The following is a 55,575-nucleotide window of genomic DNA, read 5'->3' as shown; positions in this document are numbered from 1 at the left end:
ACGGTCACTTCATTTTTACCCGGCGGGTAATAGTAGAGGCGCAGCTCGGCAAGGTTAATCACCAGCCCTTCGCGCGGCGCATCGGGCAGCAGCGTCTGCAGGGGGATGGTCAGCACGCTGCCGGCGCGGGGAACATAGGGGTCAACCCCGGGATTGGCCTGCAGCAGGGCCAGAAAACCGACATTGTACTTTTTGGCAATCGCCTCCAGCGAACCGCCGTTATCCTGCACCACGTGGAACGTATTCTGACCTACCAGCCGGCTGCCCGGCGGGGGAAGGGGCCAGGTGTTGGCGCGCGCGGGCAGAGCCAGCGCGGCGACCAGCGCGACCAGCGCCAGCCAGAGCGTAACGGGGAAACGGTTTCTCATTACCATAACTCCAAAATATATAAGTGGTTATTTTTATATGAAAAGCAGATGAGATTATGGCGTGAGTCTGTGTGGGGAAATCCAGGCGGATTGCAAAATGTTTGTAAAGATTGCCAGGTATGTAAGAAGGGAGATACGGCCAGGGGGCCGTATCTCCTGCCAGTCAGGCGACGGCGTTCTCTTCCAGCTGACGCATAAACTGGCGAACCCAGTCCATCCGCGTTTTACGCTCTTCCAGATCCTGCATGAATTTCAGGCGCGTCGGCCCGTCCAGCCGGAAGTGCTGGGGCTGCTTCTGCAGCAGGCCGATCAACCACACCGGATTGACGTTGTTTTTCTCGTTAAATTCAATCACGCCGCCTTTTTCGTTGCTTTCCAGTTTGCGGATCCCCAGTTTCTGCGCCTGCTGACGCAGACGGGCAATATCCAGCAGGTTGCGGGCGGCATCGGGCAGGCGGCCAAAACGATCGATCAGCTCGACTTTGATCTCCTCCAGATCGAGTTCGTTTTTGGCGCTGGCAATGCGCTTATAGAATGACAGCCGCGTATTGACGTCAGGGATGAAATCGTCAGGCAGCAGGGAAGGCATGCGCAGTTCGACCTCCGTCTGCTGGCTGGTGAGATCTTCCAGCGAGGGTTCGCGTCCGGCTTTCAGCGCATCGACTGCGTTCTCCAGCAGCTCCATATACAGAGAGAAACCGATGGTTTCCATCTGACCGCTCTGATCTTCGCCGAGCAGTTCCCCGGCCCCGCGAATCTCCAGATCGTGGGTCGCCAGCGCAAAGCCGGCGCCGAGATCTTCCAGCGACGCAATGGCTTCAAGGCGCTTTTGCGCATCGGTGGTCATCGCTTTCGGATGCGGCGTCAGCAGCCAGGCATAGGCCTGGTGATGCGAACGGCCAACGCGGCCGCGCAGCTGGTGCAGCTGGGCGAGGCCAAAATGGTCGGCGCGTTCGATGATGATGGTGTTGGCGGTGGGAATGTCGATCCCGGTTTCGATGATGGTGGTGCACACCAGCACATTGAAGCGCTGGTGATGGAAGTCATTCATCACCCTCTCCAGTTCGCGCTCCCGCATCTGGCCGTGGCCGATGGCTATCCGCGCCTCCGGCACCAGCTCCGCCAGCTTGTCGGCGGCTTTCTGGATGTTTTCGACGTCATTAAATAGATAGTAGACCTGGCCGCCGCGCAGCGTTTCGCGCAGGATCGCCTCGCGCACCACCAGGGCGTCGTATTCGCGAACGAAGGTCTTCACCGCCAGACGGCGCGCCGGCGGCGTGGCGATGATCGACAGGTCCCGCATCCCGCTCATCGCCATGTTCAGCGTCCGCGGGATCGGCGTGGCGGTGAGGGTCAGAATATCGACATCGGCGCGCATTGCTTTGATGCGCTCTTTATGCCGCACGCCAAACCGGTGCTCTTCGTCGACGATCAGCAGCCCCAGATCGCGCAGCTTCACCTCGCTCTGCAGCAGCTTGTGGGTGCCGATCAAGATATCGATTTTGCCTTCCGCGGCCTGCTCGAGGATCTGCGCCTGCTCTTTAGCGCTGCGGAAGCGGGAGAGCATTTCGATGCGTACCGGCCAGTTGGCGAAACGATCGCGGAAGTTGTCATAGTGTTGCTGAGCCAGCAGGGTGGTCGGCACCAGCACCGCCACCTGCTTGTGGTTCTCCACGGCGAGGAAGGCGGCGCGCATAGCCACTTCGGTCTTACCGAAGCCCACATCGCCGCACACCAGGCGGTCCATGGCCAGCGGCTGGCACATATCGCTGAGGACGGCGTTAATCGCCTGCGCCTGATCCGGCGTGGTTTCAAACGGGAAGCCGTCGCAGAACAGCTGATACTGTTCGCGGTCGTGTTTAAAGGCAAAGCCCGCCTTCGCCGCGCGCTGGGCGTAGATATCCAGCAGCTCTGCCGCCACGTCGCGTACTTTCTCAGCCGCTTTTTGTCGCGCCCGGGTCCAGGCATCGCCGCCCAGCTTGTGCAGGGGCGCGTTCTCTTCCGCCCCGCCGGCGTAACGGCTGATAAGATGCAGGGAGGATACCGGAACGTATAGCTTGGCATCGTTGGCGTAAGTCAGCATCAGGTATTCGCCGGTGATGCCGCCGGCTTCCAGGGTGGTCATTCCCGCATAGCGGCCCACGCCGTGCTCCAGATGGACAACCGGCTGGCCGATATGCAGTTCGGCAAGGTTGCGAATGAGGATGTCAGGGTTGATTGTGCGACGTGAATCCTGCCGGCGGCGCGCCACGCGCTCGCCGAGCAGGTCGCTTTCGCAAATCAGCGCCAGGCCGCGCTGACTGTCAATAAACCCGTGTTCGGCGGCGCCAATCATCAGATAGCGGCCATTGCCGGTGGCTTCTTCCAGACGCAGCACGTGTTTTGGCGCAATTTTAATCCGCGCCAGCATTTCGCTCAGCGCTTCACGGCGACCCTCGCTTTCCACGGAGAAGATCACCGGGCCGGTAAAGGACTCGAGGAAGCGGCGCAGATTATCCAGCGGCGCTTTGTTTTGCGCCTGCACCGCGAGGTCCGGCAGCGTCTGGTAGCCCAGATTGGTATTCGCCGCTTTGTCCGCCAGGCGCTCGGTTTTCAGCTGTACGCGCGGCCATTTTTTCAGTTCGCCGAACAGCTCATCGCTGCGCAGCCACAGCAGTTCCGGCGGCAGGAGCGGGCGCATCGGATCGACACCGCGGTTTTCAAAGCGGGCGCGGGCTTCATTCTGGAAACGCTCCGCGCTGGCCTCGAGATCGCCGGTGTTGACGATCAGGGTGCTGGCCGGAAAATAGCTAAATAACGGCGGCAGCGGCTCGCTGAAGAACAGCGGCTGCCAGTATTCGATACCGGCAGGCAGTGTCCCTTTACTGACCTGCTGATAGATATGCTCGGCATCGCGCTTCACCTCAAAACGGTCGCGCCACTGGCTGCGGAACAGCTCGATGGCGGTCTGGTCGGTGGGAAACTCGTGCGCCGGCAGCAGGTTAATGGCCGCCACTTCCTCCAGCGTGCGCTGGCTGTCGACGTCGAACAGACGCAGGCTGTCGATTTCATCGTCAAAGAAATCGAGGCGGTAGGGCTGGTCGCTGCCCATCGGGAACAGGTCGAGCAGCGCGCCGCGGGTGGCATATTCGCCGTGCTCCATCACCTGATCGACATGGCGATAGCCGGCGCCCTCCAGCTGATCGCGCAGCGCATCGCGCGACAGGCGCTGGCCCTTTTTCATCACCAGCGCGTGCCCGTGAAGGAAGCTGTGCGGGCAAACGCGCTGCATCAGGGTGCTGACCGGGACGATCAGTACGCCGCGCTGCATGGTGGGTAACTGGTAAAGGGTGGCAAGACGGGAGGAGATGATATCCTGGTGCGGCGAGAAGCTGTCGTAGGGGAGCGTTTCCCAGTCAGCCAGCCCCATCACCATGCTGTCGGTGAACTGCCTGATCTCGTCGTTCAGACGCAGCGCGTTTTGCATGTCAGGTGCCACCAGCACCACCGGGCCTTTGTGGCGTTCGGCCATCTCTGCCACCAGGGTAGCGCAGGCCGCGCCGGTCAACTCGCCAAGCTGGCGCAGATCACCAGCTTTGGCCGGCAATGAGTATCGATATTGTTCAGGCATAGACGGTTTCATGGTCTCTTGGGGATTCGCTCTGCCGATATGGAGGGCAACTCGCTGATATTCAATAGTGAGATTATCCGCGATTGGTCTGGATTCGCCAACCCGAATTGCCATCAGGTGTTGGTTCAACAAACATCCGGGTTGCGGATAAGCGTAAAGATATATCAGCAAGGTCTTATCTATCCGATTGTATTTGCTTGGTTTTTAGGATTATTGCTAATAAAGTCGTCAGGTATCAGTCATTTACGCTGCTCGTATTCGCTTATATACTCGGGCATCGGCTATCAGCAACCAGATGGATGACATGTACCAACCTGCCGCACTCTTTATCGGCCTGCGCTATATGCGCGGGCGCGCAGCCGACCGCTTCGGTCGATTCGTCTCCTGGCTCTCAACCATCGGCATTACGCTTGGCGTAATGGCGCTGGTGACGGTCCTGTCGGTGATGAACGGCTTTGAACGCGAGCTGCAAAACAACATCCTGGGGCTGATGCCGCAGGCCATTCTTAGCGCCAAACAGGGTTCGGTGAATCCACAGCAACTGCCGGAGCGCGAGGCGAAACTCCAGGGGGTGACCCGCGTGGCGCCGATCACCACCGGTGACGTCGTCCTGCAGAGTGCGCGCAGCGTGGCGGTCGGGGTCATGCTGGGCATTGATCCGGCGCAGAACGATCCCCTGACTCCGTACCTGGTGAACGTCAAACAGAGCGATCTGCAGGCGGGCAAATATAACGTCATTCTTGGCGAACAGCTTGCGGGCCAGCTGGGGGTTAATCGTGGCGATCAAATTCGTGTAATGGTTCCTTCCGCCAGTCAGTTTACGCCAATGGGCCGCGTGCCGAGCCAGCGTCTGTTCACGGTTATCGGCACCTTCGCCGCCAACAGCGAAGTCGATGGTTATCAGATGCTGACCAACATCGACGACGCCTCTCGTTTAATGCGTTATCCGCTGGGGAATATCACCGGCTGGCGCCTGTGGCTGGATAAACCGCTGCAAGTGGATACCCTGAGTCAGCAGACGCTGCCGCCAGGTACCCAGTGGCAGGACTGGCGCGAGCGCAAGGGCGAACTGTTCCAGGCGGTGCGCATGGAGAAAAACATGATGGGCCTGCTGCTGAGCCTGATCGTCGCCGTCGCGGCCTTCAACATTATTACCTCGCTGGGGATGATGGTGATGGAGAAGCAGGGCGAAGTGGCTATCCTGCAAACTCAAGGGCTGACGCCGCGGCAGATCATGGCCGTCTTTATGGTGCAGGGCGCCAGCGCCGGGATCGTCGGCGCGCTGTTGGGAGCCGTGCTTGGCGCGCTGCTCGCCAGCCAGTTGAATAATTTAATGCCGATCATCGGCGCCTTCCTTGACGGCGCGGCGCTGCCGGTGGCGATTGAGCCGCTGCAGGTTATTGTTATCGCCCTGGTGGCGATGGTGCTGGCCTTGTTGTCTACGTTGTACCCTTCCTGGCGCGCTGCCGCCACCCAACCCGCTGAGGCTTTACGTTATGAATAAGATCCTGCTGCAATGCGACAACCTGTGCAAACGCTATCAGGAAGGCAATGTGCAAACCGATGTCCTGCACAATGTCAGCTTCAGCATTGGTGAAGGCGAGATGATGGCCATTGTCGGCACCTCCGGCTCTGGCAAAAGTACGCTGCTGCATCTGCTCGGCGGCCTGGATACGCCCACCTCTGGCGACGTGATTTTCTCCGGCCAGCCGATGAGTAAACTCTCCACCGCCGCGCGCGCCGACCTGCGTAACCGCGAGCTGGGCTTTATCTATCAGTTCCACCATCTGCTGCCGGACTTTAGCGCGCTGGAAAACGTGGCGATGCCGCTGCTGATTGGCAAAAAGAAGCCAGCGGATATTGAACGCCAGGCGAAAGCGATGCTGCAGGCGGTCGGGCTTGAACACCGCAGCCATCACCGTCCGTCGGAGCTCTCCGGCGGTGAACGCCAGCGGGTGGCGATTGCCCGCGCGCTGGTGAATAAACCGCGGCTGGTGCTGGCGGATGAACCGACCGGTAACCTTGATGCTCGCAACGCCGACAGCATCTTCCAGCTGCTGGGCGAACTGAACGTCGCGCAGCGCACCGCGTTTCTGGTGGTGACCCACGACCTGCAGCTGGCGAAACGCATGAGCCGCCAGCTGGAGATGCGTGATGGCCGTCTGACCGCCGACCTGACCCTGATGGGGGCCGAGTAATGGCGTCTCCGTTATCGTTACTGATTGCATTACGTTTCAGCCGCGGACGGCGGCGCGGCGGCATGGTGTCGCTGATCTCGGTGATCTCCACCATCGGCATTGCGCTGGGGGTGGCGGTGCTGATCGTCGGCCTCAGCGCGATGAACGGTTTTGAACGCGAGCTGAACAACCGCGTGCTGGCGGTGGTGCCGCACGGCGAAATCGAACCCGTGAACCAGCCGTGGAATAACTGGCAGGAGGCGCTGGCGAAGGTGCAGAAGGTGAAGGGGATTGTCGCGGCAGCGCCCTATATTAACTTCACCGGCCTGGTGGAGAGCGGCAGCAATATGCGCGCCATCCAGGTGAAAGGGGTCGACCCGCAGCAGGAAACCCGGCTCAGCGCGCTGCCCACCTTTGTGCAGAATAACGCGTGGGCCGGATTCAAGGCCGGCGAACAGCAGGTGATTCTGGGGAAAGGGGTCGCCGATGCGCTGCACGTGAAGCAGGGGGACTGGGTGTCGATCATGATCCCTAACGCCGACGCCGACCATCAACTGCTGCAGCCAAAACGCGTCAGGCTGCATGTGACCGGAATTTTACAGCTGAGCGGCCAGCTCGATCATAGTTTTGCCATGATCCCGATGCAGGATGCGCAGCAGTACCTGGAGATGGGCGGCAGCGTGACCGGCATCGCCATCAAGGTCACCGACGTTTTCCACGCGAACAAGCTGGTGCGCGACGCCGGCGAGGTGACCAACAGCTACGTCTACATCAAGAGCTGGATCGGCACCTATGGCTATATGTATCGCGATATCCAGATGATCCGCGCCATTATGTACCTGGCGATGGTGCTGGTGATCGGCGTGGCCTGCTTTAACATCGTCTCGACGCTGGTGATGGCGGTCAAAGACAAAAGCGGCGATATTGCGGTGCTGCGCACGCTTGGCGCAAAAGACGGCTTAATTCGCGCGATTTTCGTGTGGTATGGTTTATTAGCCGGATCGGTAGGCAGCCTGTTCGGGGTAGTGATCGGCGTGATCTGCGCGTTGAACCTGACGTCAATCATCAACGGTATCGAATACCTGATTGGGCATAAATTCCTCTCCGGCGACATCTATTTTATTGACTTCCTGCCGTCAGAACTGCACTGGCTGGACGTCTTTTATGTGCTGGTGACAGCACTGTTGCTGAGTTTGCTGGCCAGCTGGTATCCCGCCCGCCGCGCCAGCCGCATCGACCCGGCGAGGGTGCTGAGTGGCCAGTAATTTATCGTCATCGTCGGCTTTGCTGACGACACAAGAGGAATTGCTGAAATGTATTATGGATTTGACATTGGCGGCAGCAAGATAGCGCTGGGCGTATTTAATCAGGAGCGGCGACTGCAGTGGGAAAAACGCGTCGCCACGCCGAAAAGCAGTTATGAGGATTTTCTCCAGGCGGTGGAGGCGCTGGTCCGCGAGGCCGATGAGCGCTTCGACCAGCAGGGGTCGGTCGGGATCGGTATTCCGGGGATGCCGGAAACGGCAGACGGCACGCTGTATGCCGCTAACGTGCCAGCCGCCAGCGGCCGGCCGCTGCGCACCGACCTCAGCGCGCGGCTGGGGCGCGATGTGCGCCTCGATAATGACGCCAACTGTTTCGCGCTGTCTGAAGCGTGGGACGATGAGTTTACGCAATACCCGCTGGTGATGGGGCTGATCCTCGGCACCGGCGTGGGCGGCGGCCTGGTGTTGAACGGTAAATCGATTACCGGACATAGCTATATCACCGGCGAGTTCGGCCATATTCGCCTGCCGGTGGATGCCCTGGAGGTGGTCGGGCGCGATTTTCCGCTGCTGCGCTGCGGCTGCGGCCAGCTGGGCTGCATTGAAAATTATCTCTCCGGCCGTGGTTTCGCCTGGCTGTACGAACATTTTTACCAGCAACCGCTCTCCTCGCCGGAGATAGTGGCGCAGTGGCAGCAGCACGATCCGCGCGCCCAGGCGCACGTTGAGCGCTATCTCGATCTGCTGGCGGTGTGTCTGGGGAATATACTGACCATTGTCGACCCAGATTTACTGGTGCTCGGCGGTGGATTATCTAACTTTACGGCCATTAGCGAAGGGCTGGCGCAACGATTGCCGCGCCATCTTCTGCCGGTCGCCAGGGTTCCGCGCATTGAGCGCGCACGCCACGGCGATGCCGGGGGAATGCGCGGTGCGGCCTTCCTTCACCTGACCCATTAATCACAGAGGTAGCTATGCAGTCGCGCCGTTTACATCGATTGAGCCGTTTTCGTCGCAATAAACGTCGGTTGCGTGACCGTCTGCGTCAGCGGATTTTCTTTAGGGAGGACAGGATGAAACCTGAAGCGATGGCAAAACCGAGAGTGGTGGTGTTAACCGGCGCGGGCATCTCGGCAGAGTCGGGGATCAAAACCTTCCGCGCGGCGGATGGCCTGTGGGAAGAGCATCGGGTGGAAGATGTGGCGACGCCGGAAGGCTTCGCCCGCGATCCGGCGCTGGTGCAGGCGTTCTACAACGCCCGTCGTCGCCAGCTGCAGAGCCCGGAGATCGCGCCGAACGCGGCGCATCTGGCGCTGGCGCGTCTGGAAGATCTACTGGGCGACCATTTCCTGCTGGTCACCCAGAATATTGATAATCTGCACGAGCGCGCCGGCAACCGCCGGGTGATCCATATGCACGGCGAGCTGCTAAAGGTGCGCTGTTCGTGGAGCGGCCAGGTGCTGGAGTGGACCGGCGACGTCACCGCTGAGGACAAATGCCACTGTTGCCAGTTCCCGGCGGCGCTGCGTCCGCACGTAGTCTGGTTTGGCGAGATGCCGCTGGGGATGGATGAGATCTACAGCGCGCTGGCCGACGCGGATATTTTTATCGCCATCGGTACCTCCGGCCATGTCTATCCGGCGGCTGGCTTTGTGCACGAGGCGAGGCTGCACGGCGCCCATACCGTTGAACTGAACCTGGAACCCAGCCAGGTGGGCAGCGAGTTTGCCGAGAAGCACTACGGGCTGGCAAGCGAAGTGGTGCCTGCCTTTATCGATAAGCTGCTGCAGGAAAACCCGCTATAAACTGAAGCCGCCTGCCGGTAGCCAGGGCCCTGGCCACTGCTTCCGGCAGCGCTGCTGACAAGGATGAAACGTCATGACAGGAGTCAGACCATGCATAATCCGCTGGTTATCGAAGCGATCATGTTGATCGCGGCCATTATCGTTGGCGTCTGGAGCCAGCGCGCTTTACCGCTACACGCCGATAGCCGGCCGATCCTCTTCCTGCTGTGTCTGTTCGTCGGCACTGGCAGCGCATTGTGCCTGCTGCTGGATATCTTAGCCCTGCTGTGCATCGGTCAGATCGCGACAGGGGGTGTGCGGATATACGGCCCCATGCTGCTGCTGCTGGTACTGTGGAAACCTCTCAACTGGGTTGTCGGCATCATTGATGATTTTTTGATACAGCGAGCCGAAAAAGGGAAGGGCAAAGGCCAGCGCGACGGTGGACGACGCTGATCCGCCGCCTGCGCCGTGGCTTATTTATAGCGCCTTTTGCATATTAATGACCGAACGGGCGTTCGAGGCGCTGGTAGCCAGCACATCTATAACCCCGGTGCGTAATGCCCCCAGGATCGCCGTCGCTTTCGTACTTTCGGAGGCGATAGCGATGACGCAGGGAATGGCCCGCAGCTGTTCGAGACTTAAGCCAATGACCCGGTCATTCATCACCGTATCGACGGGTTTGCCCTGAATATTGAAAAAGCTGTACCCCGCCAGATCGCCCACCACCCCCTGTTCCTGACGCGCGGTGGCAATTTCCTGCGGCGTAAACCAGCCGAGCTGGACCATAAAGCTGTTTTCATTCATATCGCCGAGGCCAATGATCGCCACGTCAGCTTTGCTGGCCTGTTCGAGCGTGGCCTTAATCAGGCGGTTTTGCATAAAGGCGGCGCGCAGCTCCGGGGTTTCCACATAGGCCGGGGCGTAAAGCGTTTCGCTGAAGCCGTTAAATTTGCGCGCCAGATTCCGGCTGATGTGGTCGGCGTCGATCAGCTGATTGTCGCGCTTGGTTCCGCCGATGCCGCAGATAAAGCGGCAGTGGCGCTCAGGAAACACACCGACGTGATTCGCCACCGCGGCCACATTGCGCCCCTGACCAACGGTGACGGTCATATCGTTTTTTAACACCCCAGCCAGGTAGTTACTGACCAGGGCCGCCACCTGCTGGCGCTGTTCATCTTCATCATGGTGATCCAGGGCAATCAGCGCGCGCTTAATGCCAAAGTGCGAAATAAACTGCTGCTCAATCTGGGAGCTGAAGACCGGATGGTATTTGACGCTGATCTCAACAATCCCTTCCTGGCGCGCTTTTTTCAGCAGGCGCCCGACTTTGATACGCGAAATGCCGAATCGTTTGGCGATCTCTTCCTGCGTTTGTTCCTGATCGTAATAAGCCACCGCAATTTCAGTGAGCAGGGCGTAATCTGAGTCTTGTTCAATCATGGCCTGGAATTTCCATCTCTGGTGTCCCTCTTATATTACTGCGCCTGCAAAATAAATTCCTGTGTAACGCGTTGAACAATGTCGCAATAGCCTTGTGCGTCCCAGGCCGCGCGGCCGATAAACAAGCCATTGATCTCCGGCTGGCGCAGCAGTTCCACCGCGTTTTGCAGTGTAACGCTGCCGCCATAGAGCAGTGGGATACGGATTCCTGTCTCATGACCAAACCGCTCGCAAAGCGCCTCACGCAACGCCTGATGAATGACGCCCGCCTCCTGCGGTGAGGCGGGCGTACCATGTTCGCCAATGGCCCACACCGGTTCATACGCAATCAGGATCTGCAGCGCTTGCTGGTGGCTCAGGCCATACAGGGCGATCTTCATCTGCCGCACCACGCTTTCACGCGACACCTGCCAGCGTTTCTCCTCGGCGCTATCGCCAATACAGATCAGTGGGCGCAGGCCATGACCTAAGGCGCTATGTACTTTTCGATTAATCGCGGCATCGCTTTCATTAAAGGCGGCGCGTCGTTCTGAATGTCCCAGCTCAACAAGCGTGGCGCCGGTTTCTGCCAACATGGCCGCCGAGATTTCCCCGGTCCAGGCGCCCTGATCCGCTTCATGCATATTCTGCGCGCCGGTCAAAAGTGGTAACTGATGCATTTGCAGAAAATGGCTGACGGGTTGGATCGCGGTGAAGGGGGGAATGACGAAGGGCTGAATAGCAGGGTGACAGCCCTCTGGCATCCGCGCTGCCAGCGTTTCGCACCAGGCCATGGCCTGCGACAGCGGCTTATTCATTTTCCAGCTGGTTCCTAACCATATCGGGGTCATCTTTGCTTCTCCTGTTAATAAAATCAAACGCTTGCAAAATGTGGGTGTCATACCCTGTATTGAGGTTGAACTTTTTATCAGTGCATGAACATATGTTAGATCACATTTTTCGATGAAAAAAATCTATGAATTTTTTTATGTGATCCTCATCACTAATGGCGGCTCATTCATCAGGTAATGTTTTGAGCATATGATTTGACTATGAACATATGAACATATGAACAATCAACTGAGACAAGAGAGGCGCATGATGTCAGCAGAGAAAAAACCCGTTGTGGCGATTACCATCGGCGATCCGGCAGGGATCGGCCCAGAGATCACAGTGGCCACCATGATGGACAAAAGCGTGTATGACGAGTGCAAACCGTTCCTGATCGGCTCGGTACCGATTATCAGCCGGGCGATGAAAATCATGGGCTGCGATTTTGCTATCCATAAAATTGCTCATCCTCAGGAGGCCCGTTTCAGCTGGGGGACGCTGGATGTCCTGGAAACCGGCGACTACGACTGCGACAGCATCGAATGGGGCAAGGTGCAGAAGCTGGCGGGGCAAATGTCGCTGGACTATGTGATGAAGTCGATCGAACTGGGCAAAGCGGGGCTGATCGACGTGGTCTCTACTGCACCTATTCATAAGGAAGCCATCAAGCTGGCGGGATGTAAGCTCCCGGGCCATACCGAAATCTATCAGGTGGAAACCCAATCTGATTATGGCTTGACTATGTTCCACGTCCACAACCTGCGCGTCTTCTTCGTGAGCCGCCATATGGCGCTAAAAGCTGCCTGTGACTATGCCAATAAAGCGCGGGTGCTGGCCTGCGTTCAGCAGATCCATCATGAATTTACTGCCCTGAACATCAACAATCCGCGTATTGCCGTGGCCGCCCTGAACCCGCATGGTTCCGACAACGGTCTTTTTGGTCACGAAGAGGCAGACAATCTGATCCCGGCGGTGAAAGCGGCCCAGGAGATGGGGATCAACGCTATCGGGCCGGTACCGGCCGATTCCGTGTTCCATCTCGGCAAACAGGGGCGCTACGACGCCATTCTCTCGCTGTATCACGATCAGGGGCATATCGCCTGTAAAACCCTCGACTTTGAACGTTCAATCACCATTACCTTCGGCCTGCCGTTTATGCGCAGCTCCGTTGACCATGGGACGGCGTTTGATATCGCCGGTACCGGTAAGGCGGGTACTGTCAGTATGCTGGAGTCGACGCTGGTGGCGGCCCGTTACTGGAAAATGAAGCATCAATAATCGCTGAGGTTCATGCGAATCACGAGGACAGAGAAATGGAAAAACATCTGTTGATTAGCAAGGGCTGTAAGGGCTGGGGTGGGCCTCTGACTATCACGCTGGGTCAGGGAAAAAAGATTGCGTACATTACCGGGGGGATCCGTCCCCCGGTCGTGGACCGCCTGAGCGAACTGACCGGCTGGCCCTCCATTGATGTATTCAAAAATGGCGAACCGCCGGCAGAAGAGATTGGTTTAATGGTCATCGACTGCGGCGGCACGCTGCGCTGCGGACTCTATCCGAAGCGGGGAATTCCCACCATTAACCTGCATCCCACCGGCAAAAGCGGCCCGCTGGCGGAATTTATACACGAAGGGATCTACGTCTCCGGGGTGACGCCTGCCTGCATTGAGATGGTCTGGCCACAAGGGGAAGGCGGAAAGCTTGGGATCGTGGCTGACGATTTGACCGGGGCGACCACCGTCGGGGTGCTGCTGGCACGTAGCGGTTTAAAAACCGCCGCGTTTTTCGATACCGAATCCTTCTCCCGCAATGAGGTCGAGTATCCGGCGATGGTCGTCAGCAGCGACAGCCGCCCATTGCCGAAAGCGGAGGCCCAGCACAAAGTGAGCGCTGCGGTGAAACAGCTGCAGGCTCGCGGCGCGCACTACTTCACCAAGCGGATTGATACCACGCTGCGCGGCGGCATCGGATTTGAAATCGATGCCATGCTGGAACAACTGCCGCAGGAGACGGTGGCGGTTGTGGTGCCGGCGATGCCGCAGTCACGGCGTATTCTCGTCGGCGGTTATTCGGTGATTGATTCGGTAGCCCTGTCGCGGACCGATGTGGCTCGCGATGTACGTACCCCGGTCACCGAGTCGTGGGTGCCGGGACTGTTGGCGGCGCAGACCCATCATCAGGTCGGGCATATCGCGCTGACGTCGGTGATGAAAGGCGAAGGGCAAATCCAGCAGGATTTGCAGGAGCAACAGCAACGCGGCGTGCGGGTGATAGTGGTCGATGCGATAACCGTCGACGATGTCGATGCCATCGCCGGGGCGGTAGTGGCCCTGAACTGGAACGTGCTGGCCGTCGATCCGGGGCCCTTTACCGAACGGCTGGCGGTTCGTCGCGGCCTGATGCGCGAAGCGCGGAGCAGCGCGCCCGCGAGCCTGACAGCGGACGGCCAGCGCGGCTCGATTTTGATCGTTGCCGGCAGCGCAACGCCAGTAACCAAAAAACAGCTCCAGTATTTGATCGCCAGGGATGACCGGGTCTGCCATATCCCGGTTGATGCCGAGCTGTTGGTTGACAGGAAAAACGCCGCTGAGATTGAAGTCAATCGCGTGGTACAGCATGCCCGACAGTGCGTTCCGGCGCAGCACAACGCGCTCTTTGTTTTTGAATCCGCCTTGACCGGGCGGTTGCTAAACCTTCAGGAAGAGGAGCAGAGATTTGGTCTGGCCCACGGTGAGGCTGCGCAAAATATTAACCGCGGATTGGGCAGTATTGTACGCGAGGTGCTTAACTGTGCGTCGGGTGAAATTAAAGGATTGTATATGACCGGCGGTGACACCATGGTCAATGTCCTAAAAGAGCTGGGCGCGACCGGAATAGAAATGATTGACTATGTCATCCCGCAAACCGATATGGTGCGGATTATTGGTGGTGATTATGCCGGCTTAATTTGTGTCGGAAAAGGAGGGTTAACCGGACCGGAAGATATTATTGGCATCATTGTTGACCGAATTTATCAAGAAGCACAGCAATAACCCAGTCATCTAATAAAAAATAAACGACGTAATGGTCGTCAGGGTAGTATTGCGTCGTTATCTCTGTTAAATCTTAATTTAAGAGTCACCCTATGAATATTAATATACTTGAGAAAATGAATAAGGTGCCCGGTGGGCTAATCATTATTCCACTGCTGGTGGCAATATTGATTAATACCTTTGCTCCCCAGGTGCTCAGTATTGGCGGCCCGACCACCGCTTTATTTAAAGTCGGTTCCAGCGCCATGATGGGCATATTTTTGCTCATTTGCGGAACCTCAATCAATATCCGTCAGGCCGGTTTGCCGCTCTATAAAGGCGCCGTGCTGCTGTTTCTCAAATGTCTGGCCGGGGCCCTGGCGGTATGGGCCGCGGGAACGTTGTTTGGCCCGAGCGGATTTCTCGGGATATCGACCCTGGCGCTGATTGCCTGCCTGACCAGCTCGAACAGCTCCCTCTATATCGCATTGTGCAGCAACTATGGCGATGCCAGTGATGCCGGGGCGATCTCCGTGTTCTGCATCAAGGATGGTCCGTTTGTCACCATGATGGTGCTGGGCGTCAGCGGCCTGGCCAATATTCCCTTCGCCGCGCTGCTGTCGATGCTTATCCCGCTGCTGATTGGCATGCTGTGGGGCAATCTGGACGAACGTTTTAAACAGTTATGCGCCGCGGCGCAGCCGCTGGTGATCATTATTATGTCGTTCGCCATCGGCGCCAACTCCAGCATCAATACGGTGTTTACCGCCGGCCTGTCCGGGATCCTGTTGGGGATTATCTCCGCGCTCACCGGGATTGTGTTCTACTTTATCTACAACCTGTTTTTGAAGAAGAAAAGCGCGCTGGGCGCCGCGCTGGGAACCACCGCCGCCAGCTCAGCGCTGACGCCGGCGATGGTTGCCCAGGCGGATCCTTCGCTGGCGATGTACGTGGATGCCGCCACCGCGCAGCTGGCGACGGCGAGCATTATCACCATGATCACCGCGCCGATACTGGTCGCCTGGTTTGATAAACGGCTGAAAAAGCGGGCGCCAGCCGCTGAACCTTTGAAAGACGCGAAAAGTGAAGAGAGCGTGACATTATCTTCCCCTGCCGCCAAAGGACACAAATAGTATGAGCGTGCCGTTGTATTCATTACGAATTACCGCCGTCGGGGAATATGTTGAGTGCTCTTTGCGGGAGCAGCGGCTTATTTTATTCTCCGATGCCGTTCCCGACGATATTGCGAGTTATTGCGCCGTACACCAGGCCAGCGAACTGACCGCCGAGTTATCGCCCGGTCAGCGAATGAAATTAAATGATAAAAATTATCGGGTGACCGCGGTAGGCAGTGTGGCAACGGCAAATTTACGACAGCTTGGCCATATCACGCTAAATTTTGATGGCGCAGATATCGCTGAATTACCCGGGACGGTACACCTTTACGGCGAACCACCACAAATTATTCAGCCCGGCGACCAAATTTCGTTTTACCCGAATTGTCATTAAGACGTACTGTTAAATTAAGGAAATAACCATGAAAACAATCGCTATTGGTGCGGATGATGCCGCCTATGCTTTTCGCGATACTATCGTCGCTTATTTGAATGGGCTGGGAATAAACGTCGCGGATTACAGCAGCGATAAGCGCCAGGGGAGTACCGTTTATCCGGATGTTGCCCATGCGGTGGCGATGTCGATTAAACAGGGCGAACACGAGCGCGGCATTCTGATCTGCGGTACCGGCATTGGGATGAGTATTGTGGCCAATAAAGTCCCCGGGGTCCGTGCCGCCCAGTGTCACGATACCTTCTCCGCTGAGCGAGCGCGTAAAAGTAACAACGCGCAGATTATTACCCTCGGCGCGCGGGTGATTGGCACTGAGCTGGGAAAAAAAATTATTCAGGCGTGGCTTGAGTCCGAATATGAAGGCGGCGGCTCCGCGCCCAAAGTGGAACGTATTGATTATTACGAACACCAGCATGCCAGAGATTAATCTCCGCAGTCGTAAGATAAGGAACAGATGATGAGCCAGTTAGACGAACTGAAAAAATACACCACGGTTGTTGCTGATACCGGCGATATTGAATCGATTAAAAAGTTTGCACCCCAGGATGCGACCACCAACCCCTCGCTGGTGCTGAAGGCCGCGCAGCTGCCGCAGTATCAGCCGCTGATTGCCGATGCGATTGGCAAGGCACGCCGCCAGGGAGGCAGCGCAGAAACACAATTGATTAACGCCTGCGATCAGGTGGCAGTGGATATCGGCAGCGAGGTGCTGCGCCATGTGCCCGGGCGTATCTCCACCGAAGTGGATGCCCGCTTTGCCTGGGATCGCGGGATGTGCGTCGCGAAGGCGCGCAAGCTCATCCAGTTATATGAAAAAAATGGCATTGGTCCCGAGCGGATTCTAATTAAGCTCGCCGCCACCTGGGAGGGCATTCGCGCTGCCGAAGAGCTGGAGCAGAGCGGTATAAACTGCAACCTGACGCTGCTGTTCTCTTTCGCTCAGGCCCGGGCATGCGCCGAAGCGGGCGTCTTTCTCATCTCGCCCTTTGTGGGCCGCATCTACGACTGGTATCAGAAGCACCAGCCGCAGTCAGCCTATCAGGTGGACAGCGATCCGGGCGTGGTCTCTGTGCGCCAGATTTATCAGTATTACAAATCCCATGGCTATGACACGGTGGTAATGGGCGCCAGCTTCCGTCGTATTGAGCAGATCCAGGCGCTGGCGGGCTGCGATCGCCTGACTATCTCTCCGGCACTGCTGGACGAGCTGGCGGCCAGCGAAGGAGTGTTGACCCGTCAGTTGACCCCCGGCTGCGTGACGGAAACTCGTCCCAGCCCGATGACGCAGGCGGAGTTTCTCTGGCAGCATCATCAGGATCCCATGGCAGTGGAAAAACTAGCGGAAGGGATCCGACTGTTTGCTGTCGATCAGGTGAAACTGGAACAACAGATTCAGCAGATGCTGTAAGCCGCAGGGATAAAGACTGATGAAGACGACAAAAACCATTCGCTGCCAATGCGCCAACGCGCTGCGCGCCCTGAGCATGGACGCTGTACAGAAAGCCAAATCCGGCCACCCGGGGGCCCCGATGGGTATGGCTGACATTGCCGAAGTGCTGTGGCGTGATTTCCTGAACCATAACCCGAACAATCCGGCCTGGGCTGACCGTGACCGTTTTGTGTTGTCAAATGGCCATGGTTCGATGCTGATTTACAGCCTGCTGCACCTCACTGGCTACGATCTGCCGATTGAAGAGCTGAAAAACTTCCGCCAGCTGCACTCCAAAACCCCGGGTCACCCGGAAGTCGGCTACACCGCGGGCGTGGAAACCACCACCGGTCCGCTGGGCCAGGGTATCGCTAACGCGGTCGGGATGGCTATTGCCGAGAAAACTCTGGCGGCGCAGTTCAACCGTCCGGGCCACGATATCGTCGACCACTACACCTACGCCTTCATGGGCGACGGCTGCATGATGGAAGGCATTTCTCACGAAGTGTGCTCCCTGGCCGGGACCCTGAAGCTGGGCAAACTGGTGGCCTTCTATGATGACAACGGCATCTCCATCGACGGCCACGTTGAAGGCTGGTTCACCGACGATACCGCGAAACGCTTTGAAGCCTACGGCTGGCACGTGGTGCGCGGCGTGGACGGTCACGACGCTGACGCCATCAAACGCGCAGTAGAAGAAGCGCGTGCGGTCACCGACAAACCGTCCCTGCTGATGTGCAAAACCATCATTGGTTTTGGTTCGCCGAACAAAGCCGGTACCCACGACTCCCACGGCGCACCGCTGGGCGACGCAGAAATCGCGCTGACCCGCGAAGCGCTGGGCTGGAAACACGCGCCGTTTGACATCCCGTCTGACATCTATGCCCAGTGGGATGCCAAAGAAGCCGGCCAGGCGAAAGAAGCGGCGTGGAATGAGAAGTTTGCTGCCTACGCGAAAGCCTTCCCGCAGGAAGCGGCCGAATTCACCCGTCGTATGAAAGGTGAAATGCCGTCTGACTTCGACGCCAAAGCTAACGAGTTCATCGCGAAGCTGCAGGCTAACCCGGCGAAAATCGCCAGCCGTAAAGCGTCGCAGAATGCTATCGAAGCCTTCGGCCCGCTGCTGCCGGAATTCCTCGGCGGCTCCGCTGACCTGGCGCCGTCCAACCTGACCCTGTGGTCTGGTTCTAAGCCGATCAACGAAGACACCGCGGGTAACTACATTCATTACGGCGTGCGTGAATTTGGTATGACCGCTATCGCCAACGGTATCGCGCTGCACGGCGGTTTCCTGCCGTACACCTCCACCTTCCTGATGTTCGTGGAATACGCGCGTAATGCGGTACGTATGGCCGCGCTGATGAAACAGCGTCAGGTGATGGTCTACACCCACGACTCCATCGGTCTGGGTGAAGACGGCCCGACTCACCAGCCGGTAGAGCAGGTGGCTTCCCTGCGCGTGACGCCGAACATGTCCACCTGGCGTCCGTGTGACCAGGTTGAATCCGCGATTGCGTGGAAATATGGCGTAGAGCGTCAGGACGGCCCGACCGCGCTGATCCTCTCCCGTCAGAACCTGGCGCAGCAGGAGCGTACCGCAGAGCAGCTGGCAAACGTCGCTCGCGGCGGTTACGTGCTGAAAGATTGTGCCGGCCAGCCGGAGCTGATCTTCATCGCCACCGGTTCCGAAGTAGAGCTGGCGGTTGCCGCGTGGGACAAACTGACTGCCGAAGGCGTGAAGGCGCGCGTGGTCTCCATGCCGTCCACCGACGCGTTCGACAAGCAGGATGCCGCTTATCGTGAATCCGTACTGCCGAAAGCCGTTTCTGCCCGCGTCGCGGTAGAAGCCGGTATCGCGGACTACTGGTTCAAATACGTTGGCCTGAACGGCGCTATCGTTGGCATGACCACCTTCGGTGAGTCTGCGCCGGCTGAGCAGCTGTTCGAAGAGTTCGGCTTCACCGTCGACAACGTGCTCGCTAAAGCGAAAGCGCTGCTGTAAATCCCCACTGCTATCGCCCGGCCCGCTGCCGGGCGATAGCCGCCCTAAGCAATGACCTGCCTGTTATGATTTCGTCTTTTTCCTCCTGAATCATTTCTTACTCTATTTTGTGCGTGACCGCTGATTTCTGTACGTTTTTTTGTGCAGACCGGCAAATGTAGACCAGATTCAATAGGCGCCCGCACGATCGCGCCGCGACCCTGTTCCCTGCCGGAAGTCTGTAAAGGAGACCCCGTAATGCCGTCACCGATGATTTATCAGGATCTCACCACTGCCGCGCTGCTCGGCCATGCGGCGCAATATCACAGCGAGACCGAGATTGTCTCGGTGAGTACTGGCGGTGAGCAGGAGCGCAGCAGCTGGGGGGAGGTGGCCAGCCGCGCTCAGCGGCTGGCGTCGGCGCTGGCGTCGCTGGGGCTGCCGCCAGGCGCCCGCTGCGCTACCCTGGCATGGAACAATCGCCGCCACCTGGAGATCTATTTTGCCGTCGCCTCCGGCGGCTGGGTGACACACACTGTCAACCCGCGGCTGTCGGTTGACCATCTGCGGTATATCCTCAACGACGCTGCCGACGAAGTGCTGTTTTTTGACCAGACCTTTCTGCCACTGGTGGCGCAGCTGCTGCCGCAGCTCCCGACGGTGAAACACATCGTGCTGATGGAACCCCGCAGCGAAGCGGCGCTCAGCCAGTTGCCCTCATTGCTGTTTTTTGACGATCTGTTGCAGCAGGGGACAGTAGACTATCGCTGGCCGCAGCTCAATGAACTGACCCCAGCTTCGCTCTGCTACACCTCGGGAACTACCGGCCGGCCGAAAGGGGTGTTGAATACCCATCGTTCGCTGGTCCTGCACGCCCTGAGCGGCAACCAGCCGGACGCCGCCGGCATATCGGCGAAGGACAGCCTGTTGCCGGTGGTGCCGATGTTCCATGTCAACGCGTGGGGGACGCCGTTTATCGCCGCTATGGTCGGCGCGCGGCTGGTGCTGCCGGGGCCGCACCTCGATGGCGACAGCCTGCTGCAGCTGCTGGCCGCCGAGAAGGTAACGGTGGGGTTTGGCGTGCCGGTGATCTGGGCCGGCTTGCTGGCGGCGATGCGCCGGACAGAGGTCCGGCTGCCTGAATTTAAACGTGCACTGGTTGGCGGCTCCGCGCTGCCGCCGTCGATAGCCGAGGCCTTTCAGCGTGATTACGGCATTGAACTGACCCACGCCTGGGGAATGACCGAAACATCGCCTATCGGCACCATCAACACGCCGTTGAGCAAACATGACGCGCTCCCGGCACAGGAGCGGCAAAAGCAGCGCGCCGGTCAGGGGCGGCCCATATTCGGCATCGAACTGCAGGTAGTGGACGTGGATGGCGAACCGTTGCCCCGGGATGGTCAAAGTCAGGGGTATCTGCAGGTCAGAGGGCACTGGGTGGTGGAGCAGTACTATGGTCAGGACGCGAGCGCCCTGACCGCGGGAGGCTGGTTTGATACCGGCGATATCGGTACGCTCGACGCCAATGGTTATCTGGTGATCTGCGATCGGGCAAAGGATATTATCAAGTCCGGTGGCGAGTGGATCTCCACCGTTGAGCTGGAGAATATCGCCATCGCGCATCCGGCGGTGCGCAGCGCGGCGGCCATCGCCGCCCGTCATCCGCGCTGGGACGAGCGGCCGGTGCTGCTGTGCGTTCGCGCGGAAGGGGGCGAAGTGGAAGAGACCGATCTGCTGACCTGGTTTGAGACGCGGGTACCAAAGTGGCAGATCCCGGACCGGGTGATATTTGTCGACGCGCTACCGGTCAGCGCCACGGGTAAGGTGCTCAAAAATCAACTGCGCCAGGCCTACGGAGAGATTTTAATGAGTGAGGGAAAATGAGCCATGCGCGACCCGGTCTGACGACCTGCTCTCAGTATGATGCTGCCCTGTACGCCTTGTCGGCGGCGCGCCAGCGTTGGGCGGAAACCTCAGTGAACCGTCGTCTGGCGCTGCTGCGCCAGATCAAGGATGCCCTGGCTGGTATTGCCCCGGCGTGGGTGGCCGCGGCGGCGGCGGCCAAAGGGCTGCCGGCGGGCGATCCGCTGGCGGGGGAGGAGTGGCTGGCGGGCCCCTGCGCGCTAATGGTCGGCTGCAACGGGCTCATCGCCACCCTGGAGCAGCTGGAAGAGAAGACCTTTCTGCGGCGGATCCCGCTGCGGACGCTGGCGGACGGCCGCCTGGCGCTGCGGGTGGTGCCCGGCACGCTCTGGGATCGACTGTTGCTGTCTGGAGTTCGCGCTGAGATATGGATGCAGCCAGGCGTCACCCGGGCCCATCTCGACCGCTATGCGGCGCGGGCATACGACATCCCGCCGGCCGCGCGGCAGGGCAAGCTGGCGCTGGTGCTTGGCGCCGGCAATGTGGCCTCGATTGCGCCACTGGATGTGCTACACAAGCTGTTTATTGAAAATCAGGTCTGCCTGCTGAAGCTCAACCCGGTGAATGATTATCTGCACGATCTGCTGGCCCAGGCCCTGGCACCGCTGATTGCCATGGATGCGCTCCGCATCGTCACCGGCGACGCCCAGGCGGGAGCATGGCTGACCAGCCATCCCGCTGTCGATGAGATCCATATCACCGGCTCTCGCGAGACCCATGACGTCATCGTCTGGGGCGACGGTGAAGCGGCTCGCCAGCGTCGGGCCGCCGGGACGCCGCTGAACCCGCGTCGGGTGACTTCGGAGCTGGGCGGCGTCAGCCCTACCATTATCGTACCCGGGCCGTGGAGCGAGGCGGATATCGCTTTTCAGGCGCAGCAGCTGGCGACGCAGAAGATGAACAACGGCGGGTTTAACTGCGTGGCCAGCCAGGTGCTGATCCTGCAGCAGGGCTGGGAGCCAGCGACGGGCTTGCTGAATCAGCTGTACCGGCTGATCGCCGCGAATACCCGCCCGGACTACTACCCCGGCGCTGAAAAAAGGCTGACCGACTTTCGCCTGCGCGCCCGCCAGCCGCTGGAGATAGCGCGTGGCGACGCGCTGCCGTTGATTGTGGCGAACACCGACGATGACCCGGCGCTCTGTCAGCAGGAGGTCTTTGGCCCGGGGCTGTCGGTCACTCGTCTTGAGGCCGACAGTGCGGAAAGTTTTCTGCGCCAGGCGATCGGCTATGCGAATCAGCGGCTGCAGGGCACGCTGGGGGCCAATATTGTGATCCATCCGCGCACCCGCAAAGCGATTGGACGTAAGCGTTTTAACGCGTTAATCGCTGAGCTGCGCTACGGCACGGTGGCGATCAACTGCTGGAGCGGGGTGGCTTTCCTGTTGGCCCCTTGCCCGTGGGGCGCGTTTCCCGGCCACACGCTCGACGATATTCAGAGCGGGCGGGGCAAGGTGCATAACAGCTTTATGCTGGAGAAAACCGAGCGCACGGTGATTGAGGCGCCGTTTCGGCCGTTTCCGCGCAGTCTGTGGCATGGCGAACTGACGCTGATGCCCCTGCCGCCCTGGTTTATTACCCACCGGGGGCAGGAAGCGGTGGCGCAGAAGCTGGTGGATTTTTATCATCGGCCGCGCTGGCGCAAGCTGCCGGCGATCCTCTGGCGCGCGCTGAGGGGCTAAGGTGAGAGCAAAAAAAAGGCGGAACCGCGGTTCCGCCCTGCGGGATTAGCGGCCCGCTTTCAGCTTCTGGTAATACTCTTCATAAATGGCGCTGGCGCTGCCGACGTCATTCTGCCATTCGCCTTTCTCAATGGTCGCAGCGTCCGGATAGAGCGATTTATCGTTGGCCACTGCCGGGCTGAGCATTTTGCGTGCCGCCAGGTTTGGCGTGGGGTAGCCGATGGTTTCCGCGACCTGTTTGGCGACATCCGGGCGCAGCAGGAAGTTAATCAGCTTCAGCGCGCCGTCGACGTTTTTGGCATTCGCCGGGATCGACAGGCTGTCCATCCAGAAGATGCCGCCTTCTTTCGGCCAGATCACCTCCAGCGGGGTACCGGCCTGGCGTGCGACGTAAGCCGAGCCGTTCCATACCATCCCGAGGTTCACTTCGCCTTCCATATACGGGTTCGCCGGGTTATCGGAGTTAAACGCCGCGACGTTAGGCATCAGCTTTTTCAGCTCGTTATAGGCGGCTTCAATCTCTTTCGGGTCGGTGGTGTTGCCGGAATAGCCTAGCTTACGCAGCGCCATCTGGAACACTTCGCGCGCGTCGTCGGTCAGCAGCAGGCTGCTTTTGTATTCCGGCTTCCACAGGTCGGCCCAGCTGGTGATGGTTTTCGGATCAATCGCATCGCTGTTGACGCCGATAGCCGTCGCCCCCCAGATATAGGGAATGGAGTAGTCGTTATTCGGATCGAACGGTTTGTTCAGCATCTGCGGATCGAGGTTGCTGAAGTTAGTCAGCTTACTCTTATCGATCTTCTGCAGCATCCCTTCTTTACGCATCTTGTCGACGAAGTAGGTCGACGGGACGACCAGGTCGTACGCGCCGTCTTTATAGGTCTTGAGCTTGGCATACATGGTTTCGTTCGACTCGTAGGTCGAATAGATGACCTTGATGCCGGTCTCTTTGGTGAACTGCTCCAGCAGGCCCGGCGGTACGTATTCGGTCCAGTTATAAAAATAGAGCGTTTTGCTATCGTCCGCGTGCGCGGCGCTCATGCCGATTGCCAGAGCGCCGGCTGCGAGCAGGTGGCGTGACCATTTTTTCATTTTAACGTCCCCTGAGTTTTATCACGTGCAATTAACTGACTGGCGATGACCATCACCAGCGACAGAACCAACAGAATCGTGGCCAGGGCGTTCACCTCAGGCGAAACGCCAACCTTGACCATCGAATAGATCTTCAGCGGCAGAATTTCATATCCCGGACCGGTCACGAACGAAGAGACCACCACGTCATCCATCGACAACGTGAAGCTCAGCAACCACCCGGCGGCGACCGCCGGCAGGGCCAGCGGCAGGATGATTTTGCGCAGGATGGTCATCTCGCTGGCGCCCAGATCTTTCGCTGCCTCCAGCATCCGCACATCAAAGCCTTTCAGCCGGGAGTAAACGGTGACCACCACAAACGGCAGGCAAAAGGTGATATGCGAAAACAGCAGCGACCAGAAACCAAGCTGAATACCGATCAGCATAAACAGCACCAGCAGGGAGATGGCCATGACAATATCGGGCGACATCATCACCACAAACAGCATGCCGCTAACGAACGGCTTGCCGCGAAAGCGGTAGCGGTACAGCGCCACGGCGGTCAGCGAGCCGATAAGGGTGGCGAAGGTTGCCGACAGCACCGCCATGGTCAGGGAATGCTGGGCGGCCTGCAGCAGGCTATCGTTGTTCATCAGCAGGCTATACCAGTCGGTGGTGAACCCCTGCCAGTTGATACCAAAGCGCGACCGGTTAAACGAGTTAACGATCAGAATAATAATAGGGATGTAGAGATACGCGTAGATGGCGGTCATAAAGCCGCCGCGCAGCAGTCGACCGATCATTCCAGCTCCACCTTTTTATTCAGCAGGCGCGCCGCGCGCCAGTAAATCAACAGCATCAGGCCCATCACCAGGGTTAAGGTAATGCTGGTTGCCGCGCCGAACGGCCAGTCGCGAATATTCAGGAACTGACTCTTGATCACGTTGCCGATCAGCAGGTTCTTGGCGCCGCCCATCAGGTCGGAAACGTAGAACAGCCCCATCGCCGGCAACATCACCAGCAGACAGCCGGCGATGATCCCCGGCATGGTCAGCGGGATGATAATGCGGATAAAGGTCTGCAGCTTGCTGGCGCCGAGATCTTTCGCCGCTTCCAGCAGCGGGCGATCCAGTTTCTCAATGCTGGAGTAGAGCGGCATCACCATAAACGGCAGCAGGATATATACCAGGCCGATAATCACCGCCGAGGGGGTGAACATAATGCGTATCGGCGTGTCGATCACCCCTAACCACAGCAGGAATTCGTTCAGATAGCCTTTGGTACTGAGGAAAATCTTCAGCCCGTAAATACGGATCAACGAGTTGGTCCAGAAGGGAACGATCAGCAGGAACAGCAGCAGGGGGCGCACCTTCTGCGGCAGCCGGGCGAGGAACCACGCAAACGGGTAGCCCAGCGCCAGGCAGGCGAGGGTCGCCAGCAGCGCCATGTTCAGCGAATGCAGTAGCACGTCGTAGTAGAGCGGATCCAGCAGCCGCGAGTAGTTGTCCAGCGTGAAGACCAGCTTGACGAAGTTGGCGTCGTCGCGGGTCAGAAAGCTGGTGGCGATGATCATCAGGTTGGGCAGGAAGACAAACAGCACCAGCCAACCGACGATGGTGGCGATCACCACATTCTGGAATTTACTGGAGTTCTTCATCGGCCAGCACCACCTCCCAGCTCTCCACCCAATTGATAGACATTTTCTGGTCAAGAGAGTGGTCGAAATCCGGGTCGTCTTCGTTAAAGAACTCGCTGACCATCACCATTTTGCCGTTTTCCAGCTCGACCACCGACTCAAGGGTCATCCCCTTATAGTTACGCTCTCGCACATAGCCGATCAGGCCGTCGGCGTCGCTGTTGTGGTGGATCTCATCGACGCGCAGATCTTCCGGGCGCAGCAGGACGTGCAGACGCTGGCCGGCCTCCACGGCAAAATTGACGGTGATATTGCACTCCCGTCCTTCGACGTTGGCGCGCACGCGCTGCTCGTCGAGGCGCTCGATCACGGTGGCGTCGAAGATATTGATCTCGCCGATAAAGCTGGCGACGAACAGGTTTTTCGGCTCTTCGTAGATCTCTCGCGGGGTGCCGTCCTGTTCGATTTTTCCATCGCGCATGACCACGATGCGATCGGACATGGTCAGGGCCTCTTCCTGATCGTGGGTCACGAAGACGAAGGTGATCCCGAGCTTACGCTGCAGCGCTTTCAGTTCGTTCTGCATCTGCTTGCGCAACTTGTAATCCAGCGCCGAAAGGGATTCATCGAGCAGCAGCAGGCGCGGTTTGTTAACCACCGCGCGGGCGATGGCCACGCGCTGCTGCTGGCCGCCGGAGAGCTGGTGCGGTTTGCGCTGGGCAAAGTCTTCCAGCTGCACCATCTTTAAGGCATCCAGAACCCGCGGGGTGATTTCCGCCGCCGGGGTTTTCTGCATCCGCAGGCCAAAGGCGACGTTCTCGAATACCGTCATATGCGGAAACAGGGCGTAGCTTTGAAAGACGGTATTGACGTGGCGGTTTTCCGCCGGGACATGGGTGATATCGTGATCTTCGAGATGGATCCGTCCGCTGTCGACGTTTTCCAGGCCGGCGATAAGGCGCAGAACGGTGGTTTTACCGCAGCCAGAGGGGCCAAGCAGGGTGAGAAACTCACCATTGTTGATGGTCAGGTTAAGGTTATCGATGACCGTTTTACCATCAAAGCTCTTGCGAATTCCCGCCAGTTGCACCAGCGGCGAACGCGAACGCGGTTGTATATTCAATTTTTGACTCTGTCCCATGTAGACGCAACGGAAACTTCCGACCGCTGCGGGGTTTGTGATTAACCACCTTTGGGGTTGCACTTTTTTAATAAGGGCCAGCATTCTACGGCAAACAAGGGTAATCGCCAATCCTTGATACGCCTGCATAGTCTACCTTTACACCATAACGTCGGTTCCGTTATTAAATTTCGCTTTACGGGCTAAGAATGACCTGACGCAATATTTGTCTTTTCTGGCTTATGAATAATGTTGTCACAAAAGAAGAGGGTGGCTACATGGATAAATTGCTTGAGCGTTTTTTGCAGTACGTTTCTTTGGACACGCAGTCGAAGCCTGGCGTTCGTCAGGTCCCCAGCACGGAAGGGCAGTGGAAGCTGTTACGCCTGTTGCAGGCGCAGCTGGAAGAAATGGGACTGGTCAAGGTAACGCTGAGTGAAAAAGGGACGGTAATGGGAACCCTGCCCGCCAACGTGGAGGGCGATATCCCGGCCATCGGCTTTATCTCTCACGTCGATACTTCCCCGGATTTCAGCGGTAAAAACGTTAATCCGCAGATTGTCGAAAACTATCGCGGCGGCGATATCGCGCTGGGTATCGGCGATGAGGTGCTCTCCCCGGTGATGTTCCCGGTTCTGCATCAGCTTTTGGGGCAGACGCTGATCACCACCGACGGGAAAACGCTGCTGGGGGCGGACGACAAGGCCGGCATCGCCGAGATCATGACCGCGCTGGCGACCCTGCAGGCGAAAAACATCCCTCATGGCGATATCCGCGTGGCCTTCACCCCCGATGAAGAGGTCGGAAAAGGGGCGAAGCATTTCGATGTCGAGGCCTTTGACGCCCGCTGGGCCTATACCGTCGACGGTGGTGGCGTGGGAGAACTGGAGTTTGAAAACTTCAACGCCGCCTCGGTGACCATCAAGATTGTCGGCAATAACGTGCATCCCGGCACCGCAAAAGGGGTGATGGTCAATGCGCTGTCGCTGGCCGCGCGCATTCATGCCGAAGTGCCGGCCGACGAGGCGCCGGAGACCACCGAAGGTTATGAAGGCTTTTATCACCTCACCAGCATCAAAGGCAGCGTGGATCGGGCCGAGATGCACTACATCATCCGCGATTTTGACCGCAAGCACTTTGAGGCGCGTAAACGCAAGATGATGGAGATCGCCAAAAAGGTCGGCAAGGGGCTGCACCCGGACTGCTATATCGAGCTGGTGATTGAGGACAGTTATTACAACATGCATGAGCAGGTTATCGCCCATCCACACGTGGTCGATATTGCCCGCCAGGCGATGGTGGACTGCGATATTGAACCGCAGATGAAGCCGATCCGCGGCGGCACCGACGGCGCGCAGCTCTCGTTTATGGGACTGCCGTGCCCGAACCTGTTTACCGGCGGCTACAACTATCACGGCAAACATGAGTTTGTCACCCTGGAAGGGATGGAGAAGGCGGTGCAGGTGATCGTGCGTATCGCCGAGCTGACGGCAACACGAAAAGGGAAATAGCCTTCGCAACCAGGCCGGTCATTCTGCTTGTCGCACAAGATGCCGGATGGCGGCTTCGCCCTATCCGGCCTACGACTCGTGCGATCTGATGCTAATTTACCCACTTGCGCGACTGAAACTGCCGGTGTTGGCGGCCTCAAAATCGCTGAGACGTTCCCGGAAGGCAGGGGCAGCCCGCATGGATGCGGGCTGAGGGCCGTGTTTTGCACGGACGCTGCCTCGGCCCGACCCGAAGCCTGCAGGGATAAGTCGAAGGCACCACGAAGTGGCGATTTTGCTGGCCGGAGCCCGGGGGTACAGGGGGCGGCGGCGACTGGCCGCCCCCTGTGCGCTCCCTACTTCATGAGTAACATAACGCAGAATACATATTGGGAGCGCAATCTGCTCGGAAATAACACAGAACAAACGTTTTTCCCGGGTCGAAACCGTTGCAAACCGATACAGGAGCTACGGAAATCGTGCTGTTTGTAGGCCCGGCAAGCGCAGCGCCGCCGGGCAGGATGATGGCTCAGTCGCCAAAGAACCAGTAGCCGCTGTTGACCAGCGCTGCCAGCATGGCGAGGAATGACGGATCTTCCAGCGCATCGCCAAAATGGTCGGCGCGCAGCGTCAGATGGGTGGCTAAGGCGTCCAGCGCCGGGCGGTGCGGGGAGTTGATCTTCTCGCCATTGACGAACACCTCGCCGTCAATGCGCAGCACCCGCAGGCCACCCAGGCGTTCCAGGGTATCGCCCTGCTGCAGGGCATCGTAAATCTCATCTGGCTGATACGGCGGCTCCGGCGGTGCGACGTCGAGCTCATGACGTGACTGGGTGATAAACTCGCCGAACCACTGCTTAAAGTGCTCCGGTTGGTTAATCAGACCCAGCATCATCTCGCGCAGGCGGTCGAGTTCGACGGGTAAAATATCCGCCGGATGGTCGCGCGACGGCACGTCCGGATCGGCGTAGCGCTGGCTGCCCAGTTCGCGCTGGAGAACGTAGTCGGCAAAGCCGCTGAACAGCTCGCGGGCATTCGGCGCGCGATAGCCGACCGAATAGTTTAGCGAATTTTCCAGCGAGTACCCCTCATGCGGGAATCCTGGCGGAATATAGAGAATATCGCCCGGCTCCATCTCTTCATCGATGATCGCCTCGAAGGGGTCAACCTGCAGCAGGTCCGGATGCGGGCAGTGCTGTTTCATCGGCACCTTTTCCCCGACGCGCCAGCGCCGACGGCCGGTGCCCTGAATGATAAACACATCATACTGATCCAGATGCGGACCGACGCCGCCCCCGGGTACCGAGAAGGAGATCATCAGATCGTCGATACGCCAGTCCGGCAGAGCGCGGAACGGATGCATCAGCGCCGCTGAGGGTTCATGCCAGTGGTTAACCGCCTGCACCAGCAGGGACCAGTTGTTTTCACTCAGGTGATCGTAGCTTTCGAAGGGACCGTGACTGACCTGCCATTTTCCATCCTGATGGCTGACAAGGCGGCTATCGACCTCGCTCTCCATGGCCAGTCCAGCCAGTTCGTCCGGGCTTAGGGGGTCGATAAAATTGGCGAAGCCGCGCTTCAGTACCACCGGCCGTTTTTGCCAGTAGCGTTCGATAAAGTCGGGCCAGTTAAGCGTTAATTGATAATCCATATTGATATTCCACTGCAGGTGTCTGACAGGGATTATAACGGATGCGGCGCCCCGGCGATGCAGGCGCCGTTAAAAAACTCAATGATTAACCCTGTTTATCTTCCATCAGCTGGCGGCCAAACACCACCTCCATGCAGGCGCCGCCGAGCAGGCTTTCGCTGGCGATAATCTCCCCGTCATATTGCTCGACGATTTCGCGGGCGACGGAGAGCCCCACACCCTGGCCGGGGCGCAGCGTATCTGCCCGCTGGCCGCGGTCGAAGACGGCGCGGCGCTGGCTCTGCGGGATCCCCGGGCCATCGTCTTCCACCAGAATATGCAGATGGCTGTCGGTGGTCTGGCGCACGGAAACTTCCACAAACTCCAGACAGTACTTACAGGCGTTATCGAGAACGTTACCCATCACTTCCATAAAATCATTCTGCTCGCCGACAAAAGTGATCTCCGGCGAGATGTCGAGCGAGATATTGACCCCTTTGCGCTGATAGACCTTGTTGAGAGCGGAGGTCAGGCTATCAAGCAGCGGGGCGATCGGATGCAGCTCCCGGCTCAACAGGGTGCCGCCGCTGCGCATGCTGGCGCGATGCAGATAGTAACCAATCTGCTGCGAGATGCGGCTTATCTGCTCCAGCATCACCGGCTCCGCCTCGTCGACGCTGATCTTCTCGCCGCGCAGCGAGCGCAGGGTGCTCTGCATCACCGCCAGCGGCGTTTTCAGGCTGTGGGTGAGATCGGTGAGGGTGGTGCGGTATTTGTCATAGCGTTCACGCTCGCTGCGAACCAGCCGGTTAAGGTTGCTGACCAGCCGGGTCAGCTCGCGGGTGGTGTTGGGATTGAGCTTTTCGCGGTGGTGCTCCTCCAGCTCACGTACCTCTTTCGCCAGCGACTCGATAGGCCGCAGGCTCCACCATGCGGCGACCCACAGCAGGGGGATCACCAGCAGCAGGTTGGCGGCCAGCACGTAGATAAACCAGCTCCACACCATATAGCTGCGCTTGAGCTCCACCGGAATGGTATCTACCACCACAATGCTGAGCTGGGGCATTTTGCTGGTGGCCGGATAGAGGTTGATCGCCACCGAGTGGGTCATCTCCGAATCGTCGCCCTGCTCGCGGATGGCGTCCAGCTGTTCCTGAATCTCGTGGTTGTTGCGCAGCAGCATGCTGCTGCTGTCGACATCGGCTTCGATCTCATGGAAACCATTGCGCTTCAGCCATTCCGGTTGAATGCGTTTCGCCAGCCAGGGGACATCGCGCTGCGCCCACAGCAGTTTACCCCTCTCATCGTAGATAAGGGTCACCGTCGGGCTTTCCATATTCAGGTTTTCCGGGATATCGACGTCAATAGCGCCGTTCTCCCATTTCGCCAGCATATAAAAGAGATTGCTCTCGCCGCGCAGCAGGCGGAAGGTGGTTTTATCGAAGCTGACACTGTAGCCCACCAGCGCCACCATGCCATAGGCCAGGGAGAGCACCAGTACGACCCCGGCGGTCGCAAGCAGGAAGCGAACCCGTAATGACAGGGGGAAGATATGCCGCAACAGTCCCTTCATCAGCGCAGTTCGAACAGATAGCCCTGGCCGCGCACCGTGGTGATGACGTCCTGCGGGTATTCAGCCTGAATTTTCTTGCGCAGCCGGCCCATCAGTACGTCGATGGTATGGCTCTCACGCAGTTCGGCATCCGGGTAAAGCTGGAGCATCAGGGAATCTTTGCTGACCACTTTGCCGCGGTTGCGGATCAGGGTTTCCATAATGGTGTACTCAAAGGCCGTCAGCTTGATCGGCTGATCGTTGACTGACAGCTCGCGCCGGGAGAGGTCGACCTGGAACGGCGGCAGGGAGATCACCTGTGAGGCCAGGCCGCTGTTGCGGCGCAGCAGCGCCTGCATGCGGGCGGCAACCTCTTCAATATGGAAAGGCTTGGTGACGTAATCATCCGCCCCGGCGCTCAGCACTTCCACTTTATCCTGCCATCCTTCGCGGGCGGTCAGCACCAGCACCGGCAGCGACACATCGTGGCTGCGCCAGCGGCGGATCAGCGATAGTCCGTCTTCATCCGGCAGGCCGAGGTCGACGATGGCGATATCCGGGAGATGTTCGCCCAGATAGTAGTCCGCTTCCCTGGCATCTTCCGCCGCATCGACCTGATGGCCCAGCTCCTGCAGCTGAACTTTGAGGTGGTGACGCAGCAGGGCGTTATCCTCAACCACGAGTACGCGCATGACTGTTCTCCCTTCCTGTGTTGATAGTAATCTGACGCTCATTATATACGCAAAATATAAACAGCTGTTAAATAAAGCTTTTTATACCAACGGCGCATAACACCGCCAGGCAGGCCAGCCTTCGGCGATGCCCTTTGCGCATAGTGCATGGAACTCCTTCATTCTATGCGTAATTTCAGCAAACGCCCAGCGGCAGAGCGCGGGCAGTGCGCGGGTTGGTGATGTTAATTTTTTGTGTAATAGTGCTGGGATCACCTCTCAATGACGCCGCAGGTTATCCATTATGTCTCAGCAGAAAAGTGCGGACTGGGTCAGGCTGGCGCAGTCGCCCAGTCAGACGGAACGCATCGAAGCCTTCTTCGGCGGCCTGTCGGCGGATCCGCGCCTGCGTTGCGCCGCGCAGCCGTTGTTAAAAGCGGTCACGGACACCTTCGAGCCGCTGGAGGAAGAGGATGCTCTGTACGACCTGGCGCAGACCCTGGCTGTGGTCGGCGGGCAGCGTTCCCGTCGCCAGGCATTTGACTATCAGGCGGCGGAGAGGGCCCGGGAGTATATCCATGCCTGTTTTATGCAGGATATGACCCTCGACACCTTATCGCAGGTCAGCGGCCGGGACCGCTGGAGCCTGAGCCGGGATTTCAGAACGCTGTACGGCACCAGCCCGTGGCGTTACGTCATGATGCGCCGGCTTGATTTTTGCCGCCAGCGGATGCGCGCCGGGGAACGTCTGGTGGATATTGCCGCCGACGCGGGGTTTGCCGATCAGAGCCACATGACGCGCCAGTTTATCAGCCGCTTTGGTCTCTCTCCGGGCCGCTGGCTGCGGGCGATCCGCGGCTAGCGCGGCTCAGGTTGCACAATCGTTCAAGCGTGACCGCGGCGAGGCGAACTATGCTGACTGCCTTTATCACAAGGAGACAGCCCATGTATCAACTCGTTAATCTTGCTCAGAAATTTTCCCTGTTCAGCGAACAATGGCAGCCCAAAGTGGTGGCTGAGATGAACGACTATCAGTTCAAGATCGTGCGCATCGCCGGCGATTTTATCTGGCACAGCCACCCGGAAACCGATGAGACATTGATGGTGGTGGAGGGGGTATTACGCGTGGACTTCCGCGACGGACATGTGCTGGTGAAGGCCGGGGAGATGATCGTCGTGCCGCGAGGTGTGGAACATAAGACTTCGGCGGAGACGGAAGCGAAGCTCATGCTGATTGAGCCGCGCGGCGTACTGAATACCGGCCATGAGGGCGGCGAGCGGACGGCGGTGAACGACGTCTGGATCTGATGGCTTTCCGGCGACACAACGCCCCTCTTTCCGGCGGAAAGAGGGGCAGGGCGATTACTTCAGTTCGTCAACCATGGTGGTTGCCCGACCAATATAGTTGGCCGGGGTCATCGCTTTGAGGCGCACTTTTTCGTCTTCCGGCAGGGCGAGGCTGTCAATAAACTGCTTCATCCCTTCCGCGTCAACGCGTTTGCCGCGGGTCAGCTCTTTCAGCTTCTCGTACGGTTTTTCGATACCGTAACGGCGCATCACGGTCTGGATCGGCTCAGCCAGTACTTCCCAGTTGTGATCCAGTTCGTCCAGCAGGCGATCCTGGTTCAGCTCCAGCTTGCTGATCCCTTTGAGGGTGGACTGATAGGCGATCAGCGCATAGCCGATTCCCACGCCGAGGTTACGCAGGACGGTGGAGTCGGTCAGGTCGCGCTGCCAGCGGGAAACCGGCAGTTTGCTGGCCAGGTGCTGCATGACCGCATTGGCCAGGCCGAGGTTGCCTTCGGAGTTTTCGAAGTCAATCGGGTTCACCTTGTGCGGCATGGTGGAGGAGCCGATTTCCCCGGCGATGGTCTTCTGTTTGAAGTGGTTGAGCGCGATGTAGCCCCACACATCGCGATCGAAATCGATCAGAATGGTGTTGAAGCGCGCGATGCAGTCAAACAGCTCAGCGATGTAGTCATGCGGCTCGATCTGGGTGGTGTACGGGTTCCACTGAATGCCCAGCGAGGTGACGAACTCTTCGCTGAACTGATGCCAGTCGACTTCCGGGTAGGCCGCGATGTGGGCGTTGTAGTTACCCACCGCGCCGTTGATTTTACCGAGGATTTCCACCTGGTTCAGCTGACGGTACTGGCGCTCCATACGGTAGGCGACGTTCGCCATCTCTTTACCCATGGTGGACGGCGTTGCCGGCTGACCGTGGGTACGGGAGAGCAGCGGCACATCGCGGTACTGGGTTGCCAGATCTTTTACCGCGTCAATCAGCTTGCGCCAGTAAGGCAGAACCACTTCGTCGCGGGCGGTTTTCAGCATCAGCGCGTGGGAGAGGTTATTGATGTCTTCAGACGTACAGGCGAAGTGAATAAACTCTGATACCGCGTGCAGCTCGGCGACGTCAGCGACTTTCTCTTTCAGAAAATACTCTACCGCTTTCACGTCGTGGTTAGTGGTGCGCTCGATGGTTTTGATGCGCTCCGCGTCTTCGACGCTGAAATCGGCGACGATTTTGTCAAGGAAACCGTTTGCGTCGGCAGCAAAAGCAGGAACTTCCTTGATCGCTGCGTGGGCGGCCAGTTTTTGCAGCCAACGTACTTCCACCTGAACGCGGAATTTCAGCAAACCGAATTCGCTGAAGATACCGCGCAGCGCGCTGACTTTATCGCCGTAGCGGCCGTCTACAGGGGAAACGGCGGTCAGTGAGGATAATTCCATAGATCACAACTCCGGGGTTAAATGAGCAAGAATTTGCTTTGCCTGGTTAACCAGACGATTACGGGAAAACATAAGCTGCAGACGTCCGCCGCCCACCTGATGCCAGAGCACCGCGGCGCGAATACCCGCCAGCAGCGCTGAACGAACTTTCGCCTGCACCTGCGGGCTTTGCAGCACGGCAGGGGAGCCGGTCACCTGAATACGCGGCCCCAGCGGGCTTATCACGTCAACATAGATGCCTGCCATGGCGCTGAGCAGCGTTTCAGACTGCAGGTCAAAGTGTTCCAGTTGACGGTGCAGGCCGGCGATGCGGTTGCCGAGCGTATCCATCGCCCCTTTACTGGCGGCGAGCTTGCGCTCCAGCACCATCAGGCTCAGGGTATAGCGCGTCAGTTCAGCATTGAGGCCCTGACGGCTGCTGGTATTGAGCACCCCGAGCAGCGTTTCAAGGCCGAGGCGAAGATTGGCTTCACTGCCACCGAACACCGCCAGCGTCGACTCGGGATCGAGGTCGATGATGCTGTTCAGCGACACATGCAGGGCATCGCTGTCGCAATGTCCCTGATGCGCCAGTTGCTGAACCAGTCGTGCCGCCTGGCAAACGCCAGCCAGCGCCAGCGTGATGTCATAGTAATTCTTCGCCACACATACTCCTTGTCAGCCGTCGGGGCGGTTCGTCCCGACGGAAATAACGCGCGTTCAGGACTGCAGAGGCAGTCGTTGTTCAATAATTCCGCCGCCGAGGCACACTTCACCCAGATAGAACACTGCGGACTGGCCCGGGGTGACCGCCGCGACCGGCTCATCAAAGCGAACTTCGATACGGTCTTCATCCAGCGCGGTGACGGTGCAGGGGATATCGGTCTGGCGATAGCGGGTTTTCACCGTGCAGCGCAGGGTGCCCTGCAGCGGTTCACGGTCAACCCAGTGCAGCTGTTGGGCAATCAGGCCGACGGACATCAGGCGCGGGTGGTCATGGCCCTGGGCGACGATAAGAATATTATTCTCAACGTCTTTATCGACCACGTACCACGGATCTTCGCTACCCTCTTTGGTGCCGCCGATGCCCAGCCCTTTACGCTGGCCCAGCGTATGGTACATCAGCCCCTGATGGGTACCGATCTCCTCGCCGTCGACGGTGAGAATTTTGCCCGGCTGCGCCGGCAGATAGCGGCCAAGGAAATCGCGGAATTTACGTTCGCCGATAAAGCAGATGCCGGTGGAATCTTTTTTCTTCGCGGTGATCAGATCCAGCTCTTCGGCGATCTTACGCACCTGCGGTTTTTCCAGCTCACCCACCGGGAACAGGCTCTGGGCAATCTGCTCGTGGCTAAGGGTATAGAGGAAGTAGCTCTGATCTTTGTTACCGTCGAGGCCGCGCAGCAGCTGGCTTTTGCCGTCGACATCGGCGCGGCGCACATAGTGCCCGGTGGCGATGTAGTCGGCGCCGAGGTCTTCGGCGGCAAACTCGAGGAAGGCTTTAAACTTGATCTCTTTATTGCACAGAATATCCGGGTTCGGCGTGCGGCCGGCTTTGTACTCTTCCAGGAAGAGCTCAAAGACGTTGTCCCAATATTCGGCGGCAAAGTTAACGGTGTGCAGTTCAATGCCCAGCTTATCGCAGACCGCTTGCGCATCGGCAAGGTCGGCGGCGGCGGTGCAGTATTCCTCGCCGTCGTCTTCCTCCCAGTTCTTCATGAACAGGCCTTCCACCTTATACCCTTGCTGCAGCAGCAGGTACGCGGAGACCGAGGAGTCGACGCCGCCGGACATGCCGACGATCACTTTTTTCTGGCTTTCTGACATGGAAATACTCGCTACATTGAACTTCGAGGCGGCGTATTCTAGCACGCGCTCACCGTTCATTCACCCCCTGTGAACGGCCAGTTAAATGCGCCAATCAGCGACAGCGGCTGGCGCGGGTCCTGCAGGTAGCAGCGAATGCTTTCGGCAACCAGCGGCGAGCGCAGGTTCGGCGCGTTAAGAATTTCCTCAGCACTGAGCCACAGGCAGCGATCGATATCGCTGTCATGCGGTTCGGTGGCGCACAGATCGCTAAGTTCGATGGCGAACAGGAAGCGCAGAAACGGCGTGTTATCGGGAGCGACCCACTGGTGCATGCGGATGAAGTGCTGCGGCGTGGCGCGAATGCCGGTCTCTTCCCACAGTTCGCGTTCGGCGGCCTGCAGCAGCGTCTCATTGGCCTCCAGGTGGCCCGCCGGCTGGTTCCACAGCGCTTTGCCGTTAATGGTCTCTTCGACGATGAGGAATTTATCCTCGGCGTGAACCACGCAGGCTACAGTAACATGAGGTTTAAACATCGCTTTTCCTTTTCGGTTATTCGGCTCTACGCCATTCGCCATTCGCCAGTCCGTCAAGCGTATAGCCGCCCATGGCGTAGCGGATCAGGCGCAGGGTGGGGAAGCCGACGTGGGCGGTCATCCGGCGCACCTGGCGGTTACGTCCCTCGTAGAGGGTGATTTTCAGCCAGCAGGTGGGGATCGATTTGCGCTCGCGAATAGGCGGGTTGCGCGGCCACAGCCACGCGGGCTCCTCCACCACTTCCACGCCAGCAGGCAGGGTGGGGCCATCGTTGAGCGTGACGCCGTTGCGTAGCGCGGCCAGCGCCTCGGCGGTGGGTTCGCCTTCCACCTGGACGTAGTAAATCTTGCCGGTGCGTTTACCCGGCTGGGTTAGCTTCGCCTGCAGCGCGCCATCGTTGGTCAGCACCAGCAGGCCTTCGCTGTCGCGGTCAAGACGACCGGCGGCGTAGACGCCCGCCACGGGGATAAAATCTTTCAGCGTGCTGCGCCCGGCCTCGTCGGTAAATTGCGGCAACACATCATAGGGTTTATTGAACAAGATCACAGTTTTTGGCTGGTGTTCTTTACGTTGTCTGGTGACTTGTTGTGTGCTGAATCGCTCAACGCGATGTTTTCTAAATGAAGTTTTCTGCATGGTATTTTCAGGCTCTATCAATTGCCGCATTATAGCCTAATTACGAATGCCTTTCATGGACGCAAACATTCAGGTAGTATTGACATGCTCATTACAAATTATTAACAAAAAATTGCTCAAACCGATTCGCACTACAGGCAGGAAGGCGACACGGACGCGATAGCTCCGCTTAGCGGGAAAACCCGGTACGCTGGAGCTGGCCGACTCAGCCAACACCAGGCTCGCGTGAAGAGGGAAGAGCAGAACCAGAAGCGCTCGAAGGAGAGGTTAATGGAAAGCAAAGTAGTAGTTCCGGCGGAAGGTCAAAAAATCACCCTGCAAAACGGCAAACTGAACGTCCCTCACAATCCGATTATCCCGTTCATTGAAGGCGACGGTATCGGCGTTGACGTTACCCCAGCGATGCTGAAAGTGGTTGATGCCGCCGTTGAGAAAGCCTATAAGGGCGAGCGTAAAATTTCCTGGATGGAAGTTTACACCGGTGAAAAATCGACCCAAGTCTATGGCCAGGATGTCTGGCTGCCAGCTGAAACCCTCGATCTGATTCGTGACTACCGCGTTGCTATCAAAGGTCCTCTGACCACCCCAGTCGGCGGCGGCATCCGTTCTCTGAACGTGGCGCTGCGCCAGGAGCTGGACCTCTACGTCTGCCTGCGTCCGGTACGTTACTACCAGGGCACCCCGAGCCCGGTTAAGCACCCTGAACTGACCGATATGGTTATCTTCCGTGAAAACTCAGAAGATATCTATGCCGGTATCGAGTGGAAAGCCGACTCTGCTGAAGCAGACAAAGTCATCAAATTCCTGCGCGATGAGATGGGCGTGAAGAAAATTCGCTTCCCGGAACATTGCGGTATCGGCATCAAGCCGTGCTCTGAAGAAGGCACCAAACGCCTGGTTCGCGCCGCGATTGAATACGCGATCACCAACGATCGTGATTCCCTCACCCTGGTGCACAAAGGCAACATCATGAAGTTCACCGAAGGCGCGTTCAAAGACTGGGGCTACCAGCTGGCTCGCGAAGAGTTCGGCGGCGAGCTGATCGACGGCGGCCCGTGGGTGAAAATCAAGAACCCGAACACCGGCAAAGAGATCGTGGTGAAAGACGTGATCGCCGATGCGTTCCTGCAGCAGATCCTGCTGCGTCCGGCGGAATACGACGTTATCGCCTGTATGAACCTGAACGGCGACTACATCTCTGACGCGCTGGCGGCACAGGTTGGCGGTATCGGTATCGCCCCGGGCGCCAACATCGGTGACGAGTGCGCGCTGTTCGAAGCGACTCATGGTACTGCGCCGAAGTATGCTGGCCAGGACAAAGTGAACCCGGGCTCCATCATCCTGTCCGCAGAGATGATGCTGCGCCACATGCAGTGGTTCGAAGCCGCAGACCTGATCGTCAAAGGCATGGAAGGCGCTATCGCCGCCAAGACCGTGACCTATGACTTCGAACGTCTGATGGAAGGCGCTAAGCTGCTGAAATGTTCAGAGTTTGGCGACGCTATCATCGCGAACATGTAATCCCGTTGGTGGATTAAGTAAAAGCGGGAGTCGATGGGCTCCCGTTTTTTTTGATTTTCAGTCAATGATTCCCCCAGGTGCTCATCGGATCGTGTAGTGACAGATATCCTGCTGCACGACATCAACCAGTTCAATGCTGCCTTTCTAACTTAAGTATTTGCCATGACCGGGTTATGAACTCAGAAAGATATCAGGTTAGGAAATATCTTGGCAGTTTGCCATTGCCAGAAGTGTATATATAGAATCTCTTTTTCTTTAAAAAGAGATTGATAGCGAAAAAGAATGCGTTGTATAGGTAAAATTCCCTAAAAATCTTGTTCTTCTAATTTTCTTCAATACAATGAAGAAGTCTTACTTTATCTATACAAACTCTAATTCATACATCAAGGAGAGATACTATGGCAGTCCAAACTTATAAGGAATTAGCAGAAATATATGCTGCTCGCATATCTAAATGTAAAGATGGAGATATGCGAGTGATAGAATTGAATAAAATCTGGATGGAAATTCAGACTTTAACAGTAGATGGAAACCCTCTTACTGAGCATCAACGGGTTCGTATGCTCGAAGAGCTAAAAAAGGCCCTGACGGACCTGGGGTATGACGATGATGTTATCGCCCTTGAACACTACAGTGGTAGGGAGGATTATGAGGCGTTAGCTAAATCAGGCTCATCCATTAGCAATGATGAAATACTAGCAATGATGAGAATGGTAGCAAAAGGACCGAAACCATGAATCAAGAACAATTAAATATTGTAACGCTTACGCTGTCATGTATAGCTTTGGTGGCTTCTATCTATTCAGCACTTCAATATCGCAATGCAAACGTTATTTCCAAAAGAGCGCTGAAGTTACAGGAAGCTGCTCTCGAAAGTCAGATTACAAATAGTATTGCTACTGCAACAGTACAGCTGCGCGAGGCATTGATGAAATACGCAGAAGCTGATAGCTCTGCTGTCAACTATCCAATCATCAGCAAAAATTATAATTCAGCACAAGAAACTTGGCTCAATGCATATGATCAAGCCTGTATGAGTTATCGTGAAGGAAAACTAAACAAGGAAACGTTTAAGAAAACTTATCACGTTCCAATCAGAGAGTTGTACGAAGATAAGGAGTTGCAGTTTTTCTTCAGTCCTGCTGACACATCTAAATATCAGTCAATTATATCGGTTTACCGGGAATGGGAAACCTATCATCGCTGACAGTTTCGACAAGAGTCGGGATTTGGCAAGTTATTGTTTTTAGATTGAAATATAAAAAATTAATCTTACTGAACAGGTTTAACTTATTGATTTTAAATTTATTATAGAAGAGGTAGTGAAACATATTATTTGTTTCTGGTTAGGAATGAGCACAGATTAGCTTATCCTCACATGGTGCCCTTAATCCCCCGTCACACGTTCCCCGACATAGAGGTGCGGAATTTATGCGGACATGCAAACAGATGCACCAAAGTTAGAGGGGGAGTTCGGGGAGAAAATGCAGGTTAAAACCGCGCCGAACGTTAAGGCGCCAAATGGGTGACTGAAAAGCAATACGCTATCCGCTCACTTTCAGATTAAACAGCCGGGACAACGCCGCTCTGCCGCTATCCGTCACTTGCACTTCCCGATATCCCGGCGTGCGGGTTATCCATCCTTTCTGCTCAAACAGTGCCATCAGCGCCGATCCGGCGTCACCGCCCAGATGAAAACGTCTTTCACTCCAGTCAAGACAGGGACAGCAAGGCTTACGTCGCGGGCGGGTGTTCAGTACTGCGCCAAGGCGTTCAAGCTGGGCTTTACCGGCTGATGTCAGGGCCAGGCCATCGGCCGCCAGCCATTTTTCCCGCAGCATAAACTCATAAATGTTCACCGCCAGCTCGCCCGCCAAATGGTCGTAGCAGGTGCGTGCGTAACGAAGGTTAACCGGCGTGCTGGGGAGAAGCGTCTTATGCGCCTGCATAGAGACGCCCATCAGGTTTTCCAGCAGCGCGGCGATATGCGCGCCCGCCAGGCGGTAATAGCGGTGACGCCCCTGCGCGAGACACACCACCAGCCCGTTGCTGAGCAGTCGGGCAAGATGTCCGCTGGTGGTGGAGGCAGACACCTCGGCAACCGTACTGAGTTCGGTTGCCGTCCATGCGCGCCCATCCATTAGCGCGCATAGAATACTGACCCTTGACGGGTCAGAGAGGGCGGAGGCCACCATCGCCATAGCGGTTTCCAGCGCCTCCTCTGGCTCACTGTCTTGCTGCGTTTTCAGGAGATTCATTCAGAAAGTATGGCCCATTTTTTGGTCACTTCCGCAGCCCGGGTGTCATCATCGGTAATGAGAATGAGCCGGTTACGGTGGTCGCTGTACTGTACCAGAATATTAATGCCATTGCGGGCAAGGGTGTCTGCGATGTCGCCCAGTTCCCCTGGTCGTTCCTGAGGTAACTTTCTGATCAGAGGACGGCATACACTGCTGACGGCAAAGCCGGCCTCGGTCAGTACCCTGCGGGCTTTCTCACCGTCTTCCACCAGAAAATGCGCATGTCCGGCCTCAGGCGTGGTGAATACGCCGCCGCCTTCGAGCCCCACGCCGTTGTTACCCAGCGCCATACCCATTGCGCCAAGCGAGCCCGGCGTGTTGCTGAGAATCACGTGGATGTCATACATCTGGCTGCGCTCCCCGATCCGATGCGTAATCCCGGAACACGCGGGCAACGCGTATTCTGTAGTATGAAAAAATCGATGCTTTACCTTCGCGCTGGGCAGCCAGATGCCGCTCATTTTGCTGCCAGTTGGCCACCGATGCTTCATCTTCCCACCAGGATAGCGAGAGGATTTTGCCGGGCGTACTCAGGCTCTGAAAGCGCTCAATGGCAATAAACCCCGGCGTGTCTGAAAGCAAAGGCGTCAGCCCGGCCGCAAGCTGTAAATATCTTTCCTGTGCTTCTGGTAAGGCGTCGGCCTCAAAAAGTACTGCAATCATCAGTCTGCTCCGTGGTGAATGTCCCTGCAGTCTACTGACGGCCCGAGCAGAATGCTTCGGTCTGCAGCGAAGTATGGCTGAGGGGGGATACCCTCAGCCGCCGTCCCTGTGCACCGAATTACCGTCCCAGAAACGCGTTACTCTGCGTTAAAAATAATAAATTCAGGCTGGTAACTGACCGGGAAATTGACCGAACGGGCGATAAAACAGACGTGATGGATCTGCTGATGAATGGCCGTGGCGGCGTCGAGATCGGTACCTGATAGTACGGTGATTTTCGGCCTGAGGGTGGCAGAAATAAAGCGACCCGCGCCCCCTTTTAACACTTCACCCGTTGCCACCGGCGAGTCCTGATATTCCATGACCGTAATGCCGGCATCGGAGGCCAGATGTAAGTACCACAGCATGTGACAGGCTGAGAGAGAAGAGAGCAGGAGATCTTCCGGGTTCATTTTGCCGGGATCGCCGCCAAGTAATGGATCATTTGAACAATGAATGGGTTCTTTTCCCTTTACCGCGATATCCCAGGTCCGGGCATAAGCCTTGTAACCCGAAGTACCCGTGCCCTGATTGCCGGTCCATGTGATATGGCTGGTATAAGCATGTTGCATAGATTTGCCTTTTCTCTGTGGAGGGGGGGATTTATGTGCTGGCGGCTGCGTTGATCGCGCATAAATTGCCATCCGTATCTGCTCAATGCTATAAGAAAAGAGCCGTTTTAATCGTGCTTATCTTTTATCGGTAAGGAATCAGTGAAGGTCAGATAATGATTACGTCAGTGCAGCCAACCACCACCGTCACCACCACCACGACCGTAACCTGCGGTGGTGTGGGCGTATCTGTGACCGGCTCCTGACAAACAGATCCTCACTCCCCGCCAATGTGGACGGGGAGAGACCTCTCCGTTCGTGACACACTGAATGGAGACCCATCATGATTTCATCTGAGCATGCCCTTTTAATTATCGATATGCAGCAGGGGCTTTTCCATGGCCCGGTTTCTCCGTATCAGGCCGATGCGCTTCTGGCGAACGTTTGCCTGCTGATTGAAAAAGCGAGACAGGCTGAGGTGCCCGTCTTCTTTGCCCGCCATACCGGGCCGGACGATTCTCCGTTCTCAGCACAAAGTCCATTAACCCAACTGCTGCCTGAGATGGGTGTTAACGGCGAGCGGGATATCGTCTTTATTAAAAGGTACCCCTCCTGTTTCCAGCACACTGACCTTGCGCATCGGCTCGCCCAGGCCGGCGTAAAACAGCTGGTTATTGCCGGGATGAAAACCGAATTCTGCGTGGACACGACCTGCCGTGCGGCATCGGCGCTGGGATGGCGGACGGTGCTGATCTCGGATGCGCACTCAACCATGGATAACGAACGGTTGTCAGCGCCTGACATTATCGGCCATCACAATATCACGCTTGCCGGGCCATTTGTGACGCTATCGACCGCCGCAGAGTGGCACTTTTCTGCAGAGAAATAAGGATGAAGAAAGGGAGCTCGATGGCTCCCGTTTGCCACGCCAGTTCATCCGGTTTTACTGTGCATGGCGGCGCAGGGTGGAGGCGGGGTGCCGCCGCAGTTTGGGCAACGACCGTGCAGCCGCGCCGTCATGCAGTCCCGGCAAAAAGTACACTCGAACGAGCAGATAAACGCCTCGGGTGAGTCTGGCGGCAGATCTTTATCACAGCATTCGCAATTCGGGCGTAACTCGAGCATTAACTTCTCCTGTGGTTAACGGCTGTATCAGCGAGGGCGGATTAACTTCCGCCTCAAAGCGTTGCCTTCCCGGGCTGCATCCCCGGCACAAGGATGACTTTGCGGCATGCCTCTTCGCGTTTCTCAAAGATCTGATAGCCGCGCGCGGCCTCCTCCAGCGGCATATGGTGAGTGACGATCTCCTCAGGGGTGAGCAGCCCTTGCTCAATCAGCGCCAGCAGGTCCGGCAGCCAGGCATGGACGTGGGTTTGCCCCATCCTGAAGGTCAGCCCCTTATCAAAGGCATCACCAAACATAAACCCATGAATGAAACCGGCGTAAACCCCGGGCACGCTGACGATACCGCCGCGGCGCACGGCGGCGATGCACTGGCGCAGGGCTTTTCCGCTGCTGCCCTCGATTTTCAGGTTGCTGAGGACGGTTTCCGTGAGGCTGCCTTTCGCCTCGAAGCCCACGGCGTCAATCACCGCGTCGACGCCGCGATGTCCCGGCGTGTTATCGATAATCCACTGCGCCGGGTCGTCATGGGTGTCGAAGTTTATCGGGATCGCGCCATAGCGTTGCTGCGCGAAATCGAGTCGGTAATCGTTATGATCGATGATAAATATCTGCTCTGCGCCATTGAGCCTGGCGCAGGAGGCGCACAGCAGCCCTACCGGGCCGGCGCCAAAAATAGCCACGCTGCTGCCGGGTTTGACCTCGGCGTTTTTTACTGCCTGCCAGGCGGTGGGCAGAATATCTGACAGAAACAGCACCTTTTCATCGGGTAAGGTGTCAGGCACTTTAAATGGACCGGTATTGGCTTTGGGGACCCGTACATATTCTGCCTGGCCGCCCGGGATGCCGCCGTACAAATCGCTATAGCCAAACAGGGCCGCCGGTGGCGAAATGCCTTTTCGGTTGAGTGTCGCCCCCTGGCCGCTATTGGTGCTTTCGCAGGCGGCATACTGCTGCAGGCGACAAAAGAAGCAGTCTCCGCAGGCGATCACAAACGGGATAACCACCCGGTCGCCTTTGCGGACCGCGGTGACCTCGGAACCCGCTTCCACCACTTCCCCCATAAATTCATGGCCGAAAATATCGCCGTGGTGCGTGCCGGGGATCTTTCCGCGGTAAAGATGGAGATCGGAACCGCAAATCGCCGTCGCGGTGACGCGCAGTATAATATCGTCCGGCGCTTCAAGGGCCGGGTCGGGCATGGTGTCGACGCTGACATGATGGGGACCATGATAAGTGAGTGCTTTCATTGCATATTCTCCTGGAGAGAACGGCTGACCGCATCAGGCGCAAAGGCATATTGACCTGACGCGATGGCCACCGATAAACCACCGTAAAAATAAAGCGTAGAGTACAAGTAATGGAACTGCGTGATATTTCAGTTGTTGGGTGTGTTTTACGTTTCGCTTATTTCACGTTTGATTTGTTGGGTTATTTGCATATTCGGATGAAGAAGGCTAGCCTTAATTAGGCATGATATTCGCTCTATTTTTTATTTGATAGCCGCTCCCCCAGCGGCTTTTTTTATTGGTTATCTTTAGAAAAGTTCTGAATTTCATGCCGACGAAGCCTCGCCGCGCCGCTTCGTTATATACCTCAACAGGAGTACTCCGGTTGTATCGATAATGCGAGGGCTGCAGGTATTATTTCCCTGCACACAGTAAGTTAGCGGTGATGTGCCGTCTGGTTATTTTTAATGTGTGTTGTAGAATTATTCCGAATTACTGCTGAAAGACGTCGGGAAAACGGAATAATAATTTGACTAACCAGCATTACCCGCTAGAGTTAAATATCGAACGACGAGTGATACGGAATATTTTCGTATCGTACTGACATAACCGATATACATGAGGTGAAATATGGCAGAGCATCGTGGTGGTTCCGGTAATTTTGCTGAAGACCGTGAAAAAGCTTCTGAAGCAGGTCGTAAAGGTGGTCAGCACAGCGGCGGGAACTTTAAAAATGATCCGCAGCGTGCGTCCGAAGCGGGTAAAAAAGGCGGACAAAACAGCCACGGCGGTGGCCGCAAGTCCGATAATTCCTGATTATCCTTTTCCTTGCACCCTGAAGTGAAAGTATCTCCTGCGAGTCTGTATAGACTCGCAGTTATTTTCTGACTCCAGAAGGTATTTCTATGAATATGAAAAGCATTGAAGATGTATTTATCCACCTGCTCTCAGATACCTACAGCGCAGAGAAACAATTAACCCGCGGGCTGGCTAAACTGGCCAGAGCGGCGTCCAGTGAAAAACTCAGCGCGGCGTTCAATGCTCATCTCGAAGAAACCCAGGGCCAGATTGAACGTATTGACCAGATTATTGAGCAGGAATCCGGCCTGAAAATCAAACGCATGAAATGCGTGGCCATGGAAGGATTAATCGAAGAGGCCAATGAAGTCGTTGAGAGCACGGAAAAAAATGAGGTACGAGATGCTGCGCTAATTGCCGCTGCGCAAAAGGTCGAGCATTACGAAATTGCCAGTTACGGCACCCTGGTCACCCTGGCAGAACAGCTGGGCTATAAAAAAGCGGTCAAATTGCTGGCCGAAACGCTGGAAGAAGAAAAGCAAACCGACGTTAAATTAACCGATTTGGCGGTAGGTAACATTAATAAAAAAGCGGAAAAATAAACGCTCCCTGACACGAGGAAATCACGATGAATCACGTTGAACATTATCATGACTGGCTACGCGATGCGCATGCCATGGAAAAGCAGGCAGAATCCATGCTGGAATCGATGGCTGGCCGTATCGATAATTATCCGGATCTCCGTGCCAGAATTGAACAGCATATTAATGAGACCAAACGGCAAATTACCGTGCTGGAAGAGATCCTCGACCGCAACGACATTTCGCGCTCGGTGATTAAAGATTCGATGAGTAAAATGGCGGCTCTCGGCCAGTCCATCGGCGGAATGTTTCCTTCCGATGAAATCGTCAAAGGCTCGATCAGCGGGTACGTCTTCGAGCAATTTGAGATCGCCTGCTACACCTCTCTGCTGGCGGCGGCTGAAAAAGCGGGCGACACCGCCTCCATCCCGGCTATTGAGGCTATCCTGGCGGAAGAGCGGGAAATGGCCGACTGGCTGATCAAACATATTCCTCAGACCACGGAGCAGTTTCTCCTGCGTTCAGATGCTGACGGCGTAGAAGCGAAAAAATAACCCAGGAGGCAGGCCTATGTTTCGTCATGTGAAACAACTGCAGTATACCGTGCGCGTTGCTGAACCCAATCCGGGGCTCGCGAATTTACTGCTCGAACAGTTTGGCGGTCCTCAGGGCGAGCTGGCCGCCGCGTGTCGTTATTTCACCCAGGGATTAAGCGATGACGATCCCGGCCGCAAAGATATGCTAATGGATATCGCGACAGAGGAGCTGAGCCATCTGGAGATCATTGGCACCCTGGTCGGCATGCTGAATAAAGGGGCCAAAGGAGCTCTGGCGGAGGGCACCGAGAGCGAGGCGGAACTCTATCGTTCGCTCACCGCCAACGGTAATGACAGCCATATTACCTCGCTGCTGTACGGCGGCGGTCCCCCGCTGACCAACTCGGCGGGCGTGCCGTGGACGGCGGCCTATATTGATACTATCGGCGAACCCACCGCCGACCTGCGGTCGAATGTCGCCGCGGAGGCGAGGGCGAAGATCGTCTATGAACGCCTGATCAACGTGACCGACGATCCCGGAGTGAAAGACGCGCTGGCGTTCCTGATGACCCGCGAAGCGGCGCATCAGCTCTCTTTTGAGAAGGCGCTGCAGTCGATTCGCAACAACTATCCACCGGGCAAACTGCCGCCCATTAGCGAGTACGCTAACACCTACTACAATATGTCTGAAGGTGGAGAAGTACGCGGCAGCTGGAACAGTGACAAACACTTCGATTATGTCAAGGATCCGCAGCCGGCCGTGGATGGCGGAGATGGCAGCGCTACTGTCGGCCTGACGCCAGAGCAGGAAGCGCTGTGCAAAGCGATGCTGAAGCGAACGCAGTCTGACCCGCAGGGCGATCCTTTGACCGGCGCCGAACTCGGCGCCGGTAAGCAAAACACTTCCTCATCGGCTAAGTGATGTTCGCATGAGCCCCGGCTGCGGCCGGGGCGATTCACAATGATGGGTGTGGAATATGTTTGAATTCGACGCGTTTCATCTGGCCCGATTGCAATTCGCCTTTACCGTTTCCTTCCATATCCTCTTTCCGGCCATCACCATCGGCCTTGCCAGCTACCTTGTGGTGCTTGAGGGGATGTGGCTGCGAACCCGGGATAACGTCTGGCGCTCACTCTACAATTTCTGGCTGAAAATTTTCGCCGTCAATTTTGGGATGGGTGTGGTCTCCGGATTAGTGATGTCCTATCAGTTCGGCACCAACTGGAGCGGATTTTCCCAGTTTGCTGGCAGCATAACCGGCCCGCTGCTGCTGTACGAAGTGCTGACTGCCTTTTTCCTCGAAGCGGGATTCCTCGGGGTGATGCTATTTGGCTGGAATAAGGTGCCGCCGGCGCTGCATTTTTTTACTACCTGCATGGTGGCGCTTGGCACCCTGGTCTCCACTTTCTGGATCCTCGCCTCCAACAGCTGGATGCAGACGCCGCAGGGTTTTACCATCGAAAATGGCCATCTCATTCCGCAGGACTGGCTGGCGATTATCTTTAACCCCTCGTTCCCGTATCGTTTGTTTCATATGGCGATAGCCGCGTTTCTCAGCAGCGCCATGTTCGTCGGGGCCTCTGCCGCGTGGCATCTTCTGCGCGGCAACGACTCGCCGGCCATCCGCAAAATGCTGTCGATGGCGATGTGGATGGCGCTGCTGGTAGCGCCAATCCAGGCGGTGGTGGGGGATATGCATGGTCTTAACACCCTTGAGCATCAGCCAGCGAAGATCGCCGCCATCGAGGGGCACTGGGAAAACCGACCCGGCGAGGCCACGCCGCTGCTGCTGTTTGGCCTGCCGGATATGGAACAGGAGCGCACCCGCTATGGCCTCGAGATCCCCGCTCTCGGCAGCCTGATCCTCACCCACAGTCTGCATAAGCAGGTGCCGGCGCTGAAAGACTTCCCGAAAGAGGACCGACCCTATTCGCCCGCCGTTTTCTGGTCGTTTCGCATCATGGTTGGGATGGGCGTGTTGATGATCGCCTTAGGGATCTGCAGCGCCTGGCTGCGCTATCGGCGGCGACTGTATCACTCGCGTCCCTTTCAGTGGTTTGCGCTCTGCATGGGGCCTGCCGGCCTTATTGCCCTGGTCGCCGGGTGGGTGACTACCGAGATGGGCCGCCAGCCGTGGGTGATCTACGGCTTGCTGCGCACCCGGGATGCGGTGTCGTTGCACAGCACGCTGCAGATGGCCATCAGCCTGCTGGTGTTTATCGTGGTCTACTGCGCGGTATTTGGCGTGGGGTATTACTATATTTTCCGGCTGATTAAAAAAGGGCCGCAACCGGTGACGGAGCTGACCTCGCAAACCGCAGGCACCCCGGCGCGTCCGCTCTCGGCGGCAGAGCCGGTGCGTGATGAGGAGAACGCATCATGAGCATCGATATCTCGGTGATTTGGTTTGTCATCATCGTCTTCGCCACGCTGATGTATATCGTGATGGATGGTTTCGATTTAGGTATTGGGATGCTGTTCAGCGTGGTGCATGATGGCGAAGAGCGCGATGTGATGGTCAACAGCGTGGCGCCCGTCTGGGATGGAAATGAAACCTGGCTGGTACTCGGCGGGGCTGGGCTGTTCGGCGCCTTTCCGCTGGCCTATGCGGTGATCACCGATGCGCTGGTCATCCCGCTGACGGCGATGCTCATCGGCCTGATTTTTCGCGGCGTGGCGTTTGAGTTTCGTTTTAAAGCGGTTCCCTCGCATCGTACCTTCTGGGACTATGCCTTCGCCGGCGGCTCGCTGCTGGCGACCTTCAGCCAGGGGATTGTCGTCGGCGCGTTTATCAACGGCTTTGCGGTGGCTGACCGCCGCTTCGCCGGTTCAACGCTGGACTGGCTTACCCCCTTTAACCTGTTCTGCGGTCTGGGGCTGGTGGTGGCCTATCTGCTGCTCGGCACCACGTGGCTGATCATGAAAAGCGAAGGCGCGCTGCAGCAGCGGATGCGCGAGCTGACCCGCAAGGTGCTGCTGGCGCTGATGGTGGTGATCGCGGTGGTCAGCGTCTGGACGCCGTTGGGCTGGCGCTATGTGGCGGAGCGCTGGTTTACGCTACCCAATTTCTTCTGGTTCCTGCCGGTGCCGATTCTGGTGTTGGCGCTGAGCCTGTGGATCTGGCGCCTGAGCGCGCGCCCCGCCAGCCACGCCCGCCCATTTATCCTGACGCTGGGCCTGATTTTCCTCGGCTTCAGCGGGTTGGGGATCAGCGTCTGGCCGAACATTATCCCACCGAATATCTCCCTGTGGGATGCCGCCGCGCCGCCCTCCAGCCAGGTGTTTATGCTGCCGGGGGCGCTGCTCATTATCCCGGTGATCCTGATGTATACCGCCTGGAGCTATTACGTCTTTCGCGGCAAAGTCTCCGGCAGCGAGGGCTATCACTGAGCCTGATTCGCGCCGGCAGGTGAGGATTTGCCGGCGCGTCGCGCCAACCGCGCGGGAATGACCGAGACAGTCGCGGACAAGCCGGCGACCCGTTCCACCCCCTCGGGCAGGGTATCGATATGGATGCGTACCGGCACACGCTGCGCCAGCCGCACCCAGCTGAAGGTCGGCTCGACCTCCGGCAGGCCCAGGGCACCGGTCTCATCATTGGTATCGCCGATCCCGTGTCCGATACTCTCGACATGGCCGGTAATGACCGGATCATACCCCATCAGCGTGATATGTGCGGTATCGCCAACGTGGATGTGGCGCAGACGGGTCTCTTCAAAATACCCCACCACCCAGAAACGCTGGCCATCGATAATGGCCACTTTCGTCACTCCGGCGGTGGCATAGTCGCCCGGGCGTAGCCGCAGATGGGTGACGTACCCGGCCACCGGCGTCCGCACGGTGGCATGCGCTAAATTCAGTTGCGCCAGCGCCAGTGCCGCCAGCGCGCCCTGGTAGTTAGCGGCCGCGACGCTGGCCGCACTATTGGTCTGTTTCAGATCTTCGCTGGAGATGACGCCCTGGATCTGCGCCCGTCGTCTGGCGGCATCCTGGCGCATCGCCATCTCCTGGCGTCGGGCTTCCACCTCCGCCTGGGCGCTACTGACCGCCAGCTTCAGCCAGCGCGGATCGATGGAATAGAGCACATCTCCCCGATTGACCCACTGGTTGTCTTTTACCGCCACGCTGGCCACCGGTCCCGAGACATCGGGAGCGATCTGCACCACGTCGGCCCGTACCCGACCATCGCGGGTCCAGGGCGTTTGCGCCTCCTGTTTCCAGAGAATGAAAGCCAGTAGCGCGGCGGCGGCAACGGCGCCTAAGGTCAGGGCGTAGCGGCCCAGAAGAGTGAGATAGACTGTCATACGGCAAACCCCAGCGTGTTAACCTCCTGCAGGAGCAGGAAAAAGAGTGCGATATAGAGGGAAAGCCCCCACAGCGGGCGGCAGGGCAAGCGGCCCAGGCCCCGGACGGAGAAAATAAGCGGTTGCAGCAGCAGCGTCGCGAGCAGGGCGACAAGGCCGACAACCAGCAGGCCGGGGAAAAATACCCCGCCCACCGCGAGATCACGCATGGTTTTGGCTCTCCTCAGGCCGGTGTAAGGCGCAATACAGGGAAATGAGCGCTTCCGCGCGCTCATGTGAGGCGGCATCAGCCGGTAAACCGTGGGCCAACAGCGCGTCAACAGGCTGCGCGAGGGCCTCTATGCCCGGCTCCTGTTTAAGGGCGTCAAGCAGCGTCTGCACAGCGGTAGCCGCTTCTCGATCCACCGGCTGATAGCTACGGCGCAGGTGGATCACCGCCAGGCCGGTACGAATATCGTGCAGCATCTTGTCCAGTAGCTGACCTGCGGCAGGCCCGCTCTGCGGTAGCCGCGGCAGCAGTAAAGCGGTCCGGTCGATCATAAGATTGGTCCAGCGGTGGGCATTCTGCGCCAGTCGGCCCCGCGCGGCGCGGCGGATATCGCGACGGCACAGCGTCAGCAGACGATGGACAGCGGCATCGGCCTGCACGGTTTGCAGCAGGCGCATACCAAACGCGGCATAGCCGATGGCGACAAACAGCGCGATAGACGTATTCATCGCCGTCGCGAAATCCCCCTGATAACTGGGGCCCAGTTCGCACAATATCGGCAGCGTCAGGGTGATGCCCATCGCCATAAAGGTGGTCGGCGGCCGCGCCTGCAGCGAACCGGCCAGCAGATAGACCGGGGCGAGCATCGCCGCCAGCAGGACAAATTCGCTCACCTGCGGCAGCAGGGCGAAGCTATACAGCAGGCTGAACAGCACGCCCCACACGCAGCCGATCAGGTATTTTACCAGCTGCGCCGCCGGCGCATCGAAGCTGGCGAACAGGCTACAGCAGACGCCGAGGATCGAGACCGCAGTGCCGCCATCGGGCCAGGCGGAGCCTATCCAGATCAGGCAGCCGCTGAGGATGATGACGAAGGCGCCGAAGGCGGTCCGCAGGGCGCTGAGCGGATCGCGATGGAAAACATAGCCCTTTGCCGAGCGGGCGTCAGGGGGCAGGGTTGGCGATCGGCGGTGATAAATCGCCTTCGCCAGCCGTTCGCTCTGCTGCAGGAGACGGATGGCTTCCGCCAGGTGGCGCACCAGGCTAACGCGCAGCGCCTCGTTCAGCGTCTGCGCAGGGGCGTACCGGTTGATGAGCTGCTCGCAGCGGGAGAGTAGCCCGTCGGCGGAGAGCGCCGTTCTGTGGGCTTCCGGACCTCTCAGCCAGACCTCTGCCTCCGTTAGCAGCGTCTGCAGGTCGTCAGGTGGCTGCCCGCACCTCTGTAAACGGTCATACAATTCGCCATTGACGATCAACAGTCGTGCCAGCCGGTCGTGGATCGCTTTTCTGACCTCGCGGTGGGGAACAGAGAGACCGTCATCCCAGGGAAGATGGTGGTTGATGCCCTGCAAAAACTGCAGGCTCAGCGCCAGCCGCAGGGTTTCCGCCGCCACCGGCTTACCGTCCAGCGTATCGGCGATCCGCTGCCGGGCGGTTGCCAGCGTCTGTGCCAGCGTGCTGTTAAACCGCCCGGCGATGCGCACCGGCAGCACGAAGCGGTGAATCAATCCGGCGCACAAGATACCGATGGCGATCTCTTCCACCCGAATGACCGCGAGGTCAAAGATGGTCCCGGGCGCGGAGACGGCGGGGAAACCAATCAGGCTTGCGGTGTAGCCCGCCAGCAAAAAAGCGTATCCGCGCGGCGTGCGCTCAAGCAGCGACAGACACAGGCATCCCGCGATCCATAGCGCCAGCATGGCGCTACACAGGATCGGCTGGTTAATGAAGGTGGGCACGATGAAGACGGTGGCCGCCGCGCCGACGAGGGTCCCGATCAGGCGATAGACGCTGCGGCTTAGCGATGCGCCCACCGAGGTCTGCGACACGATATAGACAGTGATGATGGCCCACGAAGGCCTTTGCAGACCGATGGATAGCGCAAGATAGTACGCCAGCATCGCCGCGGCGAAACTCTTTGCGGAAAAGAGTATTGCCTGGGCATCACTGCGCAGGACGGTTGACGTCGATTGCGGCATGAAACGGCGCGCGACGGCGCCTGCGGCACGCAGCCAGGCGGCCTGGCGAAAGCGGTTAATGTTCATGCCGCGGATTATGGCTGGCTTGCGCTTGCGGCGAAATACTCTATTCTGTCAAAAAATACCTGAATCTGGCCAATCGTATGCCATCACCTTTTGCCAATACGCTGTACGATCCGGACGCCGCGTCCTGCCCGGCCGTCGCCTGTCATCTTGATTTTGTCGAGTATGAAGCGGAAGTGCCGGTGCATACCCATCGCAAAGGGCAGTTGATTATTGTGCTGTATGGTGCAGTGAGTTGTCGGGCGGAAAATAACCTGTGGATTGTGCCGCCTCGCTGCGCGGTATGGATCCCGGGCGGTATTCCGCACAGTGTGTCCGCCACCTGGAACGCGCGCCTCAATTATCTGTTTATTGAACCCGGCGCTGCCGCGCTGCCTGGCAGCTGCTGCACCCTGGCGCTCTCTCCCCTGATCCACGAGCTGGTGGAGCGACTCACTCGTGAGGGGGCGGATTATGTGGCGGATAGCCATGCCGGGAGACTCACCCGAGTGACCCTTGACGAACTGGCGACCATGCCGGCGCAGCGCCTGAATCTGCCCGTCTCAGCACATCCCAAAATTCGGGCGATGGCCGACCGGCTGGTCAGCCATCCTGACGATCGCAGCACCCTGTCGGTGTGGGCGAAGCGTCTGGCGCTGAGTGAGCGCTCGCTGGCCCGGGTGATGCTGCGGGAGACCGGCCTGACCTTCGGGCGCTGGCGCCAGCAGCTGCATTTGATTATTGCCCTGCAGGAGCTGGCCAGCGGCGTTTCGGTACAAAACGTGGCGGCTAAGCTGGGGTATGAATCGGTAAATGCCTTTATTACCATGTTCAAAAAAACGATGGGGACGACACCGGCGCACTATTTTGCCGAGCGTCAGACCGCGGCTCGTTAAGAAAACCTTGTCGGGCCGCGACGGCTGGCGTGGCACCCAACAAGGCGGCAGGGGGTGCTTACGCTTTCGGCGGCTTGATCTTAATAATAAATCGTTCGTTAACCCGGGTGATCCTCGCGCCAATATCGCCAAACTCGGTGGCGATTTTAAAAAAATCGTCCGCGGCGACATCAAAATCGAGTTCAATTTTCGGGTGTTGTCCTGTCGCCAGTAATTCATAGAAATGGTCAAGGCTGCGGGCTTTTTCGCTGGGCATCTTATTTCTCCATGGTAAACCAATCAGCAGGGCGTTTATTGTTTAAAGCGTTTTCCGGATTATTCAGCAGGATGACAGTGGCGCCTGATATAAGATGATGCAATGTCATTAATGATACGGTGGGGCGATATTATTCCATGTTGTTAAACCTGTGGCCGCGCGTTTCCCCAGGATGCTATGAGGCGCGGGGCAACCCTGCGGCGCGGGTTGATGATAGACATTTTATGATGACAAATTGATGACAGTAAAATGAACGTACAATAGCGCCGGGCTTTCTTTTGACTAAATAAATTTATTCGGTGGCTGTTAAGGCAGAACTTAACTACTTTATGGTGAGGGGCGTCATTCGGCGATGGCTAACAGTGAGGGAGCAACGATGCAATTACTTGATTTATTCGCAGGTTTATTGTGGTTAAGCAGCGTTATTTTCCTGCTGTATCTCCTTGATGTGGTCATCACCCGTTATCTGTATCGTAAATAACCGGGAAGGGGATGCGCGAGGGCGCTCGGCATAGGGTACTGCGCCAGAGGATGTTATTATGACGCCGGACTGATTCAGAAAGGAATGCGCGGTGGCCGGGAGAATTGATTACGATATTGAAAAATACCAGTTTACCGAAGCCGGTGAGTCGC

56 protein-coding genes and 1 pseudogene (2 of these 57 running past the window's edge) are annotated in these 55,575 nt (G+C 57.7%); 31 read left to right on the top strand and 26 right to left on the bottom strand.

Features of this window, described 5'->3' with window-relative positions; all coding sequences use genetic code 11:
* Positions 1–368, bottom strand: the start of a protein-coding gene (locus R0140_RS17480) for a L,D-transpeptidase LdtC (protein WP_012542231.1). It extends 592 nt beyond the left edge of the window; only the first 368 of its 960 coding nucleotides appear in the window; its start codon is at positions 366–368; its stop codon lies off the left edge, out of view.
* Positions 369–531: 163 nt separating this feature from the next.
* Positions 532–3,978, bottom strand: coding sequence for a transcription-repair coupling factor (gene mfd / locus R0140_RS17475; RefSeq protein ID WP_012542229.1), 3,447 nt, complete (start codon positions 3,976–3,978; stop codon positions 532–534).
* Between the two features lie 39 nt (positions 3,979–4,017).
* Between mfd and R0140_RS17470 the strand changes: the two are divergent.
* The 7 genes and pseudogenes from R0140_RS17470 to R0140_RS17440 all read left to right on the top strand — a co-directional run.
* A pseudogene (locus R0140_RS17470) lies at positions 4,018–4,140 on the top strand (hypothetical protein); the annotation flags it as partial.
* 142 nt (positions 4,141–4,282) lie between these two features.
* On the top strand, positions 4,283–5,482 hold the full coding sequence (gene lolC, locus R0140_RS17465) for a lipoprotein-releasing ABC transporter permease subunit LolC (RefSeq protein ID WP_012542228.1): 1,200 nt from the start codon (positions 4,283–4,285) through the stop codon (positions 5,480–5,482).
* A complete protein-coding gene (gene lolD, locus R0140_RS17460) occupies positions 5,475–6,176 on the top strand; it encodes a lipoprotein-releasing ABC transporter ATP-binding protein LolD (RefSeq protein ID WP_002900798.1) in 702 nt (233 codons plus the stop codon). The genes lolC and lolD overlap by 8 nt, the downstream gene beginning before the upstream one ends.
* Complete coding sequence (gene lolE / locus R0140_RS17455; RefSeq protein WP_008806005.1) at positions 6,176–7,420, top strand: lipoprotein-releasing ABC transporter permease subunit LolE; 1,245 nt, start codon at positions 6,176–6,178, stop codon at positions 7,418–7,420. Before lolD ends, lolE begins: the two co-directional genes overlap by 1 nt.
* Before the next feature lie 48 nt (positions 7,421–7,468).
* Positions 7,469–8,380, top strand: coding sequence for an N-acetylglucosamine kinase (gene nagK / locus R0140_RS17450; protein WP_008806006.1), 912 nt, complete (start codon positions 7,469–7,471; stop codon positions 8,378–8,380).
* Positions 8,381–8,394: 14 nt separating this feature from the next.
* Positions 8,395–9,225, top strand: a complete 831-nt coding sequence (gene cobB / locus R0140_RS17445) for a Sir2 family NAD+-dependent deacetylase (RefSeq protein ID WP_008806007.1) — start codon at positions 8,395–8,397, stop codon at positions 9,223–9,225.
* A 90-nt stretch (positions 9,226–9,315) separates the two neighbouring features.
* Positions 9,316–9,660: a hypothetical protein gene (locus R0140_RS17440; RefSeq protein WP_012968565.1), complete on the top strand. Its 345-nt coding sequence runs from the start codon at positions 9,316–9,318 to the stop codon at positions 9,658–9,660.
* 24 nt (positions 9,661–9,684) lie between these two features.
* Here R0140_RS17440 and R0140_RS17435 read toward each other — a convergent pair whose 3' ends face one another.
* Positions 9,685–10,647 carry a sugar-binding transcriptional regulator gene (locus R0140_RS17435; RefSeq protein WP_004140612.1) on the bottom strand — a complete coding sequence of 321 codons (963 nt, stop codon included), beginning with the start codon at positions 10,645–10,647 and terminating at the stop codon, positions 9,685–9,687.
* A 35-nt stretch (positions 10,648–10,682) separates the two neighbouring features.
* Positions 10,683–11,477 (bottom strand): triose-phosphate isomerase, encoded by a 795-nt coding sequence (locus tag R0140_RS17430; protein WP_008806009.1) that lies wholly within the window; start codon positions 11,475–11,477, stop codon positions 10,683–10,685.
* Between the two features lie 250 nt (positions 11,478–11,727).
* Here R0140_RS17430 and pdxA point away from each other — a divergent pair, with 250 nt between their 5' ends.
* The 9 genes from pdxA (at position 11,728) to R0140_RS17385 (ending at position 23,055) form a co-directional block, all read left to right on the top strand.
* Complete coding sequence (pdxA, locus tag R0140_RS17425; RefSeq protein WP_008806010.1) at positions 11,728–12,735, top strand: 4-hydroxythreonine-4-phosphate dehydrogenase PdxA; 1,008 nt, start codon at positions 11,728–11,730, stop codon at positions 12,733–12,735.
* A 35-nt stretch (positions 12,736–12,770) separates the two neighbouring features.
* Positions 12,771–14,489, top strand: coding sequence for a four-carbon acid sugar kinase family protein (locus R0140_RS17420; protein ID WP_077139137.1), 1,719 nt, complete (start codon positions 12,771–12,773; stop codon positions 14,487–14,489).
* 92 nt (positions 14,490–14,581) lie between these two features.
* Complete coding sequence (locus tag R0140_RS17415; protein WP_004204602.1) at positions 14,582–15,601, top strand: 2-keto-3-deoxygluconate permease; 1,020 nt, start codon at positions 14,582–14,584, stop codon at positions 15,599–15,601.
* Between the two features lies 1 nt (position 15,602).
* Complete coding sequence (locus R0140_RS17410; RefSeq protein ID WP_023297368.1) at positions 15,603–15,977, top strand: PTS glucitol/sorbitol transporter subunit IIA; 375 nt, start codon at positions 15,603–15,605, stop codon at positions 15,975–15,977.
* 28 nt (positions 15,978–16,005) lie between these two features.
* Positions 16,006–16,464, top strand: coding sequence for a ribose 5-phosphate isomerase B (gene rpiB / locus R0140_RS17405; protein WP_008806013.1), 459 nt, complete (start codon positions 16,006–16,008; stop codon positions 16,462–16,464).
* Between the two features lie 30 nt (positions 16,465–16,494).
* Positions 16,495–17,445 (top strand): transaldolase, encoded by a 951-nt coding sequence (tal, locus tag R0140_RS17400; RefSeq protein ID WP_004147958.1) that lies wholly within the window; start codon positions 16,495–16,497, stop codon positions 17,443–17,445.
* A 19-nt stretch (positions 17,446–17,464) separates the two neighbouring features.
* On the top strand, positions 17,465–19,468 hold the full coding sequence (gene tkt, locus R0140_RS17395) for a transketolase (protein ID WP_077139138.1): 2,004 nt from the start codon (positions 17,465–17,467) through the stop codon (positions 19,466–19,468).
* Positions 19,469–19,705: 237 nt separating this feature from the next.
* Positions 19,706–21,334, top strand: a complete 1,629-nt coding sequence (locus R0140_RS17390) for a long-chain fatty acid--CoA ligase (protein ID WP_077139139.1) — start codon at positions 19,706–19,708, stop codon at positions 21,332–21,334.
* Positions 21,331–23,055: an aldehyde dehydrogenase family protein gene (locus R0140_RS17385; RefSeq protein WP_012968559.1), complete on the top strand. Its 1,725-nt coding sequence runs from the start codon at positions 21,331–21,333 to the stop codon at positions 23,053–23,055. The genes R0140_RS17390 and R0140_RS17385 overlap by 4 nt, the downstream gene beginning before the upstream one ends.
* A 45-nt stretch (positions 23,056–23,100) precedes the next feature.
* On the opposite strand, the gene potD is transcribed toward R0140_RS17385, so the two are convergent.
* Genes potD through potA form a run of 4 tightly spaced genes read right to left on the bottom strand, consistent with a single transcriptional unit; the run spans position 23,101 to position 26,903 of the window.
* The gene (gene potD, locus R0140_RS17380) at positions 23,101–24,147 is read right to left on the bottom strand and encodes a spermidine/putrescine ABC transporter substrate-binding protein PotD (protein ID WP_008806018.1); all 1,047 of its coding nucleotides are present in this window, start codon (positions 24,145–24,147) and stop codon (positions 23,101–23,103) included.
* Positions 24,144–24,929 (bottom strand): spermidine/putrescine ABC transporter permease PotC, encoded by a 786-nt coding sequence (potC, locus tag R0140_RS17375; protein WP_012542218.1) that lies wholly within the window; start codon positions 24,927–24,929, stop codon positions 24,144–24,146. Before potC ends, potD begins: the two co-directional genes overlap by 4 nt.
* Complete coding sequence (potB, locus tag R0140_RS17370; protein WP_008806020.1) at positions 24,926–25,783, bottom strand: spermidine/putrescine ABC transporter permease PotB; 858 nt, start codon at positions 25,781–25,783, stop codon at positions 24,926–24,928. The genes potC and potB overlap by 4 nt, the downstream gene beginning before the upstream one ends.
* The gene (potA, locus tag R0140_RS17365; RefSeq protein WP_012542217.1) at positions 25,767–26,903 is read right to left on the bottom strand and encodes a spermidine/putrescine ABC transporter ATP-binding protein PotA; all 1,137 of its coding nucleotides are present in this window, start codon (positions 26,901–26,903) and stop codon (positions 25,767–25,769) included. Before potA ends, potB begins: the two co-directional genes overlap by 17 nt.
* A gap of 257 nt (positions 26,904–27,160) precedes the next feature.
* Here potA and pepT point away from each other — a divergent pair, with 257 nt between their 5' ends.
* Positions 27,161–28,393, top strand: coding sequence for a peptidase T (pepT, locus tag R0140_RS17360; protein ID WP_012542216.1), 1,233 nt, complete (start codon positions 27,161–27,163; stop codon positions 28,391–28,393).
* Positions 28,394–28,901: 508 nt separating this feature from the next.
* Here the strand turns inward: pepT and R0140_RS17355 are convergent.
* From R0140_RS17355 to phoP, 3 genes are all read right to left on the bottom strand, one after another.
* A complete protein-coding gene (locus tag R0140_RS17355; protein WP_012542214.1) occupies positions 28,902–30,023 on the bottom strand; it encodes a ribosomal protein uL16 3-hydroxylase in 1,122 nt (373 codons plus the stop codon).
* Between the two features lie 85 nt (positions 30,024–30,108).
* Positions 30,109–31,575, bottom strand: a complete 1,467-nt coding sequence (phoQ, locus tag R0140_RS17350; RefSeq protein WP_008806025.1) for a two-component system sensor histidine kinase PhoQ — start codon at positions 31,573–31,575, stop codon at positions 30,109–30,111.
* On the bottom strand, positions 31,575–32,246 hold the full coding sequence (gene phoP / locus R0140_RS17345) for a two-component system response regulator PhoP (protein WP_004150807.1): 672 nt from the start codon (positions 32,244–32,246) through the stop codon (positions 31,575–31,577). Before phoP ends, phoQ begins: the two co-directional genes overlap by 1 nt.
* A 283-nt stretch (positions 32,247–32,529) precedes the next feature.
* Between phoP and R0140_RS17340 the strand changes: the two genes are divergently transcribed.
* Complete coding sequence (locus R0140_RS17340; RefSeq protein WP_317703869.1) at positions 32,530–33,087, top strand: helix-turn-helix domain-containing protein; 558 nt, start codon at positions 32,530–32,532, stop codon at positions 33,085–33,087.
* 83 nt (positions 33,088–33,170) lie between these two features.
* Entirely contained in the window at positions 33,171–33,533 is a 363-nt protein-coding gene (locus R0140_RS17335) for a cupin domain-containing protein (RefSeq protein ID WP_012542212.1), read from the top strand.
* 54 nt (positions 33,534–33,587) lie between these two features.
* Here R0140_RS17335 and purB read toward each other — a convergent pair whose 3' ends face one another.
* From purB to rluE, 5 genes are read right to left on the bottom strand one after another with little or no spacing between them, the layout of a single operon-like run.
* A complete protein-coding gene (gene purB, locus R0140_RS17330; RefSeq protein ID WP_012968556.1) occupies positions 33,588–34,958 on the bottom strand; it encodes an adenylosuccinate lyase in 1,371 nt (456 codons plus the stop codon).
* A 3-nt stretch (positions 34,959–34,961) separates the two neighbouring features.
* On the bottom strand, positions 34,962–35,603 hold the full coding sequence (gene hflD / locus R0140_RS17325) for a high frequency lysogenization protein HflD (RefSeq protein WP_004140557.1): 642 nt from the start codon (positions 35,601–35,603) through the stop codon (positions 34,962–34,964).
* A gap of 54 nt (positions 35,604–35,657) precedes the next feature.
* On the bottom strand, positions 35,658–36,764 hold the full coding sequence (mnmA, locus tag R0140_RS17320) for a tRNA 2-thiouridine(34) synthase MnmA (protein WP_012542211.1): 1,107 nt from the start codon (positions 36,762–36,764) through the stop codon (positions 35,658–35,660).
* 56 nt (positions 36,765–36,820) lie between these two features.
* Positions 36,821–37,279, bottom strand: coding sequence for an NUDIX hydrolase (locus tag R0140_RS17315; protein ID WP_008806030.1), 459 nt, complete (start codon positions 37,277–37,279; stop codon positions 36,821–36,823).
* Between the two features lie 16 nt (positions 37,280–37,295).
* Positions 37,296–37,946, bottom strand: coding sequence for a 23S rRNA pseudouridine(2457) synthase RluE (rluE, locus tag R0140_RS17310; protein WP_032729972.1), 651 nt, complete (start codon positions 37,944–37,946; stop codon positions 37,296–37,298).
* A 240-nt stretch (positions 37,947–38,186) separates the two neighbouring features.
* On the opposite strand from rluE, the gene icd reads away from it, so the two are divergent.
* The 3 genes from icd to R0140_RS17295 all read left to right on the top strand — a co-directional run bounded on the left by icd (position 38,187) and on the right by R0140_RS17295 (position 40,644).
* Positions 38,187–39,437, top strand: a complete 1,251-nt coding sequence (gene icd / locus R0140_RS17305) for an NADP-dependent isocitrate dehydrogenase (RefSeq protein ID WP_008806032.1) — start codon at positions 38,187–38,189, stop codon at positions 39,435–39,437.
* 398 nt (positions 39,438–39,835) lie between these two features.
* Positions 39,836–40,174 (top strand): hypothetical protein, encoded by a 339-nt coding sequence (locus tag R0140_RS17300; RefSeq protein ID WP_032732780.1) that lies wholly within the window; start codon positions 39,836–39,838, stop codon positions 40,172–40,174.
* Positions 40,171–40,644, top strand: a complete 474-nt coding sequence (locus R0140_RS17295) for a hypothetical protein (RefSeq protein WP_032730035.1) — start codon at positions 40,171–40,173, stop codon at positions 40,642–40,644. Before R0140_RS17300 ends, R0140_RS17295 begins: the two co-directional genes overlap by 4 nt.
* A gap of 337 nt (positions 40,645–40,981) precedes the next feature.
* Here the strand turns inward: R0140_RS17295 and R0140_RS17290 are convergent, their stop codons facing one another.
* The 4 genes from R0140_RS17290 to R0140_RS17275 form a co-directional block, all read right to left on the bottom strand.
* A complete protein-coding gene (locus R0140_RS17290; RefSeq protein WP_032732782.1) occupies positions 40,982–41,695 on the bottom strand; it encodes an ArsR/SmtB family transcription factor in 714 nt (237 codons plus the stop codon).
* On the bottom strand, positions 41,692–42,084 hold the full coding sequence (locus R0140_RS17285; protein WP_032732783.1) for an amino acid-binding protein: 393 nt from the start codon (positions 42,082–42,084) through the stop codon (positions 41,692–41,694). The genes R0140_RS17290 and R0140_RS17285 overlap by 4 nt, the downstream gene beginning before the upstream one ends.
* Complete coding sequence (locus R0140_RS17280) at positions 42,077–42,400, bottom strand: antibiotic biosynthesis monooxygenase family protein (protein WP_012542151.1); 324 nt, start codon at positions 42,398–42,400, stop codon at positions 42,077–42,079. Before R0140_RS17280 ends, R0140_RS17285 begins: the two co-directional genes overlap by 8 nt.
* Before the next feature lie 137 nt (positions 42,401–42,537).
* On the bottom strand, positions 42,538–43,011 hold the full coding sequence (locus R0140_RS17275; RefSeq protein WP_049152866.1) for an OsmC family protein: 474 nt from the start codon (positions 43,009–43,011) through the stop codon (positions 42,538–42,540).
* A 322-nt stretch (positions 43,012–43,333) separates the two neighbouring features.
* Here R0140_RS17275 and R0140_RS17270 point away from each other — a divergent pair, with 322 nt between their 5' ends.
* On the top strand, positions 43,334–43,879 hold the full coding sequence (locus R0140_RS17270) for a cysteine hydrolase family protein (protein ID WP_012968540.1): 546 nt from the start codon (positions 43,334–43,336) through the stop codon (positions 43,877–43,879).
* A 44-nt stretch (positions 43,880–43,923) separates the two neighbouring features.
* Here the strand turns inward: R0140_RS17270 and R0140_RS17265 are convergent, their stop codons facing one another.
* Both R0140_RS17265 and R0140_RS17260 read right to left on the bottom strand, forming a co-directional pair.
* Positions 43,924–44,115 (bottom strand): DUF1272 domain-containing protein, encoded by a 192-nt coding sequence (locus R0140_RS17265; protein WP_072023763.1) that lies wholly within the window; start codon positions 44,113–44,115, stop codon positions 43,924–43,926.
* A gap of 53 nt (positions 44,116–44,168) precedes the next feature.
* Positions 44,169–45,362, bottom strand: a complete 1,194-nt coding sequence (locus R0140_RS17260; protein WP_008807708.1) for a zinc-dependent alcohol dehydrogenase — start codon at positions 45,360–45,362, stop codon at positions 44,169–44,171.
* 609 nt (positions 45,363–45,971) lie between these two features.
* Here R0140_RS17260 and R0140_RS17255 point away from each other — a divergent pair.
* The 6 genes from R0140_RS17255 (at position 45,972) to cydB (ending at position 50,647) form a co-directional block, all read left to right on the top strand.
* Positions 45,972–46,157 (top strand): con-10 family general stress protein, encoded by a 186-nt coding sequence (locus tag R0140_RS17255; RefSeq protein ID WP_004150795.1) that lies wholly within the window; start codon positions 45,972–45,974, stop codon positions 46,155–46,157.
* Between the two features lie 89 nt (positions 46,158–46,246).
* The gene (locus R0140_RS17250) at positions 46,247–46,741 is read left to right on the top strand and encodes a YciE/YciF ferroxidase family protein (RefSeq protein ID WP_008807707.1); all 495 of its coding nucleotides are present in this window, start codon (positions 46,247–46,249) and stop codon (positions 46,739–46,741) included.
* Positions 46,742–46,767: 26 nt separating this feature from the next.
* Entirely contained in the window at positions 46,768–47,274 is a 507-nt protein-coding gene (locus R0140_RS17245) for a ferritin-like domain-containing protein (RefSeq protein WP_008807706.1), read from the top strand.
* Positions 47,275–47,290: 16 nt separating this feature from the next.
* Positions 47,291–48,178, top strand: a complete 888-nt coding sequence (locus tag R0140_RS17240; protein WP_012542146.1) for a manganese catalase family protein — start codon at positions 47,291–47,293, stop codon at positions 48,176–48,178.
* Positions 48,179–48,233: 55 nt separating this feature from the next.
* Positions 48,234–49,640: a cytochrome ubiquinol oxidase subunit I gene (locus tag R0140_RS17235; protein WP_012542145.1), complete on the top strand. Its 1,407-nt coding sequence runs from the start codon at positions 48,234–48,236 to the stop codon at positions 49,638–49,640.
* A complete protein-coding gene (gene cydB, locus R0140_RS17230; RefSeq protein WP_008807703.1) occupies positions 49,637–50,647 on the top strand; it encodes a cytochrome d ubiquinol oxidase subunit II in 1,011 nt (336 codons plus the stop codon). The genes R0140_RS17235 and cydB overlap by 4 nt, the downstream gene beginning before the upstream one ends.
* On the opposite strand, the gene R0140_RS17225 is transcribed toward cydB, so the two are convergent.
* From R0140_RS17225 to R0140_RS17215, 3 genes are read right to left on the bottom strand one after another with little or no spacing between them, the layout of a single operon-like run.
* The gene (locus tag R0140_RS17225) at positions 50,641–51,561 is read right to left on the bottom strand and encodes an efflux RND transporter periplasmic adaptor subunit (RefSeq protein WP_022066226.1); all 921 of its coding nucleotides are present in this window, start codon (positions 51,559–51,561) and stop codon (positions 50,641–50,643) included. The genes cydB and R0140_RS17225 overlap by 7 nt on opposite strands.
* Positions 51,558–51,770 carry a DUF1656 domain-containing protein gene (locus R0140_RS17220; protein ID WP_096834605.1) on the bottom strand — a complete coding sequence of 71 codons (213 nt, stop codon included), beginning with the start codon at positions 51,768–51,770 and terminating at the stop codon, positions 51,558–51,560. Before R0140_RS17220 ends, R0140_RS17225 begins: the two co-directional genes overlap by 4 nt.
* Positions 51,763–53,814, bottom strand: coding sequence for an FUSC family protein (locus R0140_RS17215; RefSeq protein ID WP_096834604.1), 2,052 nt, complete (start codon positions 53,812–53,814; stop codon positions 51,763–51,765). The genes R0140_RS17220 and R0140_RS17215 overlap by 8 nt, the downstream gene beginning before the upstream one ends.
* A gap of 77 nt (positions 53,815–53,891) precedes the next feature.
* On the opposite strand from R0140_RS17215, the gene R0140_RS17210 reads away from it, so the two are divergent.
* Positions 53,892–54,686: an AraC family transcriptional regulator gene (locus R0140_RS17210; RefSeq protein ID WP_012542139.1), complete on the top strand. Its 795-nt coding sequence runs from the start codon at positions 53,892–53,894 to the stop codon at positions 54,684–54,686.
* 58 nt (positions 54,687–54,744) lie between these two features.
* On the opposite strand, the gene R0140_RS17205 is transcribed toward R0140_RS17210, so the two are convergent.
* Positions 54,745–54,942, bottom strand: a complete 198-nt coding sequence (locus tag R0140_RS17205) for a hypothetical protein (RefSeq protein ID WP_004140506.1) — start codon at positions 54,940–54,942, stop codon at positions 54,745–54,747.
* 572 nt (positions 54,943–55,514) lie between these two features.
* On the opposite strand from R0140_RS17205, the gene R0140_RS17200 reads away from it, so the two are divergent.
* Positions 55,515–55,575, top strand: partial view of an ECs1377 family protein gene (locus tag R0140_RS17200; protein WP_016160693.1) — the beginning only. It continues 572 nt past the right edge of the window; only the first 61 of its 633 coding nucleotides appear in the window; it begins with the start codon at positions 55,515–55,517; its stop codon lies off the right edge, out of view.

This window comes from Klebsiella sp. w6, assembly GCF_033100215.1.
GTDB classification, from domain to species: Bacteria; Pseudomonadota; Gammaproteobacteria; order Enterobacterales; family Enterobacteriaceae; genus Klebsiella; species Klebsiella variicola.
The sequence above is the reverse complement of the archived record's forward strand: the minus strand, read 5'-3'. Positions and strand labels throughout refer to the sequence as shown.

Excerpts from the sequence above, each read along its gene's own strand:
- mfd (WP_012542229.1), bottom strand. The coding sequence starts at position 3,978 with ATGCCTGAACAATATCGATACTCATTGCCGGCCAAAGCTGGTGATCTG.
- lolC (WP_012542228.1), top strand. The coding sequence starts at position 4,283 with ATGTACCAACCTGCCGCACTCTTTATCGGCCTGCGCTATATGCGCGGG.
- lolD (WP_002900798.1), top strand. The coding sequence starts at position 5,475 with ATGAATAAGATCCTGCTGCAATGCGACAACCTGTGCAAACGCTATCAG.
- lolE (WP_008806005.1), top strand. The coding sequence starts at position 6,176 with ATGGCGTCTCCGTTATCGTTACTGATTGCATTACGTTTCAGCCGCGGA.
- nagK (WP_008806006.1), top strand. The coding sequence starts at position 7,469 with ATGTATTATGGATTTGACATTGGCGGCAGCAAGATAGCGCTGGGCGTA.
- cobB (WP_008806007.1), top strand. The coding sequence starts at position 8,395 with ATGCAGTCGCGCCGTTTACATCGATTGAGCCGTTTTCGTCGCAATAAA.
- R0140_RS17440 (WP_012968565.1), top strand. The coding sequence starts at position 9,316 with ATGCATAATCCGCTGGTTATCGAAGCGATCATGTTGATCGCGGCCATT.
- R0140_RS17435 (WP_004140612.1), bottom strand. The coding sequence starts at position 10,647 with ATGATTGAACAAGACTCAGATTACGCCCTGCTCACTGAAATTGCGGTG.
- R0140_RS17430 (WP_008806009.1), bottom strand. The coding sequence starts at position 11,477 with ATGACCCCGATATGGTTAGGAACCAGCTGGAAAATGAATAAGCCGCTG.
- pdxA (WP_008806010.1), top strand. The coding sequence starts at position 11,728 with ATGTCAGCAGAGAAAAAACCCGTTGTGGCGATTACCATCGGCGATCCG.
- R0140_RS17420 (WP_077139137.1), top strand. The coding sequence starts at position 12,771 with ATGGAAAAACATCTGTTGATTAGCAAGGGCTGTAAGGGCTGGGGTGGG.
- R0140_RS17415 (WP_004204602.1), top strand. The coding sequence starts at position 14,582 with ATGAATATTAATATACTTGAGAAAATGAATAAGGTGCCCGGTGGGCTA.
- R0140_RS17410 (WP_023297368.1), top strand. The coding sequence starts at position 15,603 with ATGAGCGTGCCGTTGTATTCATTACGAATTACCGCCGTCGGGGAATAT.
- rpiB (WP_008806013.1), top strand. The coding sequence starts at position 16,006 with ATGAAAACAATCGCTATTGGTGCGGATGATGCCGCCTATGCTTTTCGC.
- tal (WP_004147958.1), top strand. The coding sequence starts at position 16,495 with ATGAGCCAGTTAGACGAACTGAAAAAATACACCACGGTTGTTGCTGAT.
- tkt (WP_077139138.1), top strand. The coding sequence starts at position 17,465 with ATGAAGACGACAAAAACCATTCGCTGCCAATGCGCCAACGCGCTGCGC.
- R0140_RS17390 (WP_077139139.1), top strand. The coding sequence starts at position 19,706 with ATGCCGTCACCGATGATTTATCAGGATCTCACCACTGCCGCGCTGCTC.
- R0140_RS17385 (WP_012968559.1), top strand. The coding sequence starts at position 21,331 with ATGAGCCATGCGCGACCCGGTCTGACGACCTGCTCTCAGTATGATGCT.
- potD (WP_008806018.1), bottom strand. The coding sequence starts at position 24,147 with ATGAAAAAATGGTCACGCCACCTGCTCGCAGCCGGCGCTCTGGCAATC.
- potC (WP_012542218.1), bottom strand. The coding sequence starts at position 24,929 with ATGATCGGTCGACTGCTGCGCGGCGGCTTTATGACCGCCATCTACGCG.
- potB (WP_008806020.1), bottom strand. The coding sequence starts at position 25,783 with ATGAAGAACTCCAGTAAATTCCAGAATGTGGTGATCGCCACCATCGTC.
- potA (WP_012542217.1), bottom strand. The coding sequence starts at position 26,903 with ATGGGACAGAGTCAAAAATTGAATATACAACCGCGTTCGCGTTCGCCG.
- pepT (WP_012542216.1), top strand. The coding sequence starts at position 27,161 with ATGGATAAATTGCTTGAGCGTTTTTTGCAGTACGTTTCTTTGGACACG.
- R0140_RS17355 (WP_012542214.1), bottom strand. The coding sequence starts at position 30,023 with ATGGATTATCAATTAACGCTTAACTGGCCCGACTTTATCGAACGCTAC.
- phoQ (WP_008806025.1), bottom strand. The coding sequence starts at position 31,575 with ATGAAGGGACTGTTGCGGCATATCTTCCCCCTGTCATTACGGGTTCGC.
- phoP (WP_004150807.1), bottom strand. The coding sequence starts at position 32,246 with ATGCGCGTACTCGTGGTTGAGGATAACGCCCTGCTGCGTCACCACCTC.
- R0140_RS17340 (WP_317703869.1), top strand. The coding sequence starts at position 32,530 with ATGTCTCAGCAGAAAAGTGCGGACTGGGTCAGGCTGGCGCAGTCGCCC.
- R0140_RS17335 (WP_012542212.1), top strand. The coding sequence starts at position 33,171 with ATGTATCAACTCGTTAATCTTGCTCAGAAATTTTCCCTGTTCAGCGAA.
- purB (WP_012968556.1), bottom strand. The coding sequence starts at position 34,958 with ATGGAATTATCCTCACTGACCGCCGTTTCCCCTGTAGACGGCCGCTAC.
- mnmA (WP_012542211.1), bottom strand. The coding sequence starts at position 36,764 with ATGTCAGAAAGCCAGAAAAAAGTGATCGTCGGCATGTCCGGCGGCGTC.
- R0140_RS17315 (WP_008806030.1), bottom strand. The coding sequence starts at position 37,279 with ATGTTTAAACCTCATGTTACTGTAGCCTGCGTGGTTCACGCCGAGGAT.
- rluE (WP_032729972.1), bottom strand. The coding sequence starts at position 37,946 with ATGCGGCAATTGATAGAGCCTGAAAATACCATGCAGAAAACTTCATTT.
- icd (WP_008806032.1), top strand. The coding sequence starts at position 38,187 with ATGGAAAGCAAAGTAGTAGTTCCGGCGGAAGGTCAAAAAATCACCCTG.
- R0140_RS17300 (WP_032732780.1), top strand. The coding sequence starts at position 39,836 with ATGGCAGTCCAAACTTATAAGGAATTAGCAGAAATATATGCTGCTCGC.
- R0140_RS17295 (WP_032730035.1), top strand. The coding sequence starts at position 40,171 with ATGAATCAAGAACAATTAAATATTGTAACGCTTACGCTGTCATGTATA.
- R0140_RS17290 (WP_032732782.1), bottom strand. The coding sequence starts at position 41,695 with ATGAATCTCCTGAAAACGCAGCAAGACAGTGAGCCAGAGGAGGCGCTG.
- R0140_RS17285 (WP_032732783.1), bottom strand. The coding sequence starts at position 42,084 with ATGTATGACATCCACGTGATTCTCAGCAACACGCCGGGCTCGCTTGGC.
- R0140_RS17280 (WP_012542151.1), bottom strand. The coding sequence starts at position 42,400 with ATGATTGCAGTACTTTTTGAGGCCGACGCCTTACCAGAAGCACAGGAA.
- R0140_RS17275 (WP_049152866.1), bottom strand. The coding sequence starts at position 43,011 with ATGCAACATGCTTATACCAGCCATATCACATGGACCGGCAATCAGGGC.
- R0140_RS17270 (WP_012968540.1), top strand. The coding sequence starts at position 43,334 with ATGATTTCATCTGAGCATGCCCTTTTAATTATCGATATGCAGCAGGGG.
- R0140_RS17265 (WP_072023763.1), bottom strand. The coding sequence starts at position 44,115 with ATGCTCGAGTTACGCCCGAATTGCGAATGCTGTGATAAAGATCTGCCG.
- R0140_RS17260 (WP_008807708.1), bottom strand. The coding sequence starts at position 45,362 with ATGAAAGCACTCACTTATCATGGTCCCCATCATGTCAGCGTCGACACC.
- R0140_RS17255 (WP_004150795.1), top strand. The coding sequence starts at position 45,972 with ATGGCAGAGCATCGTGGTGGTTCCGGTAATTTTGCTGAAGACCGTGAA.
- R0140_RS17250 (WP_008807707.1), top strand. The coding sequence starts at position 46,247 with ATGAATATGAAAAGCATTGAAGATGTATTTATCCACCTGCTCTCAGAT.
- R0140_RS17245 (WP_008807706.1), top strand. The coding sequence starts at position 46,768 with ATGAATCACGTTGAACATTATCATGACTGGCTACGCGATGCGCATGCC.
- R0140_RS17240 (WP_012542146.1), top strand. The coding sequence starts at position 47,291 with ATGTTTCGTCATGTGAAACAACTGCAGTATACCGTGCGCGTTGCTGAA.
- R0140_RS17235 (WP_012542145.1), top strand. The coding sequence starts at position 48,234 with ATGTTTGAATTCGACGCGTTTCATCTGGCCCGATTGCAATTCGCCTTT.
- cydB (WP_008807703.1), top strand. The coding sequence starts at position 49,637 with ATGAGCATCGATATCTCGGTGATTTGGTTTGTCATCATCGTCTTCGCC.
- R0140_RS17225 (WP_022066226.1), bottom strand. The coding sequence starts at position 51,561 with ATGACAGTCTATCTCACTCTTCTGGGCCGCTACGCCCTGACCTTAGGC.
- R0140_RS17220 (WP_096834605.1), bottom strand. The coding sequence starts at position 51,770 with ATGCGTGATCTCGCGGTGGGCGGGGTATTTTTCCCCGGCCTGCTGGTT.
- R0140_RS17215 (WP_096834604.1), bottom strand. The coding sequence starts at position 53,814 with ATGAACATTAACCGCTTTCGCCAGGCCGCCTGGCTGCGTGCCGCAGGC.
- R0140_RS17210 (WP_012542139.1), top strand. The coding sequence starts at position 53,892 with ATGCCATCACCTTTTGCCAATACGCTGTACGATCCGGACGCCGCGTCC.
- R0140_RS17205 (WP_004140506.1), bottom strand. The coding sequence starts at position 54,942 with ATGCCCAGCGAAAAAGCCCGCAGCCTTGACCATTTCTATGAATTACTG.